Origin of the sequence: Streptomyces zaomyceticus, assembly GCF_014656215.1 — a bacterium.
Lineage (GTDB): Bacteria > Actinomycetota > Actinomycetes > Streptomycetales > Streptomycetaceae > Streptomyces > Streptomyces zaomyceticus.
The window spans coordinates 173014-230684 of sequence record NZ_BNBZ01000011.1; the positions used below are offsets into that span (position 1 = coordinate 173014).

Annotated in this window: 40 protein-coding genes (2 of these 40 only partly in view); 25 read left to right on the top strand and 15 right to left on the bottom strand. The window is 70.2% G+C overall.

Annotation, left to right across the window (positions count from 1 at the left end):
- Window positions 1-551, top strand: the 3' portion of a protein-coding gene (locus IE311_RS17080; RefSeq protein WP_189832543.1) for an inositol monophosphatase family protein. 250 nt of this gene lie to the left of the window's left edge; the window shows 551 of its 801 coding nt (coding positions 251-801); its start codon lies beyond the left edge, outside the window; it ends in the stop codon at window positions 549-551.
- 139 nt (window positions 552-690) lie between these two features.
- On the opposite strand, the gene IE311_RS17085 is transcribed toward IE311_RS17080, so the two are convergent.
- Complete coding sequence (locus tag IE311_RS17085) at window positions 691-864, bottom strand: hypothetical protein (protein WP_189832544.1); 174 nt, start codon at window positions 862-864, stop codon at window positions 691-693.
- Between the two features lie 386 nt (window positions 865-1250).
- On the opposite strand from IE311_RS17085, the gene IE311_RS17090 reads away from it, so the two are divergent.
- The 4 genes from IE311_RS17090 to IE311_RS17105 all read left to right on the top strand — a co-directional run bounded on the left by IE311_RS17090 (window position 1251) and on the right by IE311_RS17105 (window position 4902).
- The gene (locus IE311_RS17090; RefSeq protein WP_189832545.1) at window positions 1251-1904 is read left to right on the top strand and encodes a response regulator transcription factor; all 654 of its coding nucleotides are present in this window, start codon (window positions 1251-1253) and stop codon (window positions 1902-1904) included.
- Window positions 1905-1908: 4 nt separating this feature from the next.
- The gene (locus IE311_RS17095; RefSeq protein WP_189832546.1) at window positions 1909-3147 is read left to right on the top strand and encodes a sensor histidine kinase; all 1239 of its coding nucleotides are present in this window, start codon (window positions 1909-1911) and stop codon (window positions 3145-3147) included.
- A 396-nt stretch (window positions 3148-3543) separates the two neighbouring features.
- Window positions 3544-3840 (top strand): DUF4193 domain-containing protein, encoded by a 297-nt coding sequence (locus tag IE311_RS17100; protein WP_003955561.1) that lies wholly within the window; start codon window positions 3544-3546, stop codon window positions 3838-3840.
- A 12-nt stretch (window positions 3841-3852) separates the two neighbouring features.
- On the top strand, window positions 3853-4902 hold the full coding sequence (locus tag IE311_RS17105) for a hypothetical protein (protein WP_189832547.1): 1050 nt from the start codon (window positions 3853-3855) through the stop codon (window positions 4900-4902).
- A gap of 181 nt (window positions 4903-5083) precedes the next feature.
- Here the strand turns inward: IE311_RS17105 and IE311_RS17110 are convergent, their stop codons facing one another.
- Entirely contained in the window at window positions 5084-5587 is a 504-nt protein-coding gene (locus IE311_RS17110) for a DUF3093 domain-containing protein (protein WP_189832548.1), read from the bottom strand.
- Window positions 5588-5645: 58 nt separating this feature from the next.
- Here IE311_RS17110 and IE311_RS17115 point away from each other — a divergent pair, with 58 nt between their 5' ends.
- The 8 genes from IE311_RS17115 to IE311_RS17150 all read left to right on the top strand — a co-directional run bounded on the left by IE311_RS17115 (window position 5646) and on the right by IE311_RS17150 (window position 13181).
- Window positions 5646-6230 carry a PaaI family thioesterase gene (locus IE311_RS17115; RefSeq protein WP_189832549.1) on the top strand — a complete coding sequence of 195 codons (585 nt, stop codon included), beginning with the start codon at window positions 5646-5648 and terminating at the stop codon, window positions 6228-6230.
- Window positions 6230-6742, top strand: a complete 513-nt coding sequence (gene dut / locus IE311_RS17120; RefSeq protein ID WP_189832550.1) for a dUTP diphosphatase — start codon at window positions 6230-6232, stop codon at window positions 6740-6742. The genes IE311_RS17115 and dut overlap by 1 nt, the downstream gene beginning before the upstream one ends.
- A gap of 1 nt (window position 6743) precedes the next feature.
- The gene (locus tag IE311_RS17125; protein WP_189832551.1) at window positions 6744-7508 is read left to right on the top strand and encodes a DUF3710 domain-containing protein; all 765 of its coding nucleotides are present in this window, start codon (window positions 6744-6746) and stop codon (window positions 7506-7508) included.
- A gap of 211 nt (window positions 7509-7719) precedes the next feature.
- Window positions 7720-8388 (top strand): ABC transporter ATP-binding protein, encoded by a 669-nt coding sequence (locus IE311_RS17130; RefSeq protein ID WP_229901975.1) that lies wholly within the window; start codon window positions 7720-7722, stop codon window positions 8386-8388.
- A gap of 109 nt (window positions 8389-8497) precedes the next feature.
- Entirely contained in the window at window positions 8498-11044 is a 2547-nt protein-coding gene (locus IE311_RS17135) for a sensor histidine kinase (protein WP_189832553.1), read from the top strand.
- Window positions 11045-11296: 252 nt separating this feature from the next.
- Window positions 11297-11983 carry a response regulator gene (locus IE311_RS17140; RefSeq protein ID WP_189832554.1) on the top strand — a complete coding sequence of 229 codons (687 nt, stop codon included), beginning with the start codon at window positions 11297-11299 and terminating at the stop codon, window positions 11981-11983.
- 58 nt (window positions 11984-12041) lie between these two features.
- On the top strand, window positions 12042-12440 hold the full coding sequence (locus tag IE311_RS17145) for an OB-fold nucleic acid binding domain-containing protein (protein WP_073906407.1): 399 nt from the start codon (window positions 12042-12044) through the stop codon (window positions 12438-12440).
- A gap of 3 nt (window positions 12441-12443) precedes the next feature.
- Entirely contained in the window at window positions 12444-13181 is a 738-nt protein-coding gene (locus IE311_RS17150) for a DUF3159 domain-containing protein (RefSeq protein WP_189832555.1), read from the top strand.
- A 171-nt stretch (window positions 13182-13352) separates the two neighbouring features.
- On the opposite strand, the gene IE311_RS17155 is transcribed toward IE311_RS17150, so the two are convergent.
- The gene (locus IE311_RS17155; RefSeq protein WP_189832556.1) at window positions 13353-14030 is read right to left on the bottom strand and encodes a potassium channel family protein; all 678 of its coding nucleotides are present in this window, start codon (window positions 14028-14030) and stop codon (window positions 13353-13355) included.
- Entirely contained in the window at window positions 14030-14698 is a 669-nt protein-coding gene (locus IE311_RS17160) for a potassium channel family protein (RefSeq protein WP_189832557.1), read from the bottom strand. The genes IE311_RS17155 and IE311_RS17160 overlap by 1 nt, the downstream gene beginning before the upstream one ends.
- 234 nt (window positions 14699-14932) lie before the next feature.
- Here IE311_RS17160 and IE311_RS17165 point away from each other — a divergent pair, with 234 nt between their 5' ends.
- The 3 genes from IE311_RS17165 to IE311_RS17175 all read left to right on the top strand — a co-directional run bounded on the left by IE311_RS17165 (window position 14933) and on the right by IE311_RS17175 (window position 21171).
- Entirely contained in the window at window positions 14933-16984 is a 2052-nt protein-coding gene (locus tag IE311_RS17165; protein WP_189832558.1) for an APC family permease, read from the top strand.
- 72 nt (window positions 16985-17056) lie between these two features.
- The gene (locus IE311_RS17170; protein ID WP_189832559.1) at window positions 17057-18385 is read left to right on the top strand and encodes a class I SAM-dependent RNA methyltransferase; all 1329 of its coding nucleotides are present in this window, start codon (window positions 17057-17059) and stop codon (window positions 18383-18385) included.
- Between the two features lie 668 nt (window positions 18386-19053).
- Window positions 19054-21171 carry a DUF2075 domain-containing protein gene (locus tag IE311_RS17175; protein WP_189832592.1) on the top strand — a complete coding sequence of 706 codons (2118 nt, stop codon included), beginning with the start codon at window positions 19054-19056 and terminating at the stop codon, window positions 21169-21171.
- Between the two features lie 57 nt (window positions 21172-21228).
- Here the strand turns inward: IE311_RS17175 and IE311_RS36710 are convergent, their stop codons facing one another.
- From IE311_RS36710 to brxD, 4 genes are all read right to left on the bottom strand, one after another.
- Window positions 21229-21357, bottom strand: a complete 129-nt coding sequence (locus IE311_RS36710; RefSeq protein ID WP_222517947.1) for a DUF6408 family protein — start codon at window positions 21355-21357, stop codon at window positions 21229-21231.
- 267 nt (window positions 21358-21624) lie between these two features.
- The gene (locus tag IE311_RS17180; protein WP_189832593.1) at window positions 21625-23496 is read right to left on the bottom strand and encodes a DNA/RNA helicase domain-containing protein; all 1872 of its coding nucleotides are present in this window, start codon (window positions 23494-23496) and stop codon (window positions 21625-21627) included.
- A gap of 146 nt (window positions 23497-23642) precedes the next feature.
- Window positions 23643-25853 (bottom strand): DEAD/DEAH box helicase, encoded by a 2211-nt coding sequence (locus tag IE311_RS17185; RefSeq protein ID WP_189832560.1) that lies wholly within the window; start codon window positions 25851-25853, stop codon window positions 23643-23645.
- Window positions 25853-27187 (bottom strand): BREX system ATP-binding protein BrxD, encoded by a 1335-nt coding sequence (gene brxD / locus IE311_RS17190; RefSeq protein ID WP_189832561.1) that lies wholly within the window; start codon window positions 27185-27187, stop codon window positions 25853-25855. Before brxD ends, IE311_RS17185 begins: the two co-directional genes overlap by 1 nt.
- A gap of 149 nt (window positions 27188-27336) precedes the next feature.
- Between brxD and IE311_RS17195 the strand changes: the two genes are divergently transcribed.
- Complete coding sequence (locus IE311_RS17195) at window positions 27337-29160, top strand: DUF262 domain-containing protein (protein WP_044379852.1); 1824 nt, start codon at window positions 27337-27339, stop codon at window positions 29158-29160.
- Complete coding sequence (locus IE311_RS17200; RefSeq protein WP_189832562.1) at window positions 29157-30203, top strand: CBS domain-containing protein; 1047 nt, start codon at window positions 29157-29159, stop codon at window positions 30201-30203. The genes IE311_RS17195 and IE311_RS17200 overlap by 4 nt, the downstream gene beginning before the upstream one ends.
- 9 nt (window positions 30204-30212) lie before the next feature.
- On the opposite strand, the gene pglZ is transcribed toward IE311_RS17200, so the two are convergent.
- The 4 genes from pglZ to IE311_RS17220 form a co-directional block, all read right to left on the bottom strand.
- Window positions 30213-33107: a BREX-2 system phosphatase PglZ gene (pglZ, locus tag IE311_RS17205; protein WP_189832563.1), complete on the bottom strand. Its 2895-nt coding sequence runs from the start codon at window positions 33105-33107 to the stop codon at window positions 30213-30215.
- On the bottom strand, window positions 33104-37000 hold the full coding sequence (gene pglY / locus IE311_RS17210; RefSeq protein ID WP_189832564.1) for a BREX-2 system ATPase PglY: 3897 nt from the start codon (window positions 36998-37000) through the stop codon (window positions 33104-33106). Before pglY ends, pglZ begins: the two co-directional genes overlap by 4 nt.
- 181 nt (window positions 37001-37181) lie before the next feature.
- Window positions 37182-37424, bottom strand: coding sequence for a hypothetical protein (locus IE311_RS17215; RefSeq protein ID WP_373313881.1), 243 nt, complete (start codon window positions 37422-37424; stop codon window positions 37182-37184).
- Window positions 37421-37651: a hypothetical protein gene (locus IE311_RS17220; protein WP_189832565.1), complete on the bottom strand. Its 231-nt coding sequence runs from the start codon at window positions 37649-37651 to the stop codon at window positions 37421-37423. Before IE311_RS17220 ends, IE311_RS17215 begins: the two co-directional genes overlap by 4 nt.
- Before the next feature lie 188 nt (window positions 37652-37839).
- On the opposite strand from IE311_RS17220, the gene IE311_RS17225 reads away from it, so the two are divergent.
- Both IE311_RS17225 and IE311_RS17230 read left to right on the top strand, forming a co-directional pair.
- Entirely contained in the window at window positions 37840-38682 is an 843-nt protein-coding gene (locus IE311_RS17225; protein ID WP_189832566.1) for a helix-turn-helix domain-containing protein, read from the top strand.
- Complete coding sequence (locus tag IE311_RS17230) at window positions 38664-38873, top strand: DUF397 domain-containing protein (RefSeq protein ID WP_189832567.1); 210 nt, start codon at window positions 38664-38666, stop codon at window positions 38871-38873. Before IE311_RS17225 ends, IE311_RS17230 begins: the two co-directional genes overlap by 19 nt.
- 70 nt (window positions 38874-38943) lie before the next feature.
- Here IE311_RS17230 and pglX read toward each other — a convergent pair whose 3' ends face one another.
- A complete protein-coding gene (pglX, locus tag IE311_RS17235) occupies window positions 38944-42549 on the bottom strand; it encodes a BREX-2 system adenine-specific DNA-methyltransferase PglX (protein ID WP_189832568.1) in 3606 nt (1201 codons plus the stop codon).
- Entirely contained in the window at window positions 42546-47189 is a 4644-nt protein-coding gene (gene pglW, locus IE311_RS17240) for a BREX system serine/threonine kinase PglW (RefSeq protein ID WP_189832569.1), read from the bottom strand. Before pglW ends, pglX begins: the two co-directional genes overlap by 4 nt.
- Before the next feature lie 244 nt (window positions 47190-47433).
- Here pglW and IE311_RS17245 point away from each other — a divergent pair, with 244 nt between their 5' ends.
- The 5 genes from IE311_RS17245 to IE311_RS17265 all read left to right on the top strand — a co-directional run bounded on the left by IE311_RS17245 (window position 47434) and on the right by IE311_RS17265 (window position 56330).
- Window positions 47434-48996: a TIGR02677 family protein gene (locus IE311_RS17245; RefSeq protein WP_373313882.1), complete on the top strand. Its 1563-nt coding sequence runs from the start codon at window positions 47434-47436 to the stop codon at window positions 48994-48996.
- On the top strand, window positions 48993-50240 hold the full coding sequence (locus IE311_RS17250) for a TIGR02678 family protein (protein ID WP_189832570.1): 1248 nt from the start codon (window positions 48993-48995) through the stop codon (window positions 50238-50240). Before IE311_RS17245 ends, IE311_RS17250 begins: the two co-directional genes overlap by 4 nt.
- Window positions 50237-54382 carry a TIGR02680 family protein gene (locus tag IE311_RS17255; RefSeq protein ID WP_189832571.1) on the top strand — a complete coding sequence of 1382 codons (4146 nt, stop codon included), beginning with the start codon at window positions 50237-50239 and terminating at the stop codon, window positions 54380-54382. Before IE311_RS17250 ends, IE311_RS17255 begins: the two co-directional genes overlap by 4 nt.
- Entirely contained in the window at window positions 54379-55611 is a 1233-nt protein-coding gene (locus IE311_RS17260; protein WP_229901967.1) for a TIGR02679 family protein, read from the top strand. Before IE311_RS17255 ends, IE311_RS17260 begins: the two co-directional genes overlap by 4 nt.
- 275 nt (window positions 55612-55886) lie before the next feature.
- Window positions 55887-56330, top strand: coding sequence for an ASCH domain-containing protein (locus IE311_RS17265; RefSeq protein WP_229901968.1), 444 nt, complete (start codon window positions 55887-55889; stop codon window positions 56328-56330).
- A 47-nt stretch (window positions 56331-56377) separates the two neighbouring features.
- Here IE311_RS17265 and IE311_RS17270 read toward each other — a convergent pair whose 3' ends face one another.
- Window positions 56378-57671: the 3' portion of an ATP-binding protein gene (locus IE311_RS17270; protein WP_229901969.1), read on the bottom strand. Its footprint extends 1148 nt past the window's final position; the window shows 1294 of its 2442 coding nt (coding positions 1149-2442); its start codon lies beyond the right edge, outside the window; the stop codon is at window positions 56378-56380.

Consider the following 57671-nt stretch of genomic DNA (forward strand, 5'->3'; position numbering starts at 1 on the left):
GCTGGGTCATCGACCCGCTCGACGGCACCGTGAACTACCTCTACGGCCTGCCGACCTGGGCGGTCTCGATCGCCGCCGAACGGGACGGCGAGACCGTCGTCGGCGTCGTCGACGCCCCGATGCGCGGCGAGGTGTACCGGGCCGTCCTCGGCGGCGGCGCGTACGAGGGCGACCGGCGCCTCGCCGTCCGCCCCTCGCCCTCCCTCGACCAGGCCCTCGTCGGCACCGGCTTCGGCTACGTCCGGTCCCGGCGCGAGGCGCAGGCGGCCGTGGCCCTGCGCATGATCCCGCAGGTCCGTGACATCCGTCGCGGGGGATCGGCCGCCATCGACCTCTGCGACGTCGCCGCCGGCCGTCTCGACGCCTACTACGAGCGCGGCCTCAACCCCTGGGACCTCGCCGCGGGCGCGCTGATCGCCCGCGAGGCGGGCGGGCTGACCGGGGGCCGGCCGGGGGAGCCGGAGTCCGGCGAACTGACCGTGGCGGCCTCCCCGGGCCTCTTCGGCCCGCTCCAGGAGATCCTGGAGGACCTGGGCGCCTGGCGCGACTAGCGGTCGCCCGGTGGACGTGCGAGGGCCCCGGTGCCGGGACGGCGCCGGGGCCCTCGCACGTGTGCGGTTCAGGACGGGTGGGTCGGTCGTACGGGTGCGTCGGTCGTACGGGTCGTACGGGTCGTACGGGTCGTACGGGTCAGACGCGCGTCGCGGCGACCTCGACGCCGTGCTCGGCGGCGAGCCGGTGCAGGTCGTCCAGCTCCGCCTGCTCGACCTCCGCCAAGTAGTCGTCGCCCGTCTCACGAGCCCGCGTGAGGTCCGTCTGCGTGGTCCTGATGCGGTGCAGCAGGCCTGCGGTGAAAGCGTCCATCGTGCGCCCCCTCGTCATGGGTCCGGTGGCACGGGGGTGTGCCGAGGGTGGGTGGATCACGCACTGCGATCCCTGGGGGACAGAGCGGTATGTGGCGCGCCACATACAGGGCGTGATCACGGGGTGTGCAGTCGTCCTCCCCAGCCCCTTCCTCAAAGAAACCTCAACTGGCCCGTGAATCCGGTGAATTCTTCGATCCCGGTCGCGCGCCCCGTCGTACGCCCCCGCGCGACGCCCGCTCGACGCCCGCTCGTCCAAGGGCCCCGCACCGCCGTCTTACAGCCGGTTTACGCGCGTACGGGGCAGGATGGACACGCACAGTCAGTGCTCAGGTCTTCGGTGCGGTCCCCGCCCGGACCGCCATTTCAACGGGAAGGATGTACGACGTGCGCGTACTCGTCGTCGAGGACGAGCAGCTGCTCGCCGATGCGGTGGCCACCGGACTGCGCCGGGAGGCCATGGCCGTCGACGTCGTGTACGACGGCGCCGCGGCCCTGGAGCGGGTGGGAGTCAACGACTACGACGTCGTCGTCCTCGACCGCGACCTGCCCCTCGTCCACGGCGACGACGTCTGCCGCCGGATCGTGGAGCTCGGCATGCCCACCCGCGTCCTGATGCTCACCGCGTCCGGCGATGTCAGCGACCGTGTCGAGGGTCTGGAGCTCGGCGCGGACGACTACCTTCCCAAGCCCTTCGCCTTCACCGAGCTCACCGCGCGCGTGCGCGCCCTCGGCCGTCGTACGAGCGTGCCCCTGCCGCCCGTGCTGGAGCGCGCCGGCATCAAGCTCGACCCCAACCGCCGAGAGGTCTTCCGCGAGGGCAAGGAGGTCCAGCTCGCGCCGAAGGAGTTCGCCGTCCTGGAGGTCCTCATGCGCAGCGAGGGCGCCGTCGTCTCGGCCGAGCAGCTTCTGGAGAAGGCATGGGACGAGAACACCGACCCGTTCACCAATGTCGTGCGCGTCACCGTCATGACGCTGCGCCGCAAGCTCGGCGAGCCGCCGGTCATCGTCACCGTCCCCGGCTCCGGGTACCGGATCTGACCTGATGCCCACGACCTCCACCTCCCACCCCCAGGCGCCGCCGAAGCCGACCTGGGACCCCAGGGACCCGGTGCGGCCGCTGCTGCGGCCGACCATCCGGATACGGCTCACGCTGCTCTACGGCGGAATGTTCCTGATCGCGGGCATCCTGTTGCTCTCGATCATCTATCTCTTCACCGCGCAGGCGCTCGGCGACAGCGCGGCCCAGCTGCCCTTCAGGATCGTCAAGGGCGAGGTCCTGCCCACCACCTCGTGGTGCGTGCTGCCGAACACGGGAACCGGGGAACAGTTCAACGACGCGGTCTCCGTCTGCCTGCGGCACCAGAGCGACCTGGCCCTGGACGACCTGCTGCGCCGCTCGCTCTTCGCGCTGCTCGGCCTGAGCATCATCGCCTTCGCCTTCGGCTACGCCATGGCGGGCCGGGTGCTCTCCCCGCTCGGCCGGATCACCCGGACCGCCCGCCAGGTGGCCGGCTCCGACCTGTCCCGGCGGATCGAGCTGGACGGCCCCGACGACGAGCTCAAGGAGCTCGCCGACACCTTCGACGAGATGCTGGACCGCCTGGAGCGCGCCTTCACCGCCCAGCAGCGGTTCGTCGCGAACGCCTCGCACGAGCTGCGGACCCCGCTCGCGATCAACCGCACCCTGCTGGAGGTGCACCTCTCGGACCCCGGGGCGCCGGTGGAGCTCCAGCAGCTGGGCAAGACCCTGCTGGCCACCAACGAGCGCAGCGAGCAGCTCGTGGAGGGCCTGCTGCTGCTCGCCCGGAGCGACAACCAGATCATCGAGCGCAAGCCCGTCGACCTCGCCGAGGTCGCCTCGCGGGGCGTCGACCAGGTGCACGCCGAGGCCGAGGCCAAGGGCGTCGAGATCAGGGGCGAGCGCGAGCCCGCGGTCGTCCAGGGCAACGGCGTCCTGCTGGAGCGGATCGCGCTGAATCTTCTCCAGAACGCCGTCAGGTACAACGTGGCGGAGGGAGGATGGGTGGAGGTCACCACCGCGACCGAGCACGGCCAGGCGGTTCTGGTCGTCTCGAACACGGGTCCCGTGGTCCCCGCGTACGAGATCGACAATCTTTTCGAGCCCTTCCGGCGGCTCCGGCAGGAGCGGACCGGCAGCGACAAGGGCGTCGGTCTCGGCCTGTCGATCGCCCGGTCCGTGGCTCGCGCCCACGGCGGCCGTATCATCGCGGAGCCCCGCGAGGGCGGCGGTCTCGTGATGCGTGTCACTCTGCCGATCTGACACACTGCACGAGCCGACCCGGTTCCGTTCGCTTTGCGCGGAATTCCGTGGACCCGATTCTGAGACGCTCATGTGTGATCGATCACAGGACAGGGTGTCCGGACCTCCACTCTCCGTGACGGAGAATTCCCTCGGAAAACCGGGAAAAGTCCGGGTTTCCGGGCCCCGGAATGACGGGAAGTACACGGGGTGGCGCCTGTGAGGGGCGCCCGCAGGACCGTGTACGGTCCGGTTCGCCACCCGAAGCCGATCACTCGCGAGAGGACGGGGCGGGTGTCGATTGAGTAACAGACCTTGATGTGAGGCAAAATCTCCGCCTCAGGTCGGGCACAAGTCCGACCTCTCACGCGTTACGTGCGCTGGAGACACCGCAACCACCCAGAGGGGGAGAGCGACATGGCAACGGATTACGACACCCCACGCAAGACCGACGACGACGTCGATTCGGACAGCCTTGAAGAACTGAAGGCCCGCCGGAACGACAAGTCGACCTCGACCGTCGACGTCGACGAGTTCGAGGCCGCCGAAGGCCTGGAGCTTCCCGGCGCCGACCTCTCGAACGAGGAGCTGGCCGTCCGGGTCCTGCCCAAGCAGGCCGATGAGTTCACCTGCATGAGCTGCTTCCTCGTGCACCACCGCAGCCAGCTGGCCAGGGAGAAGAACGGTCAGCCCATCTGCCGCGACTGCGACTGAGGTCGCTCGGTCGTGGCAGGCGACACACCGTCCCGGAAGCGGCGTCTGAGGCTCCCTGGGAGCCCCAAGGCGTACAAGGGCGGCACAGGCCCGGCAGAGGGCGCCCAGCGGGCTCCTGAAGCCGAGCTCACCGCCTCCCCGCCCTCCCTCGGCGTACGTGACGACGAGCGAGGCCTCCCGGCCTCGCTCGAGGCGGTCACCGAGCCGGACCCGGCGTACCCGCCGGTGGAGCGGGGAGCGGGGCGGAACGACGCCCCGGAGGAGACGAGGCACGACGGGACACGGCAGGACGGGCGCTTCGGCGCCGTCAGGCGTCTCGCCAATCCCGCGCGCGCCCAGCTCGACAGGATCAAGATCGATTCCGACCGCATCGACGCCGTCCGGCGCGGCGTCGCGCAGGGCGTGAAGCGCGGCGGAGACAGCGCCAAGGCCGGGATCGGCCATCTGGCCGACCGGCTGATCGAACTCGCCCCGCGGATCCCCGTCCGCGATCTGGCGACCCTGCGCAAACAGTTCCCCGGGCTCGGCCCCGAGGAGCTCGCCGACAAACTCGTCATGGGCGCGGCGAACGCCAGTTCGACCGTGGGTGCGAGCATCGGCGCCGCCGCCATGCTTCCCGTACCCCCGGCGATGCCCGCGGAGCTCGCGGCCGAGATCACCGGCGTCGCCGCCGTGGAACTCAAACTCATCGCCGAACTGCACGAGGTGTACGGGCTGCGGCCGCCCGGCCGGCTCCCCCAGCGTTCGACGGCCTATCTGACCTCCTGGGCCGAGGAGCGGGGCATCGACCCCACCAAGCCCACCACGGTCAACGCCGCGCTCGGCGGACAGCTCAAGCGCGAGCTGCGCCAGCAGATCATGAAACGCATGGTGCGCAACCTGCCGAACCTCATGCCCTTCATGGTGGGCGCGGCCGTCGGCGCGGTCATGAACCGCCGCGACACCAAGAAGCTCGCCGCGCACATCCGCAAGGACCTGCGCCTCCGCCAGATCCCCTGGGACGTCCTTCCGGCGCTGCCCCCGCTGGAGCAGCCCGAGAACCCGAAGGAAATCGGCTTCTAGAGCCCACCGGCGGAACCACGCCCCCGGGGTCCCGCGGCGGAACCACGCCCCCGGACCCCGCTGCGGAACAGGACTCCCGGGCCGCTGCGGAACCGGAATCCGGCCCCGTGGCGGAACCGGCCTTCCGGAGCCCGTCGGCGCGGTGCGTCCGGGCCCCGGACGCACCCGCGGCCCACCGGGCTCAGTCCTCGGCGCCCACCCGCACGGCCTCCAGCGCCTCGGCCAGTGCCTCCGGCTCACGGCTGGACAGGTACACGTACGGGGTGGGATCCGAGGGGTCCGTCACCTCGATCCGCACCGCCCGGGTCACATAGCTGCGCATCAGCATGAAGGCGCGCGGGTCGGCCTTGTGCATGCGCCAGGCGCGCGCCTCCTCCGCGTCGAGCACCTCGACCGCCCCCAGCGCCGAGACCGGGATCCGCGCGTCGCCCGCCACGAGGGAACCGGCCACCACCCGGATCCGGGCGGAGCCGTACGAGGAGACCGCCGCACCGGCGAGCACCGCCGCCACGATCAGACCGCCCAGCATCGGGACCGTGCCCAGCGGGAACATGACCAGCCCGCCGGAGAGACCGAGCAGCCCCGCGATGAGCCACCACGATCGGGGGGCCGTCAGCCGCTCGTCGAAGTGCGGCGCGGCGGCGGGCGCGGGGGAGGGGGCGGGAGACGACGCGGAAGGCTGCATGCGTCCAAGCTTGGCACGGCGCGACCTGCGCCCATCCGCGCGGGTAAGGTCTGCGGCTGTGACTGCAACATCTGCCGCCCTCACCCCGCCGGCCGACGCCATACCGCCGGTACGCCACCCCGACGCGCCGGCTCCCGGCGAGCTGCTCGGAGCGCACTACGAGTACTGCTTCGGGTGCGGCGGCGGGCAGCCCCACGGCCTCCATCTGGAGGCGCGCGCGGGCGAGGGCGTGACCGTCACCGCCGAGTTCACGGTGACCCCCGACCACCAGGGCGCCCCCGGCCTCGCGCACGGCGGCGTGCTCGCCACCGCGCTCGACGAGACCCTCGGCTCCCTGAACTGGCTGCTGCGGGTCATCGCCGTGACCGGACGGCTGGAGACCGACTTCGTCCGGCCCGTCCCGGTGGGCACCGTGCTCCACCTGGAGGCCGAGGTCACCGCCGTGCACGGCCGCAAGATCTTCTCGACCGCCGTCGGCCGGATCGGCGGGCCGGAGGGCCCCGTCGCCGTCCGCGCCGACGCCCTCTTCGTCGAGGTCAAGGTCGACCACTTCATCGACAACGGCCGCCCGGAGGAGATCCAGGCCGCCATGTCCGACCCCGACCAGGTCCGGCGCGCCCGCGCCTTCGAGGTGAACCCCTGATGCGCAACCCTGTCGACGTACTGATCCGGCGAGTGGACCCGGACGTACCGATCCCCGCCTACGGGCATCCCGGCGACGCCGGGGCCGACCTGGTGACCACCGAGGCCGCCGTGCTCGCCCCCGGAGAGCGCGCCGTGCTGCCCACCGGGGTCTCCATCGCGCTCCCGGACGGGTACGCGGCCTTCGTGCACCCGCGCTCCGGACTCGCCGCCCGCTGCGGAGTGGCACTCGTGAATGCCCCGGGGACGGTGGATGCCGGGTACCGTGGAGAGATCAAGGTGATCGTGGTCAATCTCGACCCGCGCGAGACCGTGCGGTTCGAACGATTCGATCGGATTGCCCAACTTGTCGTCCAACAGGTCGAGAAGGTGCGCTTCCACGAGGTGGCGGAGCTTCCCGGCTCGGCGCGGGCCGAGGGGGGCTTCGGGTCCACCGGCGGTCATGCCGCCGTGGACGGCACAACGGGTGGGAATCGATACGCTTCGGTCGTATCCGACCGGGAAGGACAGTGACGTGTTCGGACGTCGCAAGAAGAGCGGTGCCGCAGAGGACGCGGCGGGCGAGGCCGAGCAGGTCGTCGACGCGGTGGACGGCGAGGACGCGGACGCCGCGGCCCCGCGCAGGGTGAACCTTCCGCCGGCGCCCCGGCCCGACGGACCCTGGGACATCTCCGAGGTCGGCAAGCCCGACGACGGCCGTGTCGACCTGGGTGGCGTCTTCGTGCCCGGAGTCGAGGGCATGGAGCTGCGCGTGGAGGTGGCGGGCGACGCGATCGTCGCGGCCACCGTCGTCCTGCGCGACAGCGCCGTACAGCTGCAGGCCTTCGCCGCACCCAAGAACGAGGGCATCTGGGGCGAGGTCCGCGACGAGATCGCCACGGGCATCGTCCAGCAGGGTGGTGTCATCGACGAGGTCGAGGGCCCGCTGGGCTGGGAGCTGCGCGCGCAGGTCCCCGTGCAGCTGCCGGACGGCAACCGCGGCGTGCAGCTGGTGCGCTTCGTGGGCGTCGACGGCCCCCGCTGGTTCCTGCGCGGAGTGATCTCCGGGCAGGGCGCGGTCCAGCCCGAGGCGGCCGGCCTCCTGGAGCAGATCGTCCGGGACACCGTGGTCGTCCGCGGCGACGGCCCGATGGCCCCCCGTGACCCGATCGTCCTCAAGCTGCCGAACGACGCGCAGATGGTGCCGGACGGCGTGCAGCAGGAGGAGCAGGAGAACTCCCGCTTCTCCGGTGGCATGGGCCAGCTCCAGCGCGGCCCGGAGATCTCCGAGATCCGCTGACCGTCGCCCGACCCGATGGGCCGCTTTCCGTACCTCTCGTACGGGAAGCGGCCCATCGGCCGTTTTCCACAGGTTCGCCCTCCGGCTCTGGCCCTCCGGCCGGGCCGCGGACCATACTGGCGGGCACATGTTCGAGGAGGGGGATTCCAGGGTGAGTGAGAGCAGCACGAGGTCCGCGACGGCCGTCGTCGAGGACCCGGCCGGCCCGCCGATGGTCCGCGTGGAGAACCTGCGCCGGTCGTACGGCACGGGCGAAGCCGCCGTCCACGCCCTGCGCGGGGTCTCCTTCGACATCCCCCGCGGCGAGCTCGTCGCGCTCAAGGGCCGCTCGGGCTCCGGCAAGACGACGCTGCTCAACCTCGTGGGCGGACTCGACAGCGCCGACGGGGGATCGATCGTCATCGACGGCATCGACCTCTCCACGCTCGGTGAGAACGGGCTCCTGGAGCTGCGCCGCGACCGGATCGGCTTCATCTTCCAGTCCTTCGGACTCCTCCCGATCCTCTCCGCCGCCGAGAACGTGGGCGTCCCCATGCGGCTGCGCAAGGCCGACCCCAAGGAGCGCGAGGAGCGGGTGGCCCTGCTCCTCGGCCTGGTGGGCCTCGCCGACCACGCGAACCAGCGGCCCGGCGAGCTCTCCGGCGGCCAGCAGCAGCGCGTCGCCATCGCCCGTGCCCTCGCCAACAAGCCGGCACTGCTGATAGCCGACGAGCCCACCGGACAGCTCGACGCGGAGACCGGGCTCGCCGTCATGCAGCTGCTGCGCGCGGTGGTGCGCAGCGAGGGCTGCACGGCCCTCGTCGCCACCCACGACCCGCAGCTCCTGGGCCTGGCCGACCGGGTCCTGGAGCTCAGCGACGGCGAGATCATCGAGCACTGACGAGGCGCGGGAGGCGCGCGGCGGATCTCGACATCAGAATCACGTCAAGACCGCCGGGCCCCTCCCGCCGCGCACGTTATGTCCGATTGGCTGGACGTATGGTCGTCCCATGGGACGCGGCAAGCTTCGGATATACCTCGGCGCTGCGCCGGGCGTCGGCAAGACCTACGCGATGCTCTCCGAGGGGCACCGCCGGGTGGAGCGCGGGACCGACTGCGTCGTGGCGTTCGTCGAGCACCACGGACGACCGCGCACCGAGGTCATGCTGCACGGCCTCGAGCAGGTGCCGCGCCGCACCCTGGAGTACCGGGGCGCGGCGTTCACCGAGATGGACATCGACGCCGTCCTGGCCCGGCGTCCCGCCGTCGCCCTCGTCGACGAACTCGCCCACACGAACGTCCCGGGCTCCCGCAACCCCAAGCGGTGGCAGGACGTCGCCGAGCTGCTCGCGGCCGGCATCGACGTCGTCTCGACCGTCAACATCCAGCACCTGGAGTCGCTGGGCGACGTGGTCGAGGCGATCACGGGCGTACGGCAGCGGGAGACCGTCCCCGACGAGGTGGTACGCCGGGCGGACCAGATCGAGCTGGTCGACATGTCCCCGGAGGCCCTGCGGCGCCGGATGGCCCACGGCAACGTCTACACCTCGGACAAGGTCGACGCGGCCCTCTCCAACTACTTCCGCCCCGGCAACCTCACCGCCCTGCGCGAGCTGGCCCTCCTCTGGACCGCCGACCGGGTCGACGAGTACCTCCAGCAGTACCGGGGCGAGCACAACATCCGCTCCACCTGGCAGGCCCGCGAGCGCATCGTCGTCGGTCTGACCGGCGGGCCCGAGGGCCGCACCCTCATACGGCGCGCCACCCGGCTCGCCGAGAAGGGCGCGGGCGGCGAGGTCCTCGCCGTCTACATCGCCCGCAGCGACGGACTCACCGCGGCCTCCCCGAAGGAACTGGCCGTCCAGCGGACCCTCGTCGAGGACCTCGGCGGAACGTTCCACCATGTCATCGGCGACGACATCCCCTCCGCGCTCCTCGAATTCGCCCGAGGAGTCAACGCCACCCAGATCGTGCTCGGCTCCAGCCGCCGCCGCACCTGGCAGTACATCCTCGGCCCCGGCGTCGGCCAGACCGTCGCCCGCGACTCGGGAACCGACCTCGACGTCCACATCGTCACCCACGGCGAGGTCGCCAAGGGCCGCGGACTCCCCGTCGCCCGGGGCGCCCGCCTCGGCCGCTCGCGGATCATCGGCGGCTGGGTGGTCGGCGTCGCGGGCCCCCTCCTCCTCGCTCTCCTGCTCACCCATGTCGACGCCGACCTCGGTCTCGCCAACGACATGCTGCTCTTCCTGGCCCTGACCGTCGCGGCGGCCCTGCTCGGCGGCTTCCTGCCGGCGCTGGCCTCCGCCGCGGCCGGCTCCCTCCTCCTGAACTGGTTCTTCACCCCGCCCGTCCACCGGCTCACCGTCGCCGACCCCAAGAACATCGTCGCCATCGCCGTCTTCCTCGGCGTCGCCATGTCGGTCGCCTCGGTGGTGGACCTCGCCGCCCGGCGCACCCACCAGGCCGCCCGGCTGCGCGCCGAGTCCGAGGTGCTCTCCTACCTCGCCGGCAGCGTGCTGCGCGGCGAGACCAGCCTCGACGCCCTCCTCGAACGGGTCCGCGAGACCTTCTCCATGGAGTCCGTCGCCCTGCTGGAACGGGAGAACGAGGTCGAGCCGTGGACCCGGGCGGCGAGCGTCGGCACCCACCCGGCGGCCCGGCCCGAGGAGGCGGACGTGGACATGCCGGTCGGCGACCATCTGGCCCTCGCCCTCTCCGGCCGGGTGCTGCCCGCCGAGGACCGGCGGGTCCTCGGCGCCTTCGCCGCCCAGGCCGCGGTCGTCCTCGACCGCCAGCGGCTGGTGGGCGAGGCGGAGGAGGCCCGGAAGCTGGCCGAGGGCAACAAGATCCGCACCTCCCTGCTCGCCGCCGTCAGCCACGATCTGCGGACCCCGCTCGCGAGCATCAAGGCCTCCGTCTCCTCCCTCCGCTCCGACGACGTCGAATGGTCCGAGCAGGACCGCGCCGAACTCCTGGAAGGCATCGAGGCGGGCGCCGACCGGCTCGACCACCTCGTCGGGAACCTCCTCGACATGTCCCGCCTCCAGACCGGCACCGTCACGCCCCTGATCCGTACCGTCGACCTCGACGAGGTCGTCCCGATGGCCCTCGGGGGAGTCCCCGACGGCAGCGCCGAGCTCGACATCCCCGAGACGCTGCCCATGGTCGAGGTCGACAAGGGCCTCCTGGAGCGGGCCGTCGCCAACATCGTCGAGAACGCCGTCAAGTACAGCCCCGAGGGCACGACCGTCGCCGTCGCCGCCAGCACCTTGGGGGACCGGGTCGAGCTCCGGGTCGTGGACCGCGGCCCCGGCGTGCCCGACGAGGCCAAGGACGGCATCTTCGAGCCCTTCCAGCGCTTCGGGGACGCCCCGCGCGGCTCCGGGGTCGGCCTCGGCCTCGCGGTGGCCCGCGGCTTCGTCGAGGCCATGGGCGGGACGCTCGGGGCCGAGGACACCCCGGGCGGCGGGCTGACCATGGTGCTCACCCTCAGGGCGGCCCGAGGCGGCCCCTCGGCCCCTGCACCCGACCTCCCGGCGCACGCCGTGACCTGACGCCGGTGGACTTGACGCCGGGCCGACGGCGCGGGCCGCGACCCGATCCGGCCTCCCGGCGCAACGAGGTGACCCGAAGCAGGCTCTTCCGTACCGGGGGCCCCATCACGTCCCGCCCCGCACCACCGTCCCTGCCGTACCGCACCACCGATCCCGTCCCGCCCCGCACCACCGTCCCCGCCCCGCCCCGTCCCCTCCCGTACTCTCTTGCTCCCGCCCGTACGGGCGACCGAAGAAGGAAGGCCCCCCGCCATGACCCGGGTTCTCGTGGTCGACGACGAGCCGCAGATCGTCCGCGCGCTGGTGATCAACCTCAAGGCACGGAAGTACGAGGTCGACGCCGCGCCCGACGGCGCCACCGCCCTCCGGCTCGCCGCCGAACGCCACCCGGACGTCGTCGTCCTCGACCTCGGCCTGCCCGACATGGACGGCGTCGAGGTCATCAAGGGCCTGCGCGGCTGGACGCGCGTGCCCATCCTGGTCCTCTCGGCCCGGCAGGCCTCCGACGAGAAGGTCGAGGCGCTCGACGCGGGCGCCGACGACTACGTCACCAAGCCCTTCGGCATGGACGAACTGCTCGCCCGGCTGCGCGCCGCGGTCCGCCGCGCCGAACCCGTCGGCGGAGCCGAGGACGGGGTCGTGGTCGTCGAGACCGCGGGCTTCACCGTCGACCTCGCGGCGAAGAAGGTCCACCGCGACGGCCGCGACGTCCGGCTCACCCCCACCGAGTGGCACCTCCTCGAAGTCCTGGTCCGCAACAGCGGCCGCCTGGTCAGCCAGAAGCAGCTGCTCCAGGAGGTCTGGGGACCCTCGTACGGCACGGAGACCAACTACCTGCGGGTGTACATGGCGCAGCTGCGGCGCAAGCTGGAGGCCGACCCGTCGCATCCCCGCCACTTCGTCACCGAACCGGGCATGGGCTACCGCTTCGAACGGTGAGCGGACGCGGGGTCCGGTGGCCGGTCTCGGTGACAGCGGTGGCCGGTACGCTTTCTGTATGAGTGCTGCACCGCGTACAGAGAAGCCGGCCGGTCGGTTCCGCCGGATGCTCGACCGGCTCTCCTCCTCCCCGGAGGACCTGGAGTCCGAGGAGCTCCAGGAGGACGCCGAAGCGTCGGGGTGCACCCGTATCTGCGACTGCTCCGACCGCCAGATAGTCAAGGTGACTGGTACCTTGCGCACGGTCACTCTGCGTCCCCGGGCCGGTGTGCCCGCGCTGGAGGCCGAACTCTTCGACGGCACGGCACCGCTCGACGTCGTGTGGCTCGGCCGGCGCTCCATCGTGGGCATCGAGCCGGGCCGCAAGCTGATCGCCTCCGGCCGGATCTCCATGAGCCACGGCCGGCGGGTCCTCTTCAACCCCAAATACGAGCTCCGACCGCTCGGACAGGAGTAGCCGGTGACGTCCCTCGACAAGCCGACCACCACGGACCAGGACGCCCAGGCCTCGAAGGAGGTCACCGAGGCCGCGCTGTTCGAGGCCTTCGGTGGTCTCCGAGGCATGATCGAGACGGTCCTCCCGGGGCTGCTGTTCGTCACGATCTTCACGATCAACAAGGACCTGCACATCTCGGCGATCGCCGCGCTCGCGGTCTCGCTGGTCCTGGTCGCCGTCCGGCTGATCCGTCGGGACACCGTCAAGCACGCGTTCAGCGGTGTCTTCGGTGTCGCCTTCGGCGTGGTCTTCGCGATGATGACGGGCAACGCCAAGGACTTCTACCTGCCCGGGATGCTGTACACCCTGGGCCTCGCCCTCGCGTACCTCGTCACCGCGGCCGCCGGGGTCCCCCTGATCGGCCTGATCCTCGGTCCGGTCTTCAAGGAGAACCTCTCCTGGCGCACCCGCAACCCCGGCCGGAAGAAGGCGTATACGAAGGCCAGCGTGGCCTGGGGCCTGATCCTGCTCGGCAAGTGCGCGATCCTCTTCCCGATGTACTGGTGGGCCGACACGACCAAGTTCGGCTGGGTGCTCGTCGCGCTGAAGATCCCGCCGTTCCTGCTCGCGGTCTACCTCACCTGGGTGTTCCTCGCGAAGGCTCCGCCGCCGATCGACGTCTTCGCCGAGATGGAGGCCGAGGAGCGCGCCGAGAAGGAGCGCAAGGCGGCCGCCGCCGCGCAGAGCCACCCCGAGGTGTGAGGCCCACGGGCGGAGGCGCTCGGACCGGGCCCCTCGGACCCTGAGGGGCCCGAGAGGCCCAGGGCCGCGCCCGCGCCCGCGGCCGAGCCCGCGCCCGCGGCCTTCGGACGGCACGACGGAGGGGCCCGGACCTGACGAACAGGTCCGGGCCCTTCCGCGTACCACGCGTGATCAGGACTCGGTGGGCTCGCGGCGGACCTGCAGCAGGTCCTCCAGCTGCTCCTCGCGGGCCTGCGCGGCCACGAACAGCAGCTCGTCGCCCGCCTCCAGCGTCTCCTCGGGGCTCGGCGTCAGCACCCGCGAACCGCGGATGATCGTCACCAGCGAGGTGTCCTGCGGCCAGTCCACGTCCCCGACCGAGGTGCCGGCCACCGCCGACTCCGGCGGCAGCGTCAGCTCGACCAGGTTCGCGTCGCCGTGGCTGAAGCGGAGCAGCCGGACGAGGTCGCCGACGCTCACCGCCTCCTCCACCAGGGCCGACATCAGACGCGGCGTCGAGACGGCCACGTCCACGCCCCAGGCCTCGTTGAACAGCCACTCGTTCTTCGGGTTGTTCACCCGGGCGACGACCCGCGGGACGCCGTACTCGGTCTTGGCGAGCAGCGAGACGACCAGGTTCACCTTGTCGTCGCCGGTCGCCGCGATCACCACGTTGCAGCGCTGGAGCGCCGCCTCGTCGAGCGAGGTGATCTCACAGGCGTCGGCCAGCAGCCACTCCGCCTGCGGTACCCGCTCCACCGAGATGGCGGTCGGCGCCTTGTCGATGAGCAGGACCTCGTGCCCGTTCTCCAGGAGCTCGCCCGCGATGGAACGGCCCACCGCACCCGCGCCCGCAATAGCGACACGCATCAGTGACCGCCCTCCTCGGGACCCTCGGCGAAGGCCTCCTCGACCTTCGCGATCTCGTCCGTACGCATCATCACGTGCACCAGGTCACCTTCCTGGAGCACCGTCTGCGAGGTGGGCAGAATCGCCTCGCCCAGCCGGGTGAGGAACGCGACGCGGACGCCGGTCTCCTCCTGGAGCCGGCTCACCTTGTGACCGATCCAGGCGGGGGTGGTGTGCACCTCCGCGAGCTGCACGCCGCCGCTCGGGTCCCGCCACAGCGGCTCCGCGCCGGAGGGCAGCAGCCGTCGCAGCATCTGGTCGGCGGTCCAGCGGACCGTCGCGACCGTCGGGATGCCGAGACGCTGGTAGACCTCGGCACGACGCGGGTCGTAGATCCGCGCCGCCACGTTCTCGATGCCGAACATCTCACGCGCGACCCGCGCGGCGATGATGTTCGAGTTGTCGCCGCTGCTCACCGCGGCGAAGGCGCCCGCGTCCTCGATGCCGGCCTCGCGCAGCGTGTCCTGGTCGAAGCCCACGCCCGTGACGCGCCGACCGCCGAAACCCGACCCCAGACGACGGAAAGCCGTCGGGTCCTGGTCCACGACCGCGACGGTGTGCCCCTGCTGCTCCAGGGTCTGCGCGAGAGCGGCTCCCACTCGCCCGCAGCCCATGATGACGATGTGCACGTCCCCTTACCCCGCACTCCTGATCGCCTTACTGACCTGCGAAAACACCCTGCTCACAACTTTCCTCACCCGATGCGCCCGGGTCGCGGCGGGCAACACCCTGCCGGGTCACCCGGTCCGAGCTTATGCGGCAACGCTGGCCGGGACCGCATCCGAGGTGGTACTCAGGGAGATTCGGTGCCGATCGGGGGTGCCGGTGCGCGTGGCTCTTTTCGAACGCTTACGATCCTCTCCGTGTCCAAACTGACCGACCTTCCCAAACGGATCCTGATCGGGCGGGCCCTGCGCAGCGACAAGCTCGGAGAGACCCTCCTCTCCAAGCGGATCGCTCTCCCCGTCTTCGCCTCCGACCCGCTGTCCTCGGTGGCGTACGCACCCGGCGAGGTGCTGCTCGTTCTCTCCGTGGCCGGTCTGTCGGCCTACCACTTCAGCCCATGGATCGCCCTCGCGGTCGTCGTCCTGATGTTCACGGTCGTCGCCTCGTACCGGCAGAACGTCCACGCGTACCCGAGCGGCGGCGGCGACTACGAGGTCGCCAACACCAACCTCGGGCCGAAGGCCGGACTGACCGTCGCGAGCGCCCTGCTCGTCGACTACGTCCTGACCGTCGCCGTGTCGATCTCCTCCGGCATCGAGAACCTCGGCTCGGCGATCCCCTTCGTCGTCGAGCACAAGGTGGCCTGCGCGGTCGGCGTGATCGTGCTGCTGACCGTGATGAACCTGCGCGGCGTGAAGGAGTCCGGCTCGCTCTTCGCGATCCCGACGTACGTCTTCGTCGCCGGTGTGTTCATCATGATCGCCTGGGGCGCGTACAAGGGGATCGTCCTCGACGAGACCATGAAGGCTCCCACCGCCGACTACGAGATCAAGCCCGAGCACCAGGGCCTCGCCGGCTTCGCGCTCGTCTTCCTGCTGCTGCGCGCGTTCTCCTCGGGCTGTGCCGCGCTCACCGGTGTCGAGGCCATCTCCAACGGTGTCCCCGCCTTCCGCAAGCCGAAGTCCAAGAACGCCGCCACCACGCTCGCCCTGATGGGCGGCCTGGCCGTCACCATGTTCTGCGGCATCATCTTCCTCGCCATGGCCACCGACGTCCGGATGGCCGAGAAGCCCGCCGAGGACCTCCTCGTCAACGGCGTCCCGGTCGGCCCGAGCTACGTCCAGGACCCGGTGATCTCGCAGGTCGCGGCCGCCGTCTTCGGCGACGGAACGTTCTTCTTCGTCCTGCTCGCCGCCGCCACCGCGCTCGTCCTCTTCCTCGCCGCCAACACCGCGTACAACGGCTTCCCGCTCCTCGGCTCGATCCTCGCCCAGGACCGGTACCTGCCCCGCCAGCTGCACACCCGCGGCGACCGCCTCACCTTCTCCAACGGCATCGTGCTCCTGGCGGGCGCCGCAGCCCTCCTCGTCTGGGTCTACGGAGCCGACTCGACCCGGCTGATCCAGCTGTACATCGTCGGTGTCTTCGTCTCCTTCACCCTCAGCCAGATCGGCATGGTCCGGCACTGGAACCGGCACCTGAAGACCGAGCGGGACCCGGCCAAGCGCCGCCACATGATCCGCTCCCGCGCGATCAACGCCTTCGGCGCCTTCTTCACCGGCCTGGTCCTCGTCGTCGTCCTCGCCACCAAGTTCACCCACGGCGCCTGGGTCGCCCTGCTCGGCATGGTGATCTTCTACGGGACGATGACCGCGATCCGCAGGCACTACGACTCCGTCGCCGCCGAGATCGCCGCCGCCGAGGAACGCCCCGACGAGTACGTGCGCCCCTCCCGGGTCCGCTCCATCGTCCTCGTCTCCAAGCTCCACAAGCCGACCCTGCGCGCCCTGGCCTACGCCAAGCTCATGCACGCCCACGAGCTGGAGGCGCTGACCGTCAACGTCGACCCGGTCGAGACGAAGGCGCTCAGGGAGGAGTGGGAGCGGCGCGGCATCAACGTCCCGCTCAAGATCCTCGACTCGCCGTACCGCGAGATCACCCGACCGGTGATCGAGTACGTCAAGAACATCCGCCGGGAGAGCCCGCGCGACGCCGTCTCCGTCTACATCCCGGAGTACGTCGTCGGTCACTGGTACGAGCACCTGCTCCACAACCAGTCCGCACTGCGCCTCAAGGGCAGGCTGCTCTTCACCCCCGGCGTCATGGTGACCTCCGTCCCGTACCAGCTCCAGTCCTCCGAGGCCGCGAAGAAGCGGGCCCGCAAGCGCCAGGACTGGAACGCGCCGGGCTCCGTCCGCCGCGGCCCGGTGGAGAAGCGCCAGAAGGAACCGACCTCAAAGAGCAACTAGACTGGTGGGCTGCCGTCCGAACGGCAGCCCACGGTCACTTCCCCCGTTCCTCCCCCTTGGAGTCTCCCCGCCATGCAGAACACCCCTGTTTCGTCGTTGGTCGGGGAAGAGTACGAGGTCGAGGTCGGTCCGGTCGCCCACGGCGGCCACTGCATCGCGCGGACCGAAGCGGGCCGCGTCCTCTTCGTCCGCCACGCGCTGCCCGGCGAGAAGGTCGTCGCCCGCGTCACCGAGGGTGAGGAGACCTCCCGCTTCCTGCGGGCGGACGCGATCACGATCCTCGACCCGTCCAAGGACCGGGTCGAGGCTCCCTGCCCCTTCGCGGGCCCGGGCAAGTGCGGCGGCTGCGACTGGCAGCACGCCAAGCCCGGCGCCCAGCGCCGCCTCAAGGGCGAGGTCATCGCCGAGCAGCTCCTGCGGCTCGCCGGACTGACCCCCGAGGAGGCCGGCTGGGACGGCACGGTCATGCCCGCCGAGGGCGACAAGCTCCCGCCGGGCGAGGTCCCGAAGTGGCGCACCCGCGTCCAGTACACGATCGACGCGGACGGCCACGCGGGCCTGCGCAAGCACCGCTCGCACGAGGTCGAGGTCATCGACCACTGCATGATCGCCGCCGAGGGCGTCTCGGAACTGGGCATCGAGAAGCGCGACTGGGAGAACATGGCCTCGGTCGAGGCCATCGCCGCCTCCGGCTCGCACGACCGCCAGGTCGTCCTGACCCCGAAGCCCGGCGGCCGCCTCCCGCTGGTGGAACTGGACAAGCCGGTCTCCGTCCTCCGCGTCGACGAGAAGGACGGCGGAGTCCACCGCGTCCACGGCCGCGCCTTCGTCCGCGAGCGCGCCGACGAGCGCACCTACCGCGTCGGCAACGGCGGCTTCTGGCAGGTCCACCCGAAGGCCGCGCAGACCCTGATGCTCGCCGTCATGCAGGGCCTGACCCCCCGCAAGGGCGAGACGGCCCTCGACCTCTACTGCGGCGTCGGCCTCTTCGCGGGCGCCCTCGCCGACCGCGTCGGCGACCAGGGCGCGGTCCTCGGCATCGAGTCCGGCAAGCGCGCGGTGGAGGACGCCCGCCACAACCTCGCCGACTTCCCCCGCGTGCGCATCGAACAGGGCAAGGTCGAATCGGTCCTCCCGCGCACGGGCATCACGGAGGTCGACCTCATCGTCCTGGACCCCCCGCGCGCCGGCGCCGGCAAGCAGACGGTCCACCACCTCGCGGGCCTTGGCGCCCGCCGCATCGCCTACGTCGCCTGCGACCCGGCGGCCCTGGCCCGAGACATCGCCTACTTCGCGGACCGCGGCTACAAGGTCCGCACACTGCGCGCCTTCGACCTGTTCCCGATGACGCACCACGTGGAGTGCGTGGCGATCCTGGAGCCGGTAAAGAAGGACGGCTGACCTGGGGTTTCCTGGTCTTCGTGAGCTGCTCGACCTGTTTCCGGGCCAGCAACGCGTGAAGGCGCGTCGGTGCTGCTGAAGCAGCCTGACCTGCAGCTTCAGTACGGGACGTCGCGGTCCTAGCTAGCGGCATCAGGGCTCTCCTCGGGCTGCTGACGCTCAATTGACGCACGTTCTGAAGCCCCATCACGTTGGCCCGGCCGCGTCCACGGACGCGACCGGGCCAACGGCTTGGTCGCCGACCCGCAAGCCGTTGGCCCTATGACATCGCGAATGCCAAGCCTGACTTTTGGCCAATGACACTCACTCGTTGCCCTGTGGCGCCCCAGTAGCGGTTCCTCAGCGTCACTGCCCGCGACAGGGTCGACGGAGCCCGTCGGGAACAGCGGTGGGCAGCTGGCGGCGGTCGCCCGGGAGTTTCCGGCCCGCGCATTCGGCGCCCCGAGAATGAGCTGACAGTTGCCAGCTCGAGATCTAGGGTCCATGACCCGTACTGCATGATCCAGCCATGATCGACGCAGTTCTCGCCGACAGCCGAGGTGTCGTTCTTCGGCAGGTCGGGCCTTACTAGGATTACTCCAACCGATCGCGGCCCGACGGGCTTCCTGAACAGGACATGCCCCCACCCGCACGAGTCACTCGTGCCCTGGGGGAACCACCTCGTGTCCATGCTCCTGCTGAAACTGTCGGCGGAGGACCTGCTCACTCTGAATTCGCGTCGCAGAATGGTTCCGCACCTTGCTGCCCGATGGCGACACTTCAGGGGCGCGGACGCCTCATTGTCGGAACGTTCCGCGTGGGCGGAAAGCCTGGTGAGCCTGGCGAACGACCTGGTCGCGGCGGAGCGCGGCAACGTGGAGATGATCGTCGAATGTGCCGCCACGCTCGACGAGGTGAACCGTTCCGAGAACCCACGCCTTATCGACGTCGTTCTGGTGGGCCGACACCCGGAACGCAACGTGCCGTCGGTCCAGTTGGTCGAGCTGAAGCGCTGGTCGACGGTGACCAGGGTGGAGCAGGCCACGGCAGACCTGCTCTACGTGCCGGCCATGGACGAGGTGAAGCAGCACCCAGCACTGCAATTGCGCTCGTATTACGAGGCGTTCACGAGTGACAGGGGCCCCTTCCGGCGCTCGGACTTCGAATGCGGAGGTTTCGCCTACCTGCACAACGCCGCGGATGATTCGGTTCGGCCCTTGATCGACGTGGATGCGCCGGCAGGTGCCTACGCCCGCGTGTACACGAGCGACCGGCGCGCACAATTGCTGTCCGACCTCCAGCGGCACTTCGCCGTTGAAGGCGCGGCCTCAGAGGCCGAGAGGATGCTGCAGAACATGGGGTTGCGCAACACCCCGCTGCTCGACGCGATGATCTGGTCCCGCGGGGCCGACACCGTCTTCACCCTCCGTGGGCGCCAGAAGGCAGTGGCCGACCAGGTCCTGGAATCGGCCGCCAAGGTCCTACCGGATCCCGAGCGTCCCACCTTGGTCCCGGACGAGCAACGGGTGATCTTCCTGGTGACCGGTGGCGCCGGAACGGGAAAGAGCGCGATCGGACTGCAGATCAAAGCGGAGCTGGAGGCACAAGGCCGCACGGTCAACTACGCCAGCGGCAGTAGGGCGTTCAACGGCGCGCTTCAAGAGCACGTCGGATACGGAGACCGGGAGTTCAGGGAGTCGTTCACGTACTTCAGCAATTTCGTCAGACCACCGGAGCCACCCCTGGACGTGTTGATCTGCGATGAGGCACACCGACTTCGCGACCGCTCGACGAATCGATTCTGGAAGCCCGAGGACTGGGGCACGGGGCCGCAGGTGGACGAGCTCCTCGCCGCGTCGCGACTGACGGTCTTCTTCATGGATGAAGGGCAGTCGGTGAGGCCGAACGAGGTCGGTACCGTACAGCTGATCAAGGAGGCTGCTGCCCGACACGATGCCCGCCTTGTTGAGGTCGGGCTTCGCGAGCAGTTCCGCTGTGGCGGCAGCGACGCCTACCCCCGTTGGGTGCGCGCCGTGCTCGGTGTGACGGACGAGGAGACCGAGTGCTGGCGCCCGGACGGCCTGATGCACGTCGAAGTGGCGGACACCCCTGAGGAACTCGAACGGATCATCCGTGCCGAAGCGCTGGCCGGTGCGTCTGCGCGCATGGTCGCCGGCTATTGCTGGCCTTGGACCAAGCCACTCGGCAAGGAGAGGCGGCTGGAGGCTGATGTGCGCATCGGCGACTGGCACCGGCCGTGGAACGCGGACAGCGACACCTTCTGCGCTGACGACGTGCCCCCGTCCAAGATATGGTCCGTGCACGAGAACGGCCTCGGCCAGATCGGTTGTGTCTATACAGCGCAGGGCCTCGAATGGGACTGGTGCGGCGTCATCATGGGCGAGGACATGGTGCGCCGAGACGGCCAATGGGTGTTCCGTCGGGGCAAGGAGCGCAAGGACGAGGAGTCCGACGCCAAGCGAGTGGCTCGCCCCGGCTCGTTCGACCCGAAGGTGAAGGCGGGCAGTGTCGACGACGAGGAATTCGCCCGACTCGTCCGCCACGCTTATCACGTGCTGATGACCCGGGCCAGCCGGGCAACAGTGCTCTATTCCACAGACGAGGAGACCCGGACCTACCTCAAGGAACTCGTCGGGCCGGTCGAGATCCACGCATTGCGTCCTACATGGGAGAATCTGCCTGCGGAGGCGCGCAAGCCGCACCTGCCCCGGCCCAGCAGGGGAAGACGTGGCAAGAGGAATCGGAAGGCGCGCAAATCGCAGGGGCCCGATCTGACGCTGTTCTGAACGTGCTTTCGCGTTCGGTGTGAGTGGCGGGCTCACCGGGCCCGCCACCCGCCCGCTCTAGAAGAGCAGACCCGCAATCGACAGCAAGGCCGTCACCACAAGATTGGTGACGACTCCGACGGCGATCTCGATCAGGATCTCGCGGATCCGTTCACGACGCGCAGGCTTGTACTCGACCGAGGTCATGGCCGCTCCAATGCAGTGAGATCGGAATGGCAGGGGGACGCCCTGCGGGCATCCACGCTCGCGTCGTGTGTCGCCACACGACGGGCACAACCATTCGTCGTTCACGGGTCATTGGGGCAGGCGTACCGACCCTTGCCTCGTACCCTCCGGGAAGGTGCGCAGCGCGATCATGCTATCTCGCGGCCTGGCCCGCGCGTCGTGGTTTTCGCAGTGCTCCAGTGGCCGAGAGCGCCCTGATTTCCGCGGCGCCTCGAAGGCGGTTGGTGCTCAAGGCGTCGGAGGGATCAGCGTGCGGAGCTTCTCGCGGGTCTCGGGGTCCGTCGAATAGACGACCGTCCCGATCATGCCCCGGGTGAGAAGCACCTTGTACGTATTGCGCACGAGGCGATCCACGTCGTCGTCCGATGTCGCCTTCGTGAACGAGGGATCCTTCGACGCTGTGCGGTCCACCACCCAGCGGTCGGTCCGCCAGACGAGGTCCGGGCCCATGATGACACCCGACCAGTCGTACTCGAAGCCTTGCGCGGTGTACACACATCCGACCTGCCCGAACCCCTCGGGGGCGGTGGCCCACAGTGGCGCCGGCGGTGCGCCGAGCAGGGCTCGGTCACCGTAGAGGTTCCATGGCCTCGCCCAGTCACCGATGACCACGTCGGTGGGCAATGCGTTCATACTGGAAGTGATCTTCGTCGTCCACTTCCAGCAGTAGCCCGCGGACATGCGGGCGCCGTAGCCCTGCGCCCGTTGAGCGGCCAGGAAGTCTTCGAGCTCCTGCGGGGTGTCGACGGTCATCAAACGGACTTTGTCGTCGGGCTCCCACACGGTGGGAGCCCGACCTTCGAGCCCCAGAAGGTCAACGACCCACCGCAGGTATGCGTCGCTGCCACCGCATCGGAACTGACTGTCCAGTTCCACCACGGTGCATGCGAGCCCCAATGCGGCGGCTGCTTCCCGAATCTGCTCCTCCGTCCCCATCTCGCCCGGTCGGACCACTTGGTGCTGGTCCAGCAGGAAGACCGGAACCCGAGCCGCTGCCATCAGCTCCGCCACCTGCGGTCGGCCCGTGCGGAGCGTCGCCTTCGTGTAGCGGTTGGCGGAGGTCTTGCGCAAGCGGTGGGCCTCGTCGCAGACAAGGACGTCGAGATCGTTGGGCTCAGCCTCCATGAAGCTGTTGAAATAGCGGAAGAGCCGCTGCACTTCGGGCTTGCGGGTGCCGGCGATCTTGCGCATCGTCTTGGTGAACGACTGCGAGCCGGTGGCGTGCAGGGCGGGCACCCCGCGCCGGTAGAGGTCTCCGAGGAGAGACAAGGCGATCACACTCTTGCCGGAGCCCGGCCCCCCGGTCACCACAACGACCTGTTTGTGATCCGCTTGTCGCGCCCGCCGCACCGCGGCCATGACCGTCTCGTAGGCGAGCCGCTGTTCATCGAGCAGGACGAACTGTTCCCGGTCGCGCACCTCTGCGGCAGCAACGGCCATCAGCTGCCTCGACGGCCGGACCTTGGCCTGCAGCAAGGCATCGGCCGCATCCGCACCGGGCTTCGCGGCCAGACGCGAACGCAGGTAGCTCAGGAAGGCGCCACGCTGATCACCCGTGAACATCCGGCCGCGATCGTCTTCTGCGACATGGCGCAGGCCCGCCACTTTGGACTCCGCCGCGTTGTGCAGGTATGCCACGCCGACGACCGACTCCGGATTGTTCTCCAGAGCCCCATTGAACGAGACCAGGTAGTCGCAGTAGCCGCGCACCTGCTCGATCGGGTTGAGGATCGGATGGTCGTAGGCGTCGATATGGCAGAGCAGCGGATCCTCCGGCTCGGGGTGGGCTTCGCTCCACTGCTTCAGTTCGACCACCACGTACGACGCCTCACCGGTGGCCGGATGCACGCCGGCCAGTATCACGTCAGCGCGCTTGCTGGTCAGCGGCAGCCCGTACTCCAGCAGCATCTCCACTTCGCCGAGCCCGGCTTCCACGAGCACGTTGGTGAGTGCCGGGATGCTGCGCTCCCAAGCCCGGACCTCCGCCGGCTGGGGCCGGTGACGGTGCTGGTGCAGGAAGTTCTCCGTCAGGAGCCGCGCCAATCGGCCCTCGACGTGGGTGCGGGTGGCCAGTGACGCCGCAGACTCACGGAACAGCAAGAGAATGCCCCCAGGCAGCACGAAGTCGCTCGTGCGGGTGGGGGCATGTCCTGGTTCCACGAATGCGGAGCGGAAGCCTGTCGGGCCGCTGAGTCTGTCGCGGCCATTCTAGAACAGGCAGCGGATCAAGAGCCTGGCCTCACGTTTCAACGGGTGGACGCGGTGTGGAACCGTACGGTGTCGTGCAAGGCCGCTCGCGCGCCGTCGAAGTCGGCCAGTCGCGCGGCAACGGTGGCCACCGCGAGACGCTGGGGGAGCGCTGCTGAGAACTTCAGGCCGTGTACGGCTCGGTGATCGACATCAGGCAACACCAGCGCGTTTCCGCCGTCGGCATCCGCACGCGCCACTCGCCACATGTCGGCTGTCAGGTCTTCCCTCAGCCGCACGTAGCAGTCCGTCGGTCGTTGAACGGGATCACTGATCGACGGAAGGGTGGCGGCCAGTGTCGCGTTCGCTCGGTAGCCGGCCCACGTCCACCAACGCACATCCGTTCCCAGGCGGGTGATCAGGGAGCCGTCAGCATCCGTGATCTGTGGAGCATCTTCCTCACGCCACTCGGTCAGGCACGCCTCGGCCCGACGGGTCAGAGAAACCAGGGGGTCTGCTCCGAGAAGTACGTCGCGCATCGAGCGGGTCAAGGCGTACGAGAGACCGGCGAGGGAACCGCCCGTCCATTTGGCGACGCCACCACCGTCGGCCGGCTCGACGAAGGCCCGCTTGCGCCCCCAGTCGATGAAGGTCACTTGCCAGCTGCGTCCGCCGAGCAGCAACCGGCGCGGGCCCGGCCGCTCTTCCGTCAGCACGGAAGGGTCCGTCTGCCCGATCTCGGTACGACCGGACAGAACCGTGAACTGCGGGGGAGCGGTGAAGGAAGCGGTCAATTCGATGAAGTGACGCCGGCCGAAGCGTCGCTCCGCCTCGGGGCCGATGAAGAGCATGCTGGCGTCCTCGTCGAGGAACCCCTCGTTCACCAGGTGTCGCAGGATGGGAGCCGCTGACCGGTCGAACGGGGCCAGCCCGTTCCACATTCCTTGCCATGTCTGGTCACCGATGCGGTGCTGCTGGAGCGTGGCAGCGAGCAGCTGCTGCGCCACGAGGTGGCGAGGTTCTGGAGGCGGTGTTACCGGTTCGACCCAGCCGCGGCCCCAGAGCAGCAGGAGAGCGGCGGCTTGCAGCAGGGTGTCCTTGCCGGTGGCGAGGAACAGACAGTTGCGAGTGGTCCCCGAGCGCCTGCCGGTACGGCCGATGCGCTGGAGGAACGATGCCACGGTGCGGGGCGAGTCGATCTGGATGACGCGGTCCAGGTCGCCCACGTCGATGCCCAGTTCCAGTGTGGAGGTGGAGACGATGACACAGTCTCGTGCCTCTGCGAAGGCCTGTTCCGACCTGGCTCTTTCGTCGGCCGAGAGCGAGGCGTGCGAGAGGAACACCGTCACTTCGCGCGCCCGCAGGGCGGCTCCCAGCTCCTCCACCTGTCGTCTGGACTCGCAGAACACCAGCCGCTTCTCTCCGCGGTGCAAGGCGGCGATCAGCTTGGACGCGTTGTCGAGCGACCCTACGTAGTCCAGCTCCACGTCGCCTGGAGGCCGGAGGTTCCCGGTCGTGGGGGCGGCGGTCGGGGCGGCATCCGGGGTGAGGGTGAGGTCGGGGGCTACGACCCGCCCCGGGCGGTTGCCTGCACCGGAACCTTGGAGCCAGGTGAGGAGCTGTTGAGGGTTCCCGACGGTTGCAGACAGACCGACCCGCTGGATGGGGCGTCCCGTGACCTGCTCCAGACGTTCCAGAACCGCGAGCAGATGCCAGCCTCGGTCGTCGCCCGCGAACGCGTGCACCTCGTCCACCACGACTGCCCGGACCCCGCCCAGGAGGTGCGCGTGGTCGGTCTTGACTCCGATGAGCATGGCCTCAAGGGACTCAGGAGTGGTGAGGAGGATGTCGGGTGTGTCCGTACGGATGCGCCTGCGCTGAGACTCCTTCGTGTCTCCGTGCCACAGCTCGGCTCGGCGGCCGAGCCACTGAGCGTAGGAGTCGACGCGGACGACCAGGTTGTTGAGGAGTGCTTTGAGCGGGCACAGGTAGAGAACGGACGTTCCGGACCAGCGCTCGTGGGACATGGCCGACAGGATGGGCAGGCATGCTGCCTCGGTTTTGCCGCCCGCAGTGGGCGCGAGCAGTACGGCGTCCTCGCCGTCCATGAGTGGGTCGATCGAGGCGCGTTGCAGAGGCCGGAGGTCGGGCCAGCCGAGCGTGTTCACGACATGGTGGAGGATGACGGGGTCGAGTCGGTCGACGGGGTCCGTGCCTACTCGACGGGCGCCGGCATGGGCGGACCCTCCACCCGCTTCGTCTCCACTCATCACACGTCCAGGTCGATGTCGTCGGCCGAGCCGGATGCCGCGTGATTGCGCTCCACGTCCGTGAGCTCGTTGCTCGTCACAGTCAGTCGGTAGTGCTGACGAGGGTCGAAGTCCTCGAACTGGTCGACACGGTCCAGGACGTCACCGACCAGCTTCTTGAGGAACAGCCGCGGCGCCACACCTGCCTTCCCCCCGAGGGCACCGCCCACCGCGCGGGCGAGGTCGGCAACGTACGCATCGTCGACGAGTGACTTCACGCGTTCTGGCGAAGCGGCACCTTCCGCGTAGAGGTCGCGAATGGTCACTCCGAGGCCGACCAGTGACTCCTGTGTGAAGCCCGGCAGCCGCACTTGCACCGCACGTGGGTTGTCGAAGCGCGGGTCGGTGGTGAAATCGGTGGCGAGGCGCTGGGCGAGAGGAGCAAGCCGCTGAACTCCCTGCTGGCCGTCGTAGAACGCCGGTGTTCCGGTGATCAGGAGATAGAGCCCGGGGAACCGGCCGGAGTGCACCTCGTCGATGAGCTGTCGAAGGGCGTTCAACGCCTTGTCCCGCGCATCCGAACGGACGCGCTGCAGCGTCTCGACCTCGTCGAGGACGACGAACAGGCCGTTGTGCCCGGAGTCGCGCAGTACGGTCAGGAGGCCTTGCAGAAAGCCGAAGGCCCCGAAGTGATCGAGGTCCCCGCGGACTCCGGCGGAGCGTCGGGCTGCCGCTGCCACGTGTGGCTGGCCGCCGAGCCACGCCAGGACGGCCGCTGCCGTCGCCTCGTCGCCCCCGGCGAGGGCTGACTTGTAGCCGCGCAGTGCCGTGGCGAACGACGGCGCGTGCCGGGACACCTCGGTCAATCGTGCCGTCAGTAGCTTCTCCACCGCCTGCGGGAGATCTTCCTCCTCCGCGCCGTCCGCGAGGGCATCCTCTTCCAGGGTGTAGAACCATGCGTCCACGACCGGCCGGAGCGCGCTCGGGGGGAAGCTCGCGGTGGTCAGCCGCTCGGTGAGGCGCCGGTAGACGGTCTCCAGCTTGTGGAGGGGGGTCTCCGTCTCGGAGATCTGAATCTCCGCCAACGCGAAGCCCCTCCGCTTTGCCCGTTCACCCAGCCACCGGGTGAAGAAGGTCTTGCCCGACCCGTACTCACCTCGGACGGCCTTGAACACCGACGAACCGGAGGCGACCGTGTCGAGCTCGGCATCGAGTGCTGCCTCGAACCGGTCCAGGCCGGTAGCCAGGAGGTCGAGCCCGCTTTCGGGGACGGCGCCGCGACGCAGGGCGTCGATCACCGCACGGCGACGCGCCGCACTGGCCGGGGAGGGACGGGAGGAAGCAGCGGTACTCACGTCACCAGTGTCCCATTCCAGTGGCGCCGGGCGGTTGGCCGAAGTCGACTGTTGGTGCAGCCGACCTCGTTGACCTCTGTGTCGCGTGATTGGTCTAATCGCCGCTCGCGTGAAGAACGCGCAGCACTGCGAGGGTGGGGAACAAGCACGTGGCCGGACTCGACAATGTGAAGCTCAAGGCGCTCCTGGCAGATGTGGCGTCAGGCTCTCTTCAACTGCCCGACTTCCAGCGTGACTGGAAGTGGGACGACGATCGAATTCGCGCCATTGTCGCGACGGTGACGCTCGACTACCCCCTGGGCGTGGTGATGACGCTGGAGACAGGGGGCGACTCACCCTTCCGCGCCCGAGCCCTCACCGGTGCGCAGGTGGCGGAGGGCGTGGCGCCCGGCCTGCTGCTCCTCGACGGACAGCAGCGTCTCACTTCGCTGTTCCAAGCTCTGTTCCAGGACAGTCCCGTCGAGACCACTGATGCGCGGGGCAACCCTGTCAGGCGCTGGTACTACGTGGACATCAAGAACGCCATCGGCTCGCCCGCGGATCGCGACGAGGCCATCGTGTCCGTGCCGGAGGACAAGGTCCAGCGGTCCAACTTCGCCCGGAACGTCGTTCATGACCTGACCACCGCCGAAGGCGAGTGCGCTGCAGGACTCTTCCCCCTCAGCATCGTCTTCGACACCGCGAAGGTGAATGCATGGCGACGAGCGTACGAGAAGATGGACGACGGTCATTTCGACCGGTGGAGCCGGTTCGAGGAGCAGGTTCTCGAACCCGTGCGCTCCTTCCAGGTGCCCATGATCAAACTGGCCGCCTCCACTTCCATGGACGCCGTGTGCGCCGTCTTCGAGCGAGTGAACACAGGGGGTGTTCCCCTCAACGTCTTCGAGCTCCTGACAGCTACCTACGCCGGTGACCGGGCCTACCGCGAGCGGACCGGCGACTACTACCAGCTGCCCCTGGTCTGGCGGGCGATCAAGGAGGATCTGGCCGGCCGTCATCCCGTGTTCGGACGGCTCGAGGCGGGCATCGACGACGGACTGAGCAGCAGCGATTTCCTGCAGGCCGTGGCGCTGGTGCGCACGTGGTCCCGGAAGCAGGACGGGCAGGGCACCGGCGTCTCCTGCAAACGCCGTGACCTCCTCGAGCTCCCCCTGGCGGACTTCGAGTCGCTCGCGCCGCGGCTCGCCAAGGCGTTCGCATGGGCGGGCGCCTTCCTGGAGAAGCAGTGCATCGTGCGCGCTGCCGAGCTGCCCTACCGCACCCAGCTGGTACCGCTCGCCGCTGTCAGGGCCATCCTCGGGGAGGCGACCGACACGCTCGGTGCGGAAGACATGATCACGCAGTGGTACTGGTGCGGCGTGCTCGGTGAGATGTACGGCGGCTCCACCGAGACCCGCTTCACGCGGGACGTCGAACAGCTGGTGGCATGGGTCCGGCGTGAGGGGCCCGCCCCGGAGACCGTCACCGACGCCTACTTCTTCCCGGAGCGGCTGGACACGCTCACCACCCGGAACAGCGCTGCCTACAAGGGAATCTATGCCCTGCTCATCAAACAGGGCGCTGTGGACTGGCACTACACGGAGACGCCGCTGAAGCCCGGCCTGATGGACGAGTACGGCGTAGACGTCCGGCACATCTTCCCCCGAGCCTGGGTGCGTCGGCAGTACGGCGGGGCCAAGACCTTCCCAGCCAACTCCATCGTCAACAAGACACCGCTGTCTCTGCGCGCGGCCCAGGCCCTCACCGGCGCACCCGGTACCTATCTCGACTCACTCGCCGCTGCCTCCGACATGCGCCGTGAGTGGTTCGACGACGTCATCGCGACGCATCTGATCGATCCGTACTTCCTGAGGACGAACGATTACGAGGCGTTCTACACGGCACGGGCCAAGCAGCTCGAGGACATGGTGTACGCAGCCATGGGCAAGCGGACGATCCTGCGCGACATGACCGATGGCAAGGCGGCCAAGTGAGCCAGAAGCCGAGCACCGAAGACCTTCTCGCGCTCAAGGGAACAGAGATCCCCCTCCGGGAACTGCTGGACCTGTTCGATGTGCGGGTGCGCCGGCCGTGGAACGTGCACGACATCGCGCAAGCACTGACCGACGCGGGGCTCGCCACTCTGCCGGACTTCGCCAACTGCGCTCCGGGCGAGCGGGTCCAGATCGTTGCCTTCGCCACTGCCGCGCAGGTCACGCCCGAGCCCGACGACGCGGACGATGCAGAGAGGGATCCGCTTCCGTCGGCCGCGCTGCCGCAGCGGCTCCGGATCGGTGACCTGCCCTCCGCGCGCGGCGGGGTGCGATGCGTGTCCATCACTTCTGAGCTCTCTCAGGCGACGTACCTGATGCGCCAACGCGGGTACGCCCAGATCCCCGTCACGACGGGCATGACGACCCTGCACGGAGTGATCACCTGGCGTTCCCTGGCCCTCATGTACGAGGTGGGTAAGGAGAGCAGCCTGGAGAACGCCATGCAGCAGGAGTCACTGCCGGTGGCCGACGCGCGGCAGGAGTTCTTCGCGTGCCTGCCCATGCTCTCGGAGCACGGCTACCTTCTGGTCCGAGGCGAGGACGGAAGTCTGTCCGGCATCGTGACCCAGTCGCACGTGGTCCACCGCTTTGAGAGCGCCGCCCGCCCCTTCTTCCTGCTCGGCGAGATCGAATCTCTCCTGCGCCGGTGGCTGGGAGCCAAGCTCACCGAAGAAGCGATCAAGGCGGTTCAGACGAACAAGAAGGCCGAGCACCGCTCCGGACGGGTCGAGGATCTGACGTTCGGCGACTACGTCTATCTCCTCAACGGGGAGCAGAAGAAGCAGGCCATGGCACAACAGGCGGACCTCAACTGGGCCGCGCTCCAGTGCGAATCCCTGGACCGCGGCCAGTTCGTCCGTCATCTGCAGCGTGTGAAGGACGTTCGGAACCGCATCGCTCATTTCGATGCGGAGCCTTTGCCTCTCGCGTCGATGCGTGAGCTAACGGCCTTCACGACCCTGCTGCGGGACTACGTCGGCTGACCCACCGCCTCACACCCCGAACTGCAGCTGCAGCAGACTCCTGTCGAGACGGAGAGTCCGTCCGTCTGGCAGGGTCTGCAGGACCTGAACCCCGTCGTAATTGAGGAGCTGCCGCAGCACCGCGGCGAAGCCGTCCGCGCGGGTGGCGGGGTAGTCGACGCGCTGTGCCACAGCCGTCACGGGCAAGGTGCCTCCGGCCTCCAGGAGTGCCCGGATCGCCTTCTCCAGCTTGTCCAGGGGCGGCTTGCGGGCCAGTAGTCCGACCTGGTCCTGGAACGCCTCGGACGCGAGCAGTGCCGTGATCAGCGCATCGTCCGGCGCGACCAGAACGGGTGTGACCAGGGCGTCCTCGTGTTCGGCCGCCGGAACCAGAGCGACGTCGAAGAGGGAGTCGTGCGTCTGGGCCAGTTCGGCCTGCGCCTTCGTCGGCTTGTGCCGGTTCTGCTTCTCCGGACGGGCGGCAGCCGACGCCGAGACCGGAACCGCGTTCTGGCGGGGCGTGTGCCCGTCGAGCAACCACCATGCCGGACGCTGATCACCCAGCTCTCGCCAGCCGCCGGGCGGAGTGGCGCCGAAGGGCAGGAAAGCGAGTACGGGGATGGTGAACTCACGCAGGGCCGCGCCGCCGTGGTAGCCGGCCTTGAGCGAGGTGTAGCGGGAGTCGGCGTCCCAGAGGGCGACGATCGAGCCGCCCGGCTCGGGCCAGACCACGCGGGGGCCCGACAGGGCGACCTCCGTGGCTTCCAGGGGGCCGCCGGGGGAGCGGTGGCGGGCGGAGTCCGGGGCACCGGCATCCACCTTGACCCCGCGCCGGTCCACGACGTGGCCATGGTCGCTGGTGAGGATCACCGCCATGCCCTGAGCCGCGGCGACCCGCAGCAGATCGCGCAGCCGCCCTATCTCGTCGAGGTGCCAGGACCCGTCACCGAGCTTCTGCTCCTTCGCGAGCCGGTCGTCGATGGTGTTCAGTACGACCGCGACGTGCGTGCGCCCGTCAGCGAGGGCCTCCGTGAGTGCCGGACCGAACGTGTCCCCTGAGCCGTCGGCGCGCAGATCGTCCTTGTGGAAGACCGCGGCCGGCTCCCCGCCCCAGAAGGCGTGGGCGGGGAAAAGCTTCTTCTCCTCCGCCTGTGTGCCCTTCAGCAGTCGGCCCGCGAACAGGGACGTCCGGCAGACGGCCGTCAGCGTGGGCAGAGCCGCGGCCATCGCGCGACGGCGGGGTGCACCTTCGTCCAGCGGATCGAACTCGGCCCATGAGGCCCGCAGTTCCTCTCCAAGCTCACTGGCGATCGCGGCGCTCATCCCGTCCAGGACCAGCAGGAGCACGCGGCGGTCGGCCCCGCCCCGTACGACCGGCTTCACCACGCGGTCGAGGAAGGTCTCCACGGTCAGCATCGTGCCGGGTCGGGTACCGGCGGTGGTCCATCCGGCCAAGGCGCGAGCGAAGTCACCGTCGATCTCGTGGCGCTTGCGGCGCACCTGACGGCCGAGCGTGTCGTACGCCGATTTCAGGACGGGGTCCGGGTCGCCGCCCGCCTCGATGTGCTCGAGCGCCCGGTCCACCCACCCGGTTTCGGTGATGTGGCGTTGCAGGGCATCGGCCACCGTGTCCGAGGTGACGGCCGGGTCACCGGCCAGCCACTGGGCCAGCCGCCGACCCATCCGGGCCCGTTCCACCCGGGCCCGTGCCTCCGGCCCGTCGGCCTGCCTGTGCTCGCCCAGGGCGCGTACGGCGTCCGCGACGGTGTGGGGCTCCCCGGCGGCCAGAGCCCGGCCCACTGCTGCGAAACGTGCTTCGAGGCCCGCGGCCAGCAGCGCGCTGGCCTTGGCGGCATCCTCGGCGCCGAACTGGCGGACCAGCGCGGAGGCCCGGTCCAGGACGGTGTCACTGAGTCGGCGGGCCTCGCGCACCGCTTCCGCGTCGCCGCCGGCGCGGGACGCGGAGGTCAGCAGCGCGGCCACGTACTCCTCGGAAGCGATCCCGAACCGGGACACGACGAGGTCGAGCTCCTCACCCCTGGCGAGGGGCTGCTCGCCCAACCACCGTTCGGCTCGCCCGCGAGCCCGGTAGACGGCGGCGTCCGGCTCGCAGTGGACCCACAGCGCGGCGCAGACGAGCCCGAAGGCCACCGCGTCGGGGCCGTGTTCGGCCTCGACCAGCGCGAGGAGTGCCCGTCCGGCGTGACCCGCCTGGTCCTCCTCGCCGAGGAACGCGGACAGCCCCTCCCGCTCCGGACGGCGGAGCTTCAGCAGGAGTTCGGGCCCGCCGGCGGTCAGGGACCAGCCGAACAGCGTCTGCGGGTCCAGGGTGTCGCCGGCCGGGGCCCGGCCCGAGGACTCCGCCTCGCTGTCGTACCGGCCCAGCCGCAACCTGCGCAGGGCCAGGGAGCTGAGGGCGGTGCGCCGGGAGAGCATGCCGCCGGCGACGGGCGGCCAGCCGCCTTTCGGCGGGGTCGCGTCCAACAGTGCCTCAGCGGCCCAGTTGGAATCCTTGAGCCGGGGATCGACCTGCTGGGCGCGGAACGCGTCGCGGACCACGTCCCAGCTGTCGACGGTGTCGACGCGCTTCTTGTGCGCGCGCGCCAGGATGGCGGGATCCAGCTCGTTCTGCTCGCGGTCGGTCAGGACGACGAGTACGGCCGGTCCGGGCAATGTGCCGTCGAGATGGTCCAGCAGCAGCTCGTGCACGGCCAGTGGCGACGGCGCGGCTGCGATGCGAGCCGTCAGCCCGTCCCCCCAGGAAGGCTCGGCCGGACCCTCCCACTGCGGCGCCGAGCGCAACAGCACGGCACGGCGCCGGTCGTTGCCGCTCAGGGACGCGGTGAGGGAGCTCTGGGACGACAGGTACTGGGTGACGGTCGCGAGGTTCAGGCGCACGGCGACGGCGGGGGAGGCGACGCTCATCGGCCGACCACCCGCCACGTGATCTCCACGGTGACGCCGGGCTCGGCAGCGGCCAGCTCGGCCAGCTCCGCCTGGAGCTCGGCCACCGCGTGCGAGGCCGTCGTCGTACGCACCCCGCTCGTGCGGTGCTTCCGGGCAGGGGTGGACGGCTCTGTCTGAGACCCCTCGTAGGGAATCCGCGGATCGCTGGTCTTCGTGTCCAGCGGAACATCGGCCGGGCCCTGGGGGCCGGGACTCGGGGCCACCGGCGGCGGAGAGACCGCACGGTTCCGCTTGAGCAGAGCCAGCACCTCGCGCTGGGTGCGGACGAGGGCTTCCTCCAGCTTGTCCGTCCGCTGCTGGTCGCTGCGGGCGACATTGCGCAGGGAGTCGAGGAGCGCCTCGCCCTCGGGGCCTTCGGCCGAGGCCAGCTCCAGAGTGCTCCAGGAGGTCGCGGCGAGCGCTTCGGCCACCTTCCGGGCCTGCTTGACCGAGGTCCCGTACTGTTCGGCGGTCATCGCGCCGAGGTCGAAACGGGCGAGGGCCTCCACCGTCTTCTTCGCTCCGGCCGCTCCCTGGCCGGCCGTGCCGTTCAGGGCCTTGAGCAGCTCCACGGCCCGCCGGGCGAGTGCGAGGCGCCCGGTCTCGGCCGTCTGGTCGAGGTGCAGGAAACCGGCGTGCTCGTCCAGCCGCTCCGCCAGCTCGGCGGCGGCCTCCTGAACTCCGCGGGCCTGCTCGGTGATCTGCCGGGCGAACTGGTTCACGATGCGTCCGCGCAGCAGGGTGGGCGCCGGCTGCCCGAAGACGGCCGCGAAGCGCTGCCTGGCGGACTCCCAGTCCTCGAGGGAGGGCAGGGGCTGACTGCGCAGGGCGTCGCGGTCCTTGATCTGCGCCGGCTCGGGAGCCGGGTCGAGCGGCATGCCTTCGCGCACCCAGACCCGGTCGTCCATCTCGGCGAAGGCCGCCACGACGAGCCGCCCGAGGAAGTCCGGCAGCCCGCGCGGGGCCGGCTTGTCGGTCCAGTCGGTGAGCGTGATCAGGGTGAGGTCGCCGGTGGCGCCGCTCTCGCGGGCGAGCTGGCGGAAGTGGTCGGCCCAGTACGGGGACAGCTCGAAGTACGCCTCCTTCTGCTGCCCGAGACGCAGCGGCCCCGCGATCCGCTTCATCAGCGCCCGGTCGCCGGCCGGAACCTCGGCGCGGCCGTCGCGCGCCTCTGCCGCTGCACGGACGTGCGTGAAGACCTTCTTGGCGTCGGCGGCCTTGACGACCGTGCCGGTCTGGTCGGGGTCGAAGTCCGGGTGGTCCGGAAACTGCGTCGCCAGCAGCTTGCCCGCGATGTGCCGGATGCCGTCGCGCAGCGACTGGCCGAAGGAGAGGGTGAGCCCTTCGACCTCGCGCAGCGATTCCAGGTGGTCGCCGAAGCCCAGCTCCACGTCCGTGGGCTTCTTCTCGGCGAGTCCGTACGCCTGCTTGAAGGCCGCCTTGACGGTCTTGAGCAGGGACTCGCGCTGGGTCTCCAGGAGCCCCTTGGCCCGGGCACGGTTGTCGGCGTTCAGGTGGCCGGCGTACTGGCTGTCGAAGCGCTGGTCGTCGGCGAGGGCCTTGTCGATGACGACGAGGCGGCAGAAGTCCCCGTACCGCTGGCTGGAGAGGTGGGTGGGCAGCCAGGCGACGGTGCGCGACCGCTCGCCCTGCTGCTTCTCGCGCAGGCGCCGGATGCGGTTGGCGTCCTCGACGGGACCGTACTCGCCGTCGTCGAACGGGAGGTCGACGGCGATGCGCCAGCGGCCGTCCTCGCGGGGCATCAGGTCGTGGTCGGGCAGCTCGTCCTCGTCCGCCATGTTCCCGAAGATGACCTCGACGGAGCGGTTCGTACCGCGCCAGACGAACTGCAGCTCTTCGACCAACTGGCCGTGGCTGACGTCGAGCTCCTCGGCGAGCAGGCGCTTGGCGAGGGCGAGGCGGTTGCCCGGGTTGTTGTTGACGTTGGCGTTCGCGATGACCGAGTCGACGTCGACGCCGGAGAGCTCCAGGCGGACGCCCGGGTTGGTGTCGGTGCCGGTCTCCTTGATCTCCGGGAAGCGGCCGGCCCAGTCGGCGACCTTGTTCTTCAGGATGCCGTACTCGCGGCCGGGGATCGGGGCGACGACCGAGCCGTAGTTGAGTGCGGACAGCCTGCGGATCGTCAGGTCGGCGAGGGCCGGCACGCTCGGCGCGAGGGCTGAGAGCAGGAGGGTGCCGATGATCCGGTTGTCACCGACGAAGGTCTTCACCCGGCCGCGCAGCGCCGCGTCGGTGATGCTCTCGGGGCGGTGGGTGTACTGCTCGATGTCCTCCTCCGACACGTTGTACGTGGCGAGGAGGAACGGGCGCAGCTTGGTCCGGTACAGCTTGTCCGCCGCCTCGAAGACGACCTTGAGGCTGTCGGTGAACGGCTTGTCGCCGCCCGCTGTGATCAGCGGATACAGGTCGCCGACCGGGATGAGGTCGCCCAGGCGCAGCTCGTGGCGGTGGTCGGCGAGGAGCTGGCCCATCAGCTTCATGCCGGTGCGGTTGCGCTGGAGCGCGGAGGAGACGTGGACGAGGGTGTCCATGAAGGCGGGGGAGAAGGGGTAGGTGAGCCGGAAGCTCTCCTCGTCGGCGCCGACGCCGTCGGCCCCGCGGTCGGAACCGAGAAGGGTGTCCCACACCTCCTGGCGGACCTTACGGGTCTTCTCGAACTCGGCCGTGATGAGCGCGGCGGCCTCGGTGTCCTTGGGCTGGAGGAGGCGGGCGTGTGCGACCTGGGGGAGGTTGCGGTCCTCCAGGGTGATCTTGTCGAACCGGCCGGAAGCCTGGTTGAGGGTGTCCTGGATGGAGGACTCGGCTGCCCCGGACAGCTCCTCGCCGACCAGCTCGCGCAGGTCGCGCTGGCGGGCGATGAAGGACACGATCGGGATGGCCCGGCGGGCGTCGGCGCCCTCCACGAAGTTGGTGATCTTGCCGGCCTCGCGGCCCACGAACTTCTGGTCGTGGATGAGGGTGGCCAACCACAGGATCAGCTCGTCGAGGAAGAGGATCAGGCCGTCGTACCCGAGGGACTTGGCGTGCTCGGCGATGACGGACAGGCCGGCGTCGAGCGAGATGAAGCCGTGCTCGTTCTCGTGCGCGTTCTGGGTGAAGCCGGGCAGCAGGTTCGTGCTCGCGTCCTGGACCAGACGGGCGCGCAGCTCCACGGGGGTGGAGGGGGTGACGAGGTTGAGCGCGTACCCCGACTCGTGGATCTCCTCGGCGGCGAGCGCGGTGTCGAGGAGGGCGGAGGTCCAGGCGAAGGACTCGCCCCACTCGTCGTCCTCGTCCGCCTCCCCGCCGATTGCGCCCAGGCCCTTGATGACGGCCTCGTCTCCCATCCGCTCGCGCATGGCGTGGATGTCGGCGAAGAGGGAGTCGGTGCGGTAGACCCGGGGGGTCGGCGCCTCGGGGTGGAGCTTCTTGACGTGGCTCACGTACGTGCCGAGGACCCGCTGCTCCAGGGCCTTCGCGCCGAGCATGTGATACGGCACGAGCAGGAACTTCTTGCCGTCCGTGGTGAGCCACTCGTGCTTGGTCAGCACGGAGTCGAAGTCGGCGCGGCGGTGGGCGGCCGGGCTGCCGCTGAGCAGGGCGTGCAGCACGGCCATGAAGTGCGACTTACCGGAACCGAAGGAACCGTGGAGGTACGCGGCCTTGGAGGTGTGCCCGTCGAGGGAGGCCTTGATGAGGCCGAGGGCCTCGTCGAAGTTCTCCAGCAGCCGTTCCGTGACGACGTAGTCCTTGAGCGCGAGCTCGGCACCCTCGGGGGTGGTGGCCTCGGAGAGCTGAAGGACGAAGTCGGACGTGGAGATCGACTCCTTGATGTTGATCACATCGCGGAGGAGGGGCGGCTGCTGGGCCATTGCGCGTCTCGCTCACCTTCTGACGGCCGTCGCCGTCGCTGTCCGTGCCGGTACCGGGACAAGTTCCTCGGCACATTGTCCGACATCATCGCTGGTTACGGGGCTGATGGCCGGAAATCTCCCGTGGATCAGGATGGCATCGGGCACTGACAACGACGGGCTGAGGGGGCGGGAGGCCGGCTCACCCGCTCGGACGGGGCTTGCGGCTTCGGGCGTTCACCTCCGCGAGGCGGGCACGGAGGGCTTCGGATGGGCTGAGGGGCTCGGTGTCTTCCGGGTCCGCGTCCCATTCCCGGCCGCCGGCGAGGGGGCGGAGCCGGAGGTACGGGCCGAGGCGGTCGGTGACGATGCCGAGGCGGTTGTGGTGGGTGTCGCGGACGATCTCACCGAGGGCGGGGCGGCCGTGGTGAGGTTCGGCCGTCACCGGGACGCGCCCCTCGTGATCACTTCCGCGAGGGCGTGGGCCACTGGCGCGGAGCAGAGTCCGAGGTGGACGAGGGCGTAGCGGGACTCGTCGGCCCAGGGGGTACGGACGTCCATGGCGGGCAACTGGATGCCGGCCCGGGTGAGAGCGGCGGCGAGGGCGTCGCGGGCGTCCATGGCTTCCTTGATCTTGCGCTGGTTGGGGGTGGTGGGGCGGGAGGTGGGCATGGCGGACTCCTTCGGCTGGCCGTGCTCTGGTTTCCCGGACCGGAGGGTGTGGGGTGGATTACGGTGCGTAGCCCGGGCACTACGAGCATGGATCCCGCAGGAGGCTGGCGACACTGTGGACGGGGTCTGGTTCCTCGGCCCACAGCGGTAGTTCCACACCTTCCACGGAGATCAGGGGAGGAGCCGCGATGCCGCCACGTCGGGTGGTGACGGGCCGAAGCCAGGAGCCGCGGCAGAGGTTCGCGGAGGAGCTGCGGCACCTGAGGGCGCGGAGTGGCGCGAGCCTGCGGCAGCTGGGGGACCGGCTGGGGTGGGACTGGTCGCTCTTCGGGAAGATGGAGAAGGGCGAGACCTTGGGCGGGCCCGAGGTGGTGCAGGCGCTGGACCAGCACTACGGGACGTCGGGGATGCTGCTCGTGTTGTGGGAGTTGGCGCGCGGGGACAAGACGCAGTTCAAGGAGCGGTATCGGCGGTACATGACGCTGGAGGCCGAGGCGGTGAGCCTGTGGCACTTCGCGGTGAGTGTGTTGCCGGGGTTGCTTCAGACTCCCGGATACGCGCGCGAAGTGCTGGCTGCTGGTGGGCTGCGCGGGGACGAGCTGGAGCAGCAGGTCGAAGCACGGATGGGACGTCGGGACTTGCTGGAGGGGGAGGAGGCGCCGCCGTTTCGGACGATCCTGTCGGAGGCGGTGCTGAGGACGGTGCTGCGGGATAGGCAGGCATGGAGTGAGCAGTTGGAGTGGTTGGCCGAGGTGGCCGAGCGACCGAACGTGATTCTGCACGTCCTGCCATTCAGTGCCGGTCCGTGTGGCTTGGACAGTACTGCCGTGATGTTCCTGCGGCTGGGTGACGGGCGTACCGTGGCCTATACGGAGAACGCCTACCGAGGTGAACTCATCGAGGAGAACGGGCCGGTTGAGCGGCTGCAACGTGCCTACGATGCGGTGCGTGACCTGGCACTCTCCCTGGCCGAGTCACGGAAGTTCATCCTGCGCATGTTGGAGGAAGTACCGTGCGACCCATCGACCTGAGCGCCGCGACCTGGCGCAAGAGTTCTCACAGCAATTCGGACGGCGGAGAATGCGTCGAGGTCTCCAACGACTTTGCTGCGGTCGTCCCCGTGCGGGACAGCAAGGACCCGCACGGACCGGTGCTCGTGTTCCCGGAGGGTGGCTGGTCGGCCTTCGTCACCGCTGTCAAGGACCACCAACTGCCCCGCTGAGGAACGACCGCAACCCGACGGCCTCCAAGAACCTTTGGGTTCTTGGAGGCCGTCGGCGTGGTCAGAGGCTCTACTTCTTGGTGGCGCGTCGTCCTCGGGTGGCGGCGGCCGGGCGCCAGGCGCGCAGGTCGTCGTCGGTCAGGCCGTGCTCGCCCTGCATCATCTGCCGGTCGCCACGGAAGAACGCGGACGGCGAAGCGCCGAAGTTCGCATCGAACTCGTCGTGCCACTGCTCAAGCCAGGGCTGGAGTTCCAGCAGCCCGGCAAGGAACGGGGTCAGCTCCTCGGAGGTCAGCGCCTCGTGGGAGGCGATGTACGCGTCGAGGGCATACGCCTGCTCCCGGTGGTCCCAGCCGGCCCAGCCGTAGAGGTCGGGCGTGGGGGTGTTGGTCTGCCCGTACGAGATGAACCGCTCCTTGGGCACGTCGAGCTTGCCGCGCGCCTTCCAGTAGGAGGGCCGAAGGAAGTCCGCCGAGGTGTACTTCGGCGGTACGGGGATCGCGTCCCGGATCTTCCGCTTGGCCGGCTCGTCGGGGGCGGCGTCCTCCTGCCGCTGGAGATCCCAGACGTGCTCCCAGTCCTTGCGCTTCTTCAGCCCCGAGGGCTTGTAGCGCAGGGCGGGAAGGAACGGCACGTGCTCGTCGGTCATCAGCTCGGCGACGACGGCCGGCAGTTCCTTGCGGGGGGCGTAGATCTTGGCGACGGAGACGAAGTCCTCGTCGCGGGAGAGCACGTCGGTGAGCCGCGAGAGGCTGACGAGGGCGGGCATGTCGTTCTCGTCGAACCAGTGGTCACGGTTCTCGATCCGGTCGAGCAGCCAGGAGCGGAGCGCCTTCTCCTGAAGTGCGTCCCACCCTTCGGTAGCCCACCTTCGCTTGTACTCCGGTCGCTCGATCATCCCGATGGCGCGTGACGACTCGATGGCGTCGATCCGCTGCTGGACGACCGTGCGATAGGCGGCCGGCCAGTGGGCGGGGATCTCAGTGATGGCCGCGGACCCGTGCCGCTTGAACCATTCGTCACTGGCCTCCCCTGAGGCGACGCGCCGGGCCAGCGCGATTTCGAACGCTCGTTCGCCAAGGGAGAGTTCAAGGGGGATTGGGTCAGTGGAGTACTCGGTGAGGCGGAGGTCCTCGGTGTGCAGCTTGTAGAGGAAGTAGACCTGCCAGTCCAACTCCTCCTGGAGGGCAATCATCTGGGCGCGGGTTGAGTGCCAGATGGCCTGGGCTGCGCGGAGAGCGGGAGCGGTGGGGGTGGTCTCGGCCGCGAGGGCGGAGGGGGCACTGGCGGCGAGTTGCTCCGCGAGGGCGTCCAGGGCCGCCGCGAGATGGGTCGGGTAGGCGGACGGGAGAGGGAACTCCTCCAGTTTAGTCCCGGTGAACTCGTAGAAGCTTTCCCAGGCGTAGCGTCCTGTGCCGCGCTCACCGCCTCGGTTTCCTTTGTCATGGCTGACCATCTTGAGCCAGAACCCGGCGGTCGAGCTGTTGAGTAGCCCAAGCAGCCGCAGGTGCTCTTCTTCGCTCGCCGCCTCCCGCAATTTGATCACAGGAGCAGACTGTTTGAACACCTTCCCGCCGCGATTCAATACAAAATGATTGTGTGTGGCCACGAAGGAAAAGGGGATGGACCAGGGGTGTGCTCCAGTATCTCTGGGAAGCTGATGCCAAGACCACCAAGGGCGTCCCGACTTGAAATAGTTGCTACCGTTGAAGGTGGCTCGCTGCCCAAGCTCTGTGCGAAAGAACCAAAGTTCCCGGGCCTCCCTTATATTCTCCGGCAGCGGGCGATCGGAGTGATCAGGGAGGTAAGGGAAGAAAGCCGAATCATCGGTATCTGCACCCCAGTCGCGAACTTGGTCGCCCGCCGCAATCGGAGATGTGAACGCGCCAACTACCTCGCCCCACGAGCGGTTTGGTCGGATCATGACCTCATCGGCATGTGTCATTCCCACGAACCCGACTCGAGCAGTCTGATTTGAGAGTACCCCTGTTGCAGAGGACGCGATGGTCTCATTCATCTCTAGACCTCCGCCTGTGAGAATCCAGGGTTGCTTCCCAAAATAGCGGACGCGCTCGAGGTCATCGACGGACACCCACTGGCTCAGCGACCCTGGCTTGTCGATCTGGTTCAGAATTGCGTTCCACACCAGACCGTCTTCTGCTTTCTCCGGCTCCCCTGGCTCGCCTTGCACGCTGCGAACCGTGCGGATGGTGCTTGTTCGGTCAGCCCCATCGCGCGCTTTACCTACGAGGATGACAGTGGGTGTCCCATGCCCGGGGATGTAAGCGCCTGATGTGTCGATAACTTCGGTCAGTTCAATGCGGTCACGGAAGTGGTTTTCAACGAGCTTCTTTCCGAACTCCCGCTTCATGAACGAGTTCGACGTAATCTGGCCGACTACACCGTATCCGCGTCCCTCGGTGTTGCCTTGTTTGGCCAACTCGAAGAAGCGCTGAGCGAATGGAACGGAAAGGGCGTACAGTCCTGTGCATGCACTGTAGAGTTCCCGATACAGTGCATTGAGCTTCTTGTCTTTCACTGTGATGTAGGGGGGATTGCCCACCACCACGTGGTACCGTCCCGGCTGCAAGATTCCAGGGTGCTCGTGCACGTCCTCCGGGGCGTACGAGAACGACGCCACCGTGTCGTCGGCCTCGCCGTCGAGGGTCAGTTCTAGCTGGCGAGCCTTCATCAGGGAGTCACCCACTGCCAGGTGGATCGGCCACTCATAGTTTGCAGCCTCCCTCATCGTTCGCACGCCACTTGCCGCCATCGCGGCAACTAGCAACCGGAAGCGCGCGATGGCCACCGCAAACGGGTTCAAGTCCACCCCGTGAACCGAATCCAGGGCCGCTCGTACCCGCTCGTGCACATCCGTGCCCGGCTGGCCCTCTCCCCACAGCCGCACCAGCCGCCGGAACGCGCCCAAGACAAAGTGACCCGACCCACATGTCGGGTCGATCATCTTCAGGCCCTCGTAGCCGAACTCCCGGACCGCCGGGTCCATGGTCCGATCGAGGATGAACTCTTCCACGAACTCCGGGGTCTGGAGCAGGGCGTACGTCTTCCGGGCGGCCTCGCTCAGGTCCTGGTACAGGTCGCCCAGGAACCGCGTGTCCCAGCCCTCCGTACCGTCCTCGTTCAGCTTGTCCGTGAAGTCGTGGACCAGCACACCTGCCTCATCGCGCTCACGCCAGAACGCAATCAGTTCCCGCGCTCCGTCGTGCGACAGCGGGATCTGGAACAGCGGGTTGTGCTTGCGGTCGAACAGCAGCCGACCTGCCTGGCCCGCGCCCAGGTCTGCGAACGCGCGCTCCAGCCAGCCGCGGAACGTCGGGTCCGGGTCCTTCGCCACGTACTCCTCGTACCTAGCCAAGGCCAGGTCGCGACGATCCGGGTCCGGGGCCGTCAGGTACGGCTCCGGGATCAGCTCGTTGTCCTCGCAGAAGCGGACGAAAACTGTGCCCAGGACCCAGGCCACCGCGACCTGGGTGATCCGCTCATCCAGCCAGGAGTTCCACGTCGCCGCCGTACGCCCCAGCTTGCGGGCCTGGTCGTACTCGGCGCGCAGGCGGGCGCCCACCTCGGTGACGGCCTTGACCTGCTTGCCTAGGTCCGTCTCGACCGCTTTGACCTGCTGCTTCAGGTCGTTCAACAGGGCCTTGCGGTCGATCACTTGGTGTCTCCCTCGGTTCCGTCCGTCACTGCTGCCTTGCTCGTACTCGCGTCCTTGACCCACGAGTCCGGAAGTTCGATCCACTCACCCAGCCCCGCCTGGTACGCCACTGCGATCTGGCTCAGCTTGGGTTCCCTCGACGGGTCGCCCTGTGGGACCAGCAGCCACAGGCCCCGGCCGCCCTGGCGGGCGGCCTCCGCCAGGCGGTCCAGGACGCCCATCGCGTCGTAGCGGGCGAAGACCGCGGCCTCCGTCAGGAGGACCGGTCCCGAGCCGGTGGCGCGGTCCAGCAGGCTGCGGACCTGTGGCTCCACCGCGCCCCACGCCGTCCGCGCGTACTCCGCGAACTTCACCGCGCCCCGCGAGCCCGCCTCCGCCACGTCCGCCTTCAGCAGCGTCTCCCACGTCGGCTTCGACCCCTCCGGAGCCAGCGCGTGCATCGCCTCCAGGAAGAGGGCCGTCACCGAGACGGCCTGGGCGGAGATGGGGGCCGCGCCCAGCGCCCGTACCGCTTCCTCCGGACGGTGGTGGTGCACGGTCAGGACCCGGTAGCCGTCGCGGCGGGCCGAAGCGGCCAGGCGTTCCTGCGCGCGGACCGCACCCGCCAGCGCGGGGTCGTCCGCGTACCGCGTCACCGCACCCACATCCGTGGCCTGCCGCCACGCACCCGTGGTCAGGTAGCTGGACGCGCTGTCCATCCGCGTGGGCAGGTAGCGCAGGGTCTTGGTGTCCTCGCGCGTGGACAGGGTCAAGTCGAAGCCCGCGTCCCGCAGGGCCTTCGTCAGCGGGCCGGCCGTCGGGAGGTCGTGGGAGAAGCCGCCACGAGAGTCAGGAAGGACCAGCTCAGGGAAACGGGCGCGGACGCGCTCGTGGACGTCCTCGCCCGTCACGCCCGGCTGGCGGGCCTCGGGGACGCCGGGGATGAGCCGGACCAGACCGGCCTGGGTCAGCCGCAGGGCGCGTACGAGCGACAGGTCGCGCCGGTAGATCTCCAGGCGGGGCGTCGCCGCCGCGTTGAGGGAGGCGGCGGCCGCCAGCTCCACCAGGCGGCGTTCGTCCCACTCCACCGAGCCGGGCGGCGGGGTGAGGGAGCCGAGCTCGGTCAGTACCGTGGTCGCCGTCGGCAGGGTTTCGAGCTTGGCCAGGCGGTCGGCCGTCTTCCCCAGGCGGGTCGCGTAGTCGAGCAGGCCCGGCGCCGTCGGGGTGTCCGGGGCATCGTCCTCGCGGACATCGAGGGCGAGCAGGCCCGCGCCCAGGGCCTCCTCGGTGGCCTTGCGGTTGGGCTGGTGCTGGAACTCGGCTTCCTCGGGCTCCAGTTGCTCCACCTCCACCACGGCCCGTACGGCGGCCAGCGCCAGCGCGCGCCGCTGCTCGCGCTCGGACAGCTGCGTACCGCGCCGCACGGCGAGGGCGTCGGCGATCTCGGCGGCGGAGGCGACCCGGCCCAGGTCGGAGAGGAGTTCCATGATCTCGGCGCGCAGGGCCTGCACTGCCGGGTGTTTCTTCCAGCGCTTGCGCTCCTCCTTCAGGAGCTGCGGGATCCGGCCGGCCGACAGGCTGAGCGCGTCCGCGACGTCCTTCTGCTTGGGCCAGACCCCGATGTCGGGGAGCTCGCCCTGCGCGTCGGGAAGACGCAGGAGCAGGCGTACCGTCTCGACCTTGTTGTGGTTCGAGCGGTTGTTGTTGAGCTCCGGTACGAAGATCGTGGCCAGCGTGTCCAGGCTGACCGCGCGCAGCGCGGAGCCGGTGAGGCCCCCGGCGGCGTCCCCACCGGCCAGGGTGCCGAGCAGAGCCGACTCGGTGGCGGACAGCTGGGCCAGTTCCTCCCTGGCCTCCGCCCGGCCCCTCGGAGTGAGCGGCGAGATCGGGGTCTCGCGCAGCCGGTCGCCCCACTCGCGCTGGCGACGCTGGACCTCGCTGCGGGTCTTCGCACCCAGACCGGGTGCGTTGAGGAGCTTGCGGCGGCTGTAGTCGAGGAGCTCCCCGACCGTCGTGACGCCCAGCCCGTACAGGAACGCCTCGGCGGCAGGGGTGAGGCCGGCGGCCGACAGGTGGGTGTCGCGGGTGACCTCCGCCGCGAGCTGCTCGCGCTGCTGCTCCGCGGTGAGCGGCTCGGCGTCCGCGATGGTGGCCTGGCCGGCGTCGAGGGACGGAGTCTCGGAGGGCTCCGGGTGGCGGGAGCGGTGGCTGGACGGGACGGTCTGCGTGGCGTCCAGGAAGATCTTCTTCCAGGCGTCCCGCATCGGCTTGAGCTCGGGGAAGCGCTGGGCGGCGTCCCGGTGCAGGGCCTTCTCGAAGAAGGCGACCAGGCCGTCGCGCACCCCGGGTTCGAAGGCGTCCTTCGCGATGATCGGGTGCGGGTGCTTCTTCGGGTCGGTCATCCGGGGCAGTACCGAGCCGTCGCCCCACTTGGGCAGCTCGCCGGAGGCCATCTGGTGCAGGGTGACCGCGACCGCGTACCGCTCGGCGTGCGAGTCGTAGGCGGTCCGGGTCAGCGTCCCGATGAACGGGTCGAGGTAGCCCTCGGTGCCGGCCTCGTAGTCCTTCGCCGGGTATCCGGCTAGGGAGAAGTCGATGAGGACGAGCTCGCGGGTGCGGTTCGGGCGGATGCGGATGGCGATGTTGTCGGGCTTGATGTCGCGGTGCCAGACGCTCTCGCCCTCCAGGAAGTCGACGGCGCCGAAGAGGTAGTCGCCGTACGCCTCCAGCTGGTCGATCTGGAGGCGTCCGCTCTCGCGCAGCTGGCGGGCGACCGTCTCCTCGCGGCGGCGGGTACGGGGGGTTCCGGACTCCTCGCCCTCGCCGGTCTCCTCCCGCTCGTCGCCCACGTACTCCAGGACGAGCACCGTGCGGTCGGCGATCTTCAAAGGCTCCGGCTCCACGAGCCGGATGACGCGGGAGTCGGCGCGCAGGCGCCCCATGACCGCGGCCTCGTGGGCGAGGATCTCGCCCCGGCTGTCGGAGAGCGCCACCTTGAGGACGGCGAGCGGGCGCGTCTTGCGCGCCACGTGGTCCTGGTCGTACACGAGGTAGGCGCGGCTGGTCGAGCCGGTGCCCAGGCGGCGGCGGACCTGCCAGCGGCCGCCCAGTACGTCGCCGGCGACGGCTTCGAGCGGGTCCTTCTCGGGGGCTTCCGGTACCGGGGGCGCGGCGGGGGTCGTGAGGGAGTCCTCGACGAGTTCCAGCATTTCGAGGAACTCGTCGATGCTGGAGAGGCGCTGGCCGGGCCGGTAGGCGGTGGCCGCCTGGACCAGGTCGTCGATGTCCTCGGAAAGGCCGTCCACCAACGAGCTGGGACGCAGGCCCTCACCGGCTTCGAGGCGCGTGAGCAGCTCCGCCTGGCTCGCGGCCGGTGCCTTGCCCGTCACGAGGAGGTAGGTGAGGACGCCGAGGCCGTAGACGTCGAGGTAGACCGGGTCGGCGTTCAGGGCGGCCAGCTCGGGCGCGAGGTACGGGTCGGAGCCCTCCGCCAGGTGCATCGCGGACAGCGCGGTCGGGGCGAACCGGGTCATCCCTTCCCCGGAGGCGCCCGTGCCGCTGCGCTGGGTGGCGATCTGCCAGTCGGAGATCTGCAGGTGCGGGGAGAGCCAGGCCGCGTCCTCGCCGACGGCCTGACCCTCGCGGCCCCGGTTGCGTGGCAGCACGTGGACGGAGCGGGCGGCCAGCGCCCGGTGGTGGATGCGGCTGGAGTGCGCGGAGCGCATCGTCTCGGCGAGCTGGCGGACGAGCGCCATGCGGCCGAGGATGTCGAGCTTCTCCCCGTACTGGAGGAGGTACTCGTCGAGACGCAGGGTGTGCGGGTGGTAGTCGAAGATCAGGGCGGGGCCGGAGGAGTGCCCGGACGGGTCGTACTGCTTGAGCTGGACGACGCCGGGGTGCCGGAAGCGGCGCAGGACCGCGGCCTCGCGCCGGGCGGCGTTCTCCACGGACTGCCGGATCGAGGTGTCCGAACCGCGTTCGCGCAGGTAGATGCGGACGCGGGCGACCTCGGGCAGCTCAGTGTGCTCGGCGAGGTAGTCGGCCCAGGTCTCGCCGGAGTCGAAGGCCTTCCGCTTCAGCTCGTACGGGCCGACCTTGTACTTGGCATCGCTTGGGCGGACGCCGACCCGCTCCAGGGCGACTTTGATCTCGCGGGAGTCGACGGCGGTGATGCGCCGGCGCTCGTCACGCGGGGGCTGCTGCAGCATCGCGACCAGTTCGGAGACGGTGTAGACGCCGTTCTCGTCATGGGCGGGCAGTCGGATGCGCAGGCCATCGTCCGTGAAGCAGACGGCTTCTGCGACCCAGACGCGCTTGCCGTTCTGGCCGAGCAGTCCGGCGAGCTCCTTGGCCTTCTTGTTGACAAGGTGCAGCGGGTTGCCGTGCAGGACGCGACGACCGTTGGGCGCGGTCTGGACCCAGGTGCCGTTCTCGCTGGTCACGGAGCCGTGCCAGTTCTTCAGCTCGATCATGCAGACGCCGCCGGGGGCGATGACGAGGAGATCGATCTCGCGGACGTGCCCGGTGTTCGCGGTGAAGGTGAAGTTCGACCAGGCCCGCCACGGATCGGAGTCCGGCAGCTTCTCGCGGATGGCTTCCAGGCCGCGGTGCTCGTGCTCGTACTCGGACTCGGTGACCGTGGTCCACCGGCCTTCCCGCATGTGCCGCCCCCGCTTCGTCGCTGCGTACTGAAGAGCTGACCGGCTCGGCCATCCGGCGGTAGACAAAGCTCTCGGGAGATCCTAACGGTGGGCCTAGACATCAGGGGCACCTGCGACGAAGCGGGCAGCGCCCGGGGTTGCGGATGCCGCGAGTGCAGGGCAGGCGCGATCAAGAGCGGTGCGAATCGGTCAAGTACTTAAGTCCCTGCCGATCACGGAGAACGGTCCGGGAGGATTGCAGGCGATGGACATGACTTCTTCCCGGCCGGAGGGCCCTCCAGCCGGCTACGGGCCCTTCGCGCATCTCACCGCCCCGAACGTGCTCCTCTACCGCTCGGTGATGCGCGCCTTCCTCGTGGCCAAGGAGCGGTTCGCCGTACACCTGCGGCCCGAGGACGTGTACGCCGCGCTGCCCGCCGCCGTACGGCCCGGCGAGTTGGAGGGTGTCGTCGGCGCACTGGACAAGCTGGTCGACTGGGGGAACCTGCGGGCCGACCCGGACACCGGGCGGGTCACGGCCGTCGAGGACTTCTACCGCAAGCGGTACATCTACCAGCTCACCCAGGAGGGCGAGGCGGCCGAGGAGGCCCTGTCCGCCTACGACGAGGCGCTCGGGCGGCGGGGTGCGCTCCAGGCCGTCGCACTGCACGACATCGTCACCCAGCTCCGCGCCCTCCTTGTGCTGGCGGCCGAGGAAGCGCCGGATCCGGCCAAGACGCATCTCGCGCTGGACGGGCTCGCCAGTCGGTTCGGGGCGCTGGCCGACAACGCCCGGGCCTTCATGGGGTCCCTGCAGCGGACCATCGACCTCCACGACGTGGGGGAGGAGGTCTTCCTCGCCTACAAGGACCAGCTCATCCAGTACCTGGAGCGGTTCATCCAGGACCTCATCACCCTCGGCGGCCGCATCGCCCGGCTGATCCTGGAGCTGGAGGAGGGTGGCAGCATCGAGGCGCTGCTGTGGGCCGCTGCCGCCCGTGAGGCCGCCGATGCCACCCCGCAGGAGGCCGCATACGCCGAGCAGGCCGCGTACGAGCGGTGGGCCGGCCGGTGGGCCGGGCTGGCGGCCTGGTTCCTCAGCCGGGACGGCCGGGAATCGCAAGCCCGGCTGCTGCGCGGCCGTGCGCTCGGGGCCGTACCCCAGCTGCTGGCCGTCGTACGGTCGCTGAACGAGCGCCGAGCCGGGCGTTCCGATCGCTCCGCCGACTTCCGTACGCTCGCCCGCTGGTTCGCCGAGGCCCCCGACGACGACGCCCGGCACCGGCTTTGGCGCACCGCCTTCGGGCTGTACCCGGCCCGGCACCTCACGGTCGACGCCGAGACGCTGGCCGCCCGCGCCGCCCGGCCCGATCCCGCGTCCACCCCATGGGCCGACGCCGAGCCGCTGCGCATCAGCCCGCAGCTGCGCCGTACCGGCAGCTACGAGCGGCGCGGCAAGCCCCGCAAGGTGGAGGACCGGCAAGAAGCGCGCCGCAGGCTCGCCGAGGTGGCCGTCAAGCAGGCCGCGGAGATCGCGGCCGCGCGGGCCCGGCTCGTCACCGACGGCATCACCCGCCTGTCCGGGCTCGGCGAGCTCGACCCCGTCAGCTTCCGGCTCTTCCTCCAGCTCCTCGGGGACGCCCTGGCCACCTGGCGGCCCGGTATGACGCACACGGTGGCCACCAGCAACGACGGGTCCATGGAGATCCGACTCACCGCCTTGGCCGATGGATCCGCGGCCGAGGTCCGCACGCCGGGCGGCGTCTTCCGCGGCCCTGACCACACCATCGAGATCATCGATCTGGCGGAAGGAGACGACGGACTGTGAGTACTCCGCTCGCCGAAGTGCTGGACGGGCAGCATGCCGCGGAACTGCGCAAGGCCGCCCGCGCTCTGCTGAAGCAGCCCCTGCTGCTCGCCGTCGGCGCGTACGCCGACGAGTTCCGTCTCGTCCGGCGGCACGCCTCCGACCTGCGCGAGTGGTTCGACCGCAACACCGGCTGGTCCCTCCAGGTCGACGCCGAGACCGCCCGGCTGGGCAAGATCCCGGCCCACCTCGCCGATGCCACCCACCCCGCCCGCGAGGCCACGCGCAGCGCCGCCCCCTTCACCCGCCGCCGGTACGTCCTGCTCTGCCTCGCCCTCGCCGCCCTCGAACGCGGCGAGGCGCAGATCGCGCTCGGCCGCCTCGCCGACCAGGTCGTCCTCGACGCCGCTGATCCGCAGCTGGCCGCGACGGGCGTCCAGTTCACCCTGGACCGCCGCGACGAGCGCCTCGACCTCGCCGCCGTCGTACGCCTCCTGCTCAGCCTCGGAGTACTGCGGCGCGTCGCCGGCGACGAAGAGGCGTACGTCAGCGGCGCCGGAGACGTCCTGTACGACGTCGAACGGCGGGTGCTCGCCGGGCTGCTCGCGACCCGCCGCGGCCCGTCCACCATCCGGGCCGCCACCCTGGACGAGCGGCTCGTCGGGCTCATCGCCGAAACGGCCCTCGACAGTGACGAACTCCGGTTCCGGGCGATGCGCCGCTCGCTGACCCGCCGACTGCTGGACGACCCCGTGCTCTACTACGACGAACTGACCGACGCTGAGCTGGGCTACCTCACGCGGCAGCGCGGTTTCCTCACCGCACGCATCACCGAACTGACGGGCCTGGTGGCCGAGGTCAGGGCCGAAGGCATCGCCATGGTCGACCCCGACGACGACCTCACCGACCTCCGCATGCCGGAATCCGGCACCCACGGTCACGTCACCCTGCTGCTCGCCGAGTACCTCACGAGTGCCGAAGGTCCGGTCGTCTTCACGGCAGACCTTGAACGCCGTGTTGCCGCACTGGCCGCCGAACACGGAGGCTTCTGGGCGAAGTCGGCCCGTGAGCCGGGAGCCGAGGGGGAGCTCGTGGAGCAGGCCGTCAGTCGGCTCGCCGCCCTCGGCCTGGTCTCCCGTACTCCTGACGGGGTGGTGCCACGCCCGGCGCTTGCCCGGTACGCGGTCGGCGAGACCGTCGTACTCGAACCCCGCACAGTCGGCACCGCTCAGGTGCCCGCGCAGAGAAAGGCTCATCAGCGTTGACCCCCCGTGCCGTACTCCCGGTCCCCGCGCGCGCCCGCTGGCAGCCCCTGCGGATCGGTCTCGTCGATCTTTTCCACTACGACGTGGAGGAATTCCACTTCCGCGACGGGCGGCTGCTGCTCCGGGGGAACAACGGCACAGGCAAATCCAAGGTGCTCGCCCTGACCCTGCCCTTCCTCCTGGACGGGGACCTCAGCGCGCGCCGGGTGGAGCCCGACGGAGACGCCGGAAAGAGGATGGAGTGGAATCTGCTGCTCGGCGGAGAGCACCCCCACTCCGAACGGCTCGGCTACACCTGGGTGGAGTTCGGCCGCCGCGACGAGGTGAGCGGCGAGGAGCAGTTCCGTACGCTTCTCTGCGGGCTCAAGGCCGTCAGCGGGCGCGGCATCGCCCGGCACTGGTGGGCGGTGACCGCCCAGCGGATCGACCACGCACCGGCCGGGGCGGTGTCGGAGGGGTCGCTCAGCCTCCTCGACGCCACCGGCACGGTGTTGTCCCGGGACCGGCTCATCGAGGCGGTCGCGGGACACGGAATGGTCTACGACCAGGCCAAGACCTATCGCCGGGCCGTCGACGAGGCGCTCTTCGGGCTCGGGGAGCAGCGTTACGGCGCCCTCGTGGACCTGCTCATCCAGCTGCGCCAGCCCCAACTGTCCAAACGCCCCAACGAAGCCGCCCTCTCCCGCGCGCTCACCGAAGCGCTTCCGCCCATGGACCAGGCCGTCATCGCGGACGTGGCCGAGGCATTCCGCTCCCTGGACGAGGAGAAGGAGGAGCTACGGGCCGCCGGCGCGGCCGAGCGCGCGGCCTCCGCGTTCCTCGACCACTACCGGCGCTATGCCCGCATCGCCTCCCGCCGGCGCGCACGCCTCCCGCGCAGCGAGCACTCGAAGTACGAGCACCTGCTGCGCGACCTCGCCGAGGCACAGGCCGAGAAGGCCGCGGCCGAGGAGGAGCGGGCGGCGGCCGACGAGCGGATCGCCGCGCTCACCGAGACACAGGCCCGACTGGAGGCCGTCGACGCGGCCCTGCGTGAGGGCCCGGAGATGCGCAGCGCTCATGAACTGGAGCGGGCCGCCAAGGCGTTGGAACGGTGCGGGCAGGACAGCGCACGCGCACGCGCCGACCGGGAGGAGGCCGCGCTGCTGCACACACGGGCGCTCGGGCGCCTCGCGGCGGCGGAGAACCGGTTCCAGGCCGCCGGGCACCGAGTCGAGGACACGCTTCGCCTCGCGCGGGAAACCGCCGAGGCGGCCCGGCTGGACCTGCCCGGGGACGAGGGGCTGACGGCGGCCGAACTGCGCGCCGCTGTGACCGAGGCGACCGACCGCCGACACCGCACCCTCGCGCACGTCGAGGAGCTCGCGGACCGCGCCGAGGCGGCGGCGGCCGAGCGCCGGGCCGCCGCACTGCGGCTCGACGAGACGGAAACCGACCTGGCGCACGCTGCCGAGGAACAGGGCGCGGCCGACGAGACGGTGACGGCCGCGGGCCGGGCTCTGGTGGACGCCGTGCGCGAGCACGCGGGCCGGTGCGAGGAGCTCGCGTACGCCGACCCGGTCGGACTGTTGGACGAGCTCCAGGAGTGGACCCGGCACCAGGACGGGCCCTACCCGGCACGCCGGCACGGATCGGACGCGCACAGCGCCACGGCAGCGGTACTCGCCGACCAGGCGGCGCAATCAGCGCAGCGCGGGGCGGCCCTGGCGGCCCGTGCCCGAGACGCGGAACAGGAACTCGCCGAGCTGGAGGCCGGCGGCCGCCGTGGACCGCAGGCCCCGTACACCCGGAACCCCGGTCTGCGCGATCAGGCGCCCGGCGCCCCACTGTGGCGGCTGGTCGACTTCCGGGACGAGGTCGCGGACCGGGAGCGCGCCGGCCTGGAGGCGGCCCTGGAGGCGGCCGGGCTGCTGGACGCGTGGGTGCGCCCCGACGGCGCGGCCCTGGCGGCGGACGGTCACGACGTACTCCTCGACGCGCGGACGGGTCCGGTCGACGGGCCGTCGCTCGCCGACGTGCTGCGCCCGGCCGTCGACCACGGCGATGCCCAGGCGGCCCACGTGGGTGAGGAGACCGTGGGCCGACTCCTCTCGGCGATCGGCCTGGGCGCGGTCGCCGGGGACGCGGAGGCGGGTGCCGGGCCAGGGGGCACCGAGCCGACAGCGGGCACATGGGCGGCTCCGGACGGCCGCTACCGCGTAGGCGTCCTCATCGGTCGGTGGGCCAAACCTGCGGCCGAGTACATCGGCGCGGGCGCCCGGGAAGCCGCGCGGCGCAGCCGTATCACCACCTTGCGCGCCGAACTCTCCCTTCTCCAGGGAGAGGAGGCAGCCGAGGCCGTGCACGCGCAGGCTCTGGAGACCCGGCGCCGTACGCTCGACGCCGAACTGGCCGCGGTGCCCGACGACGGGCCGCTGACCCGGGCGCACGCCCGCGCGGCGGCTGCCGCCGACACCGCGCGCCGGGCCAGGTCCCGTCGTGAGGGACGGGCCGCCGACGCGCTGGCCGCAGCCGAGCGGTCGGAGCTGGCGAGCGCCGAGCTCCAGGAGGCCGCCGCCGATCTGGGGCTGCCACCGGACCGGCCGGCGCTGGCCGTCGTACGGCAGGCCCTTGTCGAACTCGCGGCCGTCCTGGCCGCACTCTGGCCCGCCCTGCGCGAACGAACCGAAGCGGCACGGCTGGCACAGGAGGAGCGTGAGGAAACCGGCCGGGCAGGGGAGCGCACCGCCGAACTCGCCCTGCGCGCGGAGGAGGCCGCCCGCGAGGCGGCAGCCGCGGACGAGCGGCTCACCACGCTGCGCTCGACCGTGGGCGCGGCCGTGGCCGAGCTGGAACGGCGGCTGGCGGAGACCACGGAGGCCCTGCGCTGCTGTGCTGCCGATCAGCGGTTGTCCCAGGACCGCCGCACGGAGGCGGACCGGCGGGCCAACCGGGCCGAAGGCCGGATCGAACAGCTGGAGAAAGCCGTCACCGAGGCTGCCTCCGCGCGCTCCGAGGCCATCGCCGCGCTCCAGCGCTTCACCGCCACCGGGCTGATCACGGTCGCGCTTCCCGAACTCGCCGTACCGGCCGCCGCCGACGGCCCGTGGGCGGCCACCCCGGCCATCGCCCTCGCCCGTTCCCTCGAAGCGGAGTTGTCGACGACGGACGACTCGGACGGTGCTTGGGAGCGCGTACAGCGGCGTCTGAGCGAAGAGCTCAAAACCCTTCAGGACGCGCTTTCCCGGCACGGCCATACCGCCTCGGCCCGGATGGTCGAGGACGGGATGATCGTCGACATCGTCTACCAGGGCCGCGAACGCGCCGTACCCGAACTCGCCGAGGCGCTGGCGGTCGAGGTCGGCGAACTCACCCGCATCCTCTCCGCGAATGAACGCGAAATCCTTGAAACCCACCTCATCACCGAGGTCGCGGGCACTCTTCAGGAGCTGATCGCGACCGCCGAACGGCACGTGCTCGCCATGAACGCCGAGCTGGAGGACCGTCCGACCTCCACCGGCATGACCCTGCGCCTGGTGTGGCGGGCCTCCCGCAAGGCACCTGCCGGCCTTGCCCAGGCCCGTGGCCGACTGCTCCAGACCGCCGACGCCTGGACTCCCGAGGACCGGGACGCGGTCGGGGAGTTCCTGCAGACTCAGATCGCCCGCCAGCAGACCGAGGACGCGGCCGGCAGCTGGCTGGAACACCTCACGGCGGCGCTCGACTACCGTTCCTGGCACGAGTTCGCCGTCGAGCGGCAGCAGCACGGTCGCTGGGTGCCTGCAACCGGTCCCGCGTCCGGAGGCGAACGCGTCCTGGCGGTCTCCGTGCCCTTGTTCGCCGCGGCCTCCTCGCACTACGCGAGCGCGGCCAGCCCGTACGCACCACGACTCGTCACCCTGGACGAGGCGTTCGCGGGCGTCGACGACGACTCGCGCGCCAAGTGCCTCGGCCTCCTGCACGCCTTCGACCTGGATGTGGTCATGACCAGTGAACGGGAATGGGCCTGCTATCCGCAGGTACCGGGCATCGCCATCGCCCAGCTGTCCCGGGTCGACGAGGTGGCCGCCGTTCTGGTCACCCGCTGGGAATGGGACGGCACGGCTCGTACCCGTCACGAGGACCCGGTGCGCACGCCGGACCCGGAGCCCCTGTGGACGTGAACAGGACTCCGGTTGACGAAGCCCGCCTGCGCCGCCTCCTCGGCGGGCCCGATCTGGCCTGGCTGCTGGAGCGCGTACGCCGTCGGCTGGAGCGCGGACAGTCCCTCACCGGACCCGTCTCCCTGGCCGCGCCGACCCCGGCCCAACGGGCCGCGGCCGAGCGGCTGCTGGGCCGGGCCCCGGGTGATGGCAAGGCGCTGACGGTCCGGCTCGACGCCGTGGACGCCGTGCTGGTCAGATCAGGCGTCAGCCCCGAGGGCCTGACGGTGGCCGTGACGACGCTCACCGGGCCCGTCGTCCCTCTCGAAGAGGTCCGCCGGAGTGAGGACCAGGCCTGGGCGGAGGCCTACGCTCCGCTCACCGGGCTCGCCGGAGAGGTTCCGTCCCTCGAGGAATGGGTCGGCCGGGTACGCGAAGACGGCCTTGTGCGGCGTGTCGCCCGTACGCCTGAGGCCGCCCGACCGCTGCTCGATCAGGTGGCTCGCGTCCTGCGGGAACTGCCGGCCGAGCCGCCGCGATCCCTCTCCGTGTTCGCCGCGGACATCCTGGGCAGCGCCCACGCACTGGACGACGGCACACCCCCGGCGACGCTCTGCCTCTCCGGCATCCGTGCCCTCACCGGACATCCGGACGGGGCGGGCGCAGCCTGGCGACGGGCCGCCTGGGCCTCCGCCGGCCTTCTCCGTGACGACGTCTCCTCCACAGTCCTCACCCTCAACCTCCGAGGGACCCCCGCTCTGGACTGGATGGCCGACATGGGGGAGCCGTGCGTACTCACCCTTCGCCAGCTCGCGCACCATCCGCCCCGGACCACACCGCCGGTGGTCCACATCTGTGAGAATCCCGCCGTTCTGTCGGCCGCGGCCGACACCTACGGCCCGGACGCCCTTCCGCTGGTCTGCCTCCAGGGCCAGCCGTCGGCTGCCGCCCTGGCCCTCCTGGCGCACCTCCACGAGCTCCGTGCCGAATTCCGCTACCACGGCGACTTCGACTGGGGCGGCCTGCGCATCGCCACGACGCTGCACCAGCACGTGCCGTGGCAGCCATGGCGCTACACAGCCGAGGAATACCGTGCGGCGGTAGCCGCTGCCGGTTCTACTCCCCTGCCTCTGACCGGGATGTCGGCTCTGTCGCCATGGGATCCGGATCTGACGACTGCCCTCGCTGAGCACGGTGTGCGTATAGAGGAGGAGGCTGTGCTGGACTCGTTGCTGGCAGACCTCGGGTAGGCCGTGCGGCTGGTGAGACATGCGACGTGCCGAGACCGGGACCGACGCCAGTACCAGTGACGCTCGTTTGACGCACGGACCCTCACGAGGGGCTGTGAATGGCGATCCAATGTGACCTTTGACCTGCTGCTTTGCTGGCCGGCCCCGATTCGTGCGTGCTCTCGATGACGCACCACGTGGAGTGCGTGGCGATTCTTGAGCCGGTGAAGAAGGGCGCCTGAGTCGCGGTCCGTAAGGCGGTCGGCTCGTTCGGACTAGGGTGCTGGGTGTTTGGCGTGTTCGAGGGAGGGGTGGGGGCGATGTGGCCGCGGGTCGACGGCATGCGGGCCATGGAGCTGGGGGCTCCGGGTTCCATGCGGGACGAGTTGAACGCTCTCGTCCTGGTGGGGGCCAAGCGGGCCACGACCGGGCTTCTCGGTGAGTACGCCGAGGAGGACGAGGGGCTGGAGACGGTCGGGGAGCGGCTGGCGCTGCTGGACAACGAGGGGGCGGCCGTCGCCGTTCTGGAGATCACCAGCGTCGAGGTGAAGGCCTTCGACGAGGTGACGTGGGAGCACGCCGCGGCCGAGGGTGAGGGCGATGCCGATCTCGACGCGTGGCGCGATGTCCACCGGCGCTTCTGGAGCGGTGAGGGCACCCCGGTCGAGGGCGACACGCCTGTCGTCTGTCTGGCCTTCGAAGTGAAGGGCAGCGCTTCCGCCGCTTCGTCGCCGGAGTGATCGTCGAGTCCCAGAGCCGCCCGGACGGCTGTCGTGGGTCGGGTCGGTCAGCCCTGGGCGGCCTCGTCCGGCAGGCCTCTGGCCCAGGCCGCCCTGCGTGTTCCCGCCGGGTACGGCAGGGACGCGGCCAGGGACTCGGCCCGGGTCAGTTCCCGGGTGCCCTCCGTCGGGCGGGCCAGCCGGGTCAGGGTCGTGCCCAGGGCTATGCGTGCCTCCACCTCGGCGAGGCGCTCCCCGGTGCGTTCGGCTCGTGCCACCTCCGCGCGGGCGAGCCGTTGCGCGTTCTCGGTCCGTCCCGACAGGAGTTCCGCCCAGGCCGCCAGGACCGGGGCGTCGGCCGTGTGGCCGTCCAGGGCCCGCAGTGCGTCGTCCGCGCGGCCGGCGCGCAGTGCCAGTTCGGCGCGCGCCGTGCGCACCTCGTGTTCCGCCTGCCGGTCGCCCAGTGCCGTGGCGGCCCGTTCCGCGCGGTCCGCGAAGGCCGCGGCCTGCGCCGGGTCTCCCAGGAAGTCCCGTACGCGTGCCATCGTCGCCAGGGCGTGCGGGAGGCACCAGGCGTCGTACGCCTCCGCGCCCGACACGGCCTGTTCGGCCAGGGCTCGGGCCGGCTCCGGTTCTTCGAGCAGGAGCCGGAGTTCGGAGAGGTTCGCCCGTTCGAACGCGGCGGCGACGGGATCGCCGGACTGTTCGGCCAGCGCGAGGGCACGGGTCCCGATGCGGACGGCCTCGTGCAGCCGGCCCGCCCTCCGCGCGTTCTCGCGCAGTGTCGACAGGACCGAGCCGAGCAGCGTCGGGTCCCCGTACGCCTCGGCCGGCGCCAGCGCCTGGTCGCCCGCCGCGCGCGCCTGGTCGAGGCGGCCGGCGAGTCCGAGGCTGGCGGCCTGCAGGGCGAAGGCGCGGGCCGTCAGCCCCTGCCCCCGGGTCCCCGGCACGTTGCGCGCGGCCGCGAGGGCCTGCCGGGCCGCCTCGGCTCCCGCCGCGTACCGGCCCTGGACACAGCGGACGACGGCCAGGGCGAGGAAGTGGCCCGCGGCCGGTTCGGGCGAGGTGTCCACGGTCACCGGGTGCGCCCGCAGCATGCGGCGGCCGGATCCGGGGGCGCGCGTCTTGGCCAGGGCTTCGGCGAGCAGCGCCGCCGCGAGCACCGCGTCGTCGTGGTCGCCGCGCCGCTCGAACTCGGCCAGGGCGAGCCGCAGCGCCTCGGCGGCCTCCTCGAAGTGGCCCATTCTGCGCAGGACGTGGCTGTGCGCGAGGCGGGCGCGGGCGGCGTCGACGTCGAGGCGGGCGACGAGATCGCGGTAGTAGCGGTCGGCGGTGTCGTTGGCGTACAGCGCGGCGGCGCGT

Bases quoted from the DNA above. Each gene is read 5' to 3' on its own strand.
- IE311_RS17085 (WP_189832544.1), bottom strand. From the start codon at position 864: ATGGACGCTTTCACCGCAGGCCTGCTGCACCGCATCAGGACCACGCAG.
- IE311_RS17095 (WP_189832546.1), top strand. From the start codon at position 1,909: ATGCCCACGACCTCCACCTCCCACCCCCAGGCGCCGCCGAAGCCGACC.
- IE311_RS17100 (WP_003955561.1), top strand. From the start codon at position 3,544: ATGGCAACGGATTACGACACCCCACGCAAGACCGACGACGACGTCGAT.
- IE311_RS17110 (WP_189832548.1), bottom strand. From the start codon at position 5,587: ATGCAGCCTTCCGCGTCGTCTCCCGCCCCCTCCCCCGCGCCCGCCGCC.
- dut (WP_189832550.1), top strand. From the start codon at position 6,230: ATGCGCAACCCTGTCGACGTACTGATCCGGCGAGTGGACCCGGACGTA.
- IE311_RS17130 (WP_229901975.1), top strand. From the start codon at position 7,720: ATGGTCCGCGTGGAGAACCTGCGCCGGTCGTACGGCACGGGCGAAGCC.
- IE311_RS17135 (WP_189832553.1), top strand. From the start codon at position 8,498: ATGGGACGCGGCAAGCTTCGGATATACCTCGGCGCTGCGCCGGGCGTC.
- IE311_RS17140 (WP_189832554.1), top strand. From the start codon at position 11,297: ATGACCCGGGTTCTCGTGGTCGACGACGAGCCGCAGATCGTCCGCGCG.
- IE311_RS17145 (WP_073906407.1), top strand. From the start codon at position 12,042: ATGAGTGCTGCACCGCGTACAGAGAAGCCGGCCGGTCGGTTCCGCCGG.
- IE311_RS17155 (WP_189832556.1), bottom strand. From the start codon at position 14,030: ATGCGTGTCGCTATTGCGGGCGCGGGTGCGGTGGGCCGTTCCATCGCG.
- IE311_RS17170 (WP_189832559.1), top strand. From the start codon at position 17,057: ATGCAGAACACCCCTGTTTCGTCGTTGGTCGGGGAAGAGTACGAGGTC.
- IE311_RS17175 (WP_189832592.1), top strand. From the start codon at position 19,054: ATGCTCCTGCTGAAACTGTCGGCGGAGGACCTGCTCACTCTGAATTCG.
- IE311_RS36710 (WP_222517947.1), bottom strand. From the start codon at position 21,357: ATGACCTCGGTCGAGTACAAGCCTGCGCGTCGTGAACGGATCCGCGAG.
- IE311_RS17185 (WP_189832560.1), bottom strand. From the start codon at position 25,853: ATGAGTGGAGACGAAGCGGGTGGAGGGTCCGCCCATGCCGGCGCCCGT.
- pglZ (WP_189832563.1), bottom strand. From the start codon at position 33,107: ATGAGCGTCGCCTCCCCCGCCGTCGCCGTGCGCCTGAACCTCGCGACC.
- pglY (WP_189832564.1), bottom strand. From the start codon at position 37,000: ATGGCCCAGCAGCCGCCCCTCCTCCGCGATGTGATCAACATCAAGGAG.
- IE311_RS17220 (WP_189832565.1), bottom strand. From the start codon at position 37,651: ATGCCCACCTCCCGCCCCACCACCCCCAACCAGCGCAAGATCAAGGAA.
- IE311_RS17225 (WP_189832566.1), top strand. From the start codon at position 37,840: ATGCCGCCACGTCGGGTGGTGACGGGCCGAAGCCAGGAGCCGCGGCAG.
- pglW (WP_189832569.1), bottom strand. From the start codon at position 47,189: ATGCGGGAAGGCCGGTGGACCACGGTCACCGAGTCCGAGTACGAGCAC.
- IE311_RS17245 (WP_373313882.1), top strand. From the start codon at position 47,434: ATGGACATGACTTCTTCCCGGCCGGAGGGCCCTCCAGCCGGCTACGGG.